The sequence below is a fragment of the Pseudomonas fuscovaginae SE-1 genome (genome assembly GCF_000364705.1).
Lineage (GTDB): Bacteria > Pseudomonadota > Gammaproteobacteria > Pseudomonadales > Pseudomonadaceae > Aquipseudomonas > Aquipseudomonas fuscovaginae_A.
The window spans coordinates 1-46,423 of record NZ_AQOH01000259.1 but is presented as its reverse complement, the minus strand read 5'-3'; the positions used below and the strand labels follow the sequence as shown (position 1 = coordinate 46,423).

The following is a 46,423-nucleotide window of genomic DNA, read 5'->3' as shown; positions in this document are numbered from 1 at the left end:
GAGACCTTCCCGCTGGAGATCCGCGCCCTGGCCATCGCCGTGTTTTACGCCTTTGGCACCGGCCTGGGCGGCCTGATCGGCCCGACCCTGTTCGGCGCGCTGATCGAGACCGGACAGCGGACCAATGTGCTGTATGGCTACCTGATCGGTGCGGCGTTGATGATCGCAGCGGCAGGCGTACAGGCGATCTGGGGGGTGGCGGCGGAACGGCGGTCGCTGGAGCAGGTGGCGAGGCCGCTCTCGCAAGTCAGTGATTGAAGCCAGGGAACAATCACTCAACAGACAGCCAGTCGATCCGGCCAGCTTCCTTTGCGCGGTAAAGCGCTTCGTCGACCGCATTGAGCAGCGTTTGCAGTGGATCCGCAACGGCCTCCCGAAGCACGGGCGGATTGATTCGACTACATCGAGCGGTTCCATGACCCAAGAATGCATCATAGAGTCGCGCGGCAAGATCTGAAGTTGTCAGCCCTTTTCAAACCGTCCGTGGAAATGGGGTAGAACCCATTCGTTTCATTGCCACTTTCACCTCACTGATACGCAAAGAACGGGACTGTTTCATTTCCGTAGCCTAGACGGCTCCAGCTGGTCAAAAGCGGTGCCAGATCACGAAAACGACCCCAAACTATCATCCGTGGCAATCACCGCCCCCGTCACCGCCGCAGCCGTCACGCCGGCGGCAACAGCAACCGGCACCACCGAATCCCCCACCGAAGACGACTGCGACGAACCTGAATCCCTCGACTCCGCAGGCCCCGACTCATTCGGCTCGCCACTGAGCTCCCGGCCCAGCGCCTCAACGTCACGCCTGGCCTCCTCGACCGTATCAATCACCAACGTCCGCAGACTGGTCGTCATATCCGTCGCCCAGTAAATCAGCAGATCCAGCGGACTGTCGCGGTGCGCCGGCACCGGATCATCCACCGTCGTGCGGCTCGGCTCATTGGCATAACGCGACGAGGATGTGTAATCCCGATCCGGAACATACGGTCGATCATCATCCCTGCGAGCCGCCCGAGCCAGAGAAGCCAGATGCCGAACCTGCGCCTGCACCGGCTCGGGCAACGGCGTGCCCTGCTGCCGGGCCTGCTGTAACAACGCCAGCAACTCCCCGGTCGCCTTGCGCGGGGCCTGCAGCCCTTCGCGCTGGGCCGCCACCAGCCTGATTTCGTCGTCGCGCTCGCGCAGCCCGGCATACTGCAGTTGATCGAGGTGGCTGGCCAGTCGGGTCTGCAACAGCGCCAGGGTATGGGCGTAATCCCGGCTGGCGAACAGCCCGAGGAACTTGCGCTGACTGTCGAAGCTTTCCTGCACCTGTAGCGTGACGAACCCCGGCACCTGGTCGCGCAGTTTTGCCAAGACCCCGCTGGACAGCTTCGGCAGCAGGTCGTAGGTCACCTGGGTCAGGTAGGCCTTGCGCTGGCGCGCCAGCTTGTCGACGGCGTGTTCGTTGTCCCGGGCACGTTGCTCCAGGGTGGCGAGCACGTCGGTCAGTTCGGCGATGGCGTCGTCCAGGTCCGGGTTGTGGAAATCGTTCATGCAGGGTTCTCCTGAACCGCCGGGTGGCCGTCTTCGCGACGGCTGGCAAAGTAGTTGGCGAAATATTGCCGCAGCCCCGGCTTGTCCATGCCCTCGGCCCACTCCAGCGGAGCACCGGGGACGATCTACAGGTCGGTCCAGGGGTCGAAGCCGAGGTCGGTGATGTCGTGCATGCGCAGGAAGTAGCGGCGGTTCACGGCATCACCATGCCACAGGTGACGGATGCGACCCGGCACCACACCGAGGCGGCCTTGCACCCGTTGATGGAAGCGCCGACCCCAGGCCTTGAGGTGGTCGATCTGCCGGGTATCGTGCTTGAGGGCGTTGCGGATGCAGAAGTTGTAGTCGTCGAAGATCGCATGGGCCATGAAGTGGTCGGCGCTACCGGAAACGGCACACTCGTAGAGGCCCACTTCATCGAAGATCTCGCGCCGCATGGCCCAGCCATAGCCGGTGTGGCCGTGCAGGTCGTAGCGGCCGGCGTCCAGGCTGTCGGGCTGGCGCCCCATGACCGCCGCGAAGGAATGCGCGATGTCCGCCGTGGCGCCCTCGACGTTGCCACGCTCCAGGCGCAGGCAGCTTTCGAAGACCTGGGCCACGGGGTACTCACGCAAGGTGCGCACCAGGTCCTTGGCCCAGGAGCGGTTGTCGAACAGGATGTCGCAGTCGAGCCAGGCGACGTAGCGGCAGTTGCCCGGCAGCCAGGACGCGGCCAGGTTGAGCAGGCGCTCCTTCTGCCAGAGCAGCGTGCGGGCGCGGACCTGGATCACGTCCAGGCTCGGTGGCAGTTCGAAGGGCTCGTCACCGAAGGCGCATTCGACGGTGATGCAGGTCACCCCGGCCCTGCGCATGCCGGCGATGAACAGGTCGTAGTTGCTCCGGCGGGTGGCGTAGCCGCAGGGGTTGAAGTAGGTGGTGATGACAACGAGTCCGTTCACTGACTGGTTTCCCGGTAAAACGAGTGCCCATCGAGGCACCCACAACAGAAACAGAGGGGCGATAGTGCTATGACTTTGAGCTTTCGCCTAGACCAGGAAACCAGGTGTGGGTTCCGAACGTGAACCGGCGCGCAACCTCCACCGCCCGACAATCAAGAGTATCCATCGACGATGAAGAAGTGCTGACCCAACCGGGTTATCGCTCGCTCCCCAGCGCCTGCAACCGCCGATACAACGTCCGCTCACTCATCCCCAACTCCTTCGCCAACTCACTACGCGAGCCTTCGAACACCTCCAGCGCATGGGCCAGTTGCTCCAGGTCCTTGCGCCCGCGACGACGCGCCGGCGCGGCTGCCATGGGCGCCTCGTGCCGCAGTTCCGCTGGCAGATCCTGTATCCGAATCACCCCGTCGTCGGTAAACAACCGCGCCCGTTCCAGCACATTGCGCAACTCACGGATATTGCCCGGCCAGGCGTACAGGGTCAGCGCCCGCAACGCCTGCTGATCGATACGCGGCACGGCACCCGGCGCCAAGCGCTGCAACAGGCTGTCGATCAGCAGCGGCAAGTCATCGCTGCGTTCACGCAACGCCGGCAGGCGGATCGGGAAAGCGCTGATGCGATAGAACAGGTCCTGGCGGAAGCTGCCCGCCCCGACCATGTCCTTGAGCGGCTTGTGAGTGGCACAGACCAGGCGGAAGTCCGAGTGCACGGTGCGCAGGCTGCCCACCGGACGGAAGCTGCCGGACTCGATCAGCCGCAGCAGCTTGACCTGCATCGCCAGCGGCACCTCGCCGATTTCGTCGAGGAACAGCGTGCCACCATGGGCCGCTTCAGCCAGGCCGATCTTGCGCTGCAAGGCGCCGGTAAAGGCGCCCTTCTCGTAGCCGAACAGTTCGCTCTCCAGCAGGGTTTCGGTCAGTCCGGTGCAATCGACCACCACCAGCGGCCCACCAGCCCGCGGGCTGCCTTCGTGCAGGGCACGGGCAAAGAGTTCCTTGCCGGTCCCCGACTCACCTTGCAGCAGCACCGGAATCGGCGACGGCGCAGCCCGCTGCAACGCGGTCAGTGCTTCCTTGAACGCCACCGAGCGCCCCACCAATCCCTGATGCTGGGGTTGCGCCGCAGCCACCGCAACGCTGTTCAACCGCTCGACGTAGCCGACCACCTCGCCCTGGCGGCCGAGCAACGGACGCAGTTCCACGTCGACATGCTCGGGCCCGCGCGGAGTGTGGTGGATATGCAGAACCCGCTCGGGCAGGCGCGTTTCATGGGCCTTGCGCATCGGGCAGTGCTCGCCGGCCTGGTCGCAGGGCACGGCGAACTGGTGCGAAACCCGATAGCACTTGGCGCCGACATGCGGCCGATCCTCGACGCCGAACTGGCGCTGGTAGGCGGTATTGGCCGCGACGATGTTGTAGTCGGTGTCGAGAACGATGGTCGGCTGCAAGTCGTGCTCGAGGTAGGACACCAGTGCCTGCATGTCAGGCTGGGAGAGATCGGTGGCAATCAGGTTCATGGCGGCTCCGGGACGAAGGCCGCAGCTTAATACAGAGCGCTGGACTCTGCCATTTTACTGCCACTGACCGCCATGGATACTGCCATTTCTGCCAAACTGATTTCCAGATACACAAAACTCCGCCAATTGTGCTGACAAACGTCAATGAACAGTGGGAAAAGCGCACCTCCGTCCGTTGGCATGCTTATTGAAATCCTCGACGAACAAGGGATGACTCCGCCTCCCTCGGCCGCCATCCCTCTTTGCCTGGAGTACGCAATGAACATCGGCGACAAGCTGACCGTAGAAGCCTTCTTCGATCCCAACACCTGGACCATCAGTTACCTGGTGCTCGATCGCGACACTCGTTGCTGTGCGCTGATCGACAGCGTGCTCGACTACGATCCCAAGTCCGGGCGCACCCGCACCGAATCGGCCGACCGCCTGCTCGCGCGGATTCGCGAACTGGACGCGCGGGTCGAGTGGATCCTGGAAACCCACGTGCACGCCGATCACCTGTCGGCGGCGGCGTACCTCAAGGAGCACCTGGGAGGCAAGGTCGCGATCGGCAGCCATATCACCCAGGTGCAGCAGGTGTTCGGCGAGCTGTTCAACGAAGGCAGCGCGTTCCGCCGCGACGGCAGCCAGTTCGATGTGCTGCTGGCCGACCACGGCGAGTTCGCCATCGGCAACCTGCGCGCCACCGCCCTGCACACCCCCGGACACACACCGGCATGCATGAGCTACCTGATTCACGACGCTGATGAAACCGTTGCCTTCGTTGGCGACACCCTGTTCATGCCCGACTACGGCACCGCCCGTTGCGACTTCCCCGGCGCCGATGCACGCACCCTGTACCGCTCGATCCAGGGCCTGCTGGCGCTGCCGCCGCAGACCCGGCTGTTCATGTGCCACGACTACCTGCCGGGCGGCCGCGAGCTGCAATACATGACCACCGTGGCCGAACAACGCGCGCGCAATATCCACATCCATGACGGCATCGACGAAGACACCTTCGTCAACATGCGTGAAGCCCGCGACGCCACCCTCGACATGCCGGTGCTGATGCTGCCCTCGGTGCAGGTGAACATGCGCAGCGGCCAGTTGCCGGAGCCGGAAGACAACGGCGTGCGCTACCTGAAGATTCCACTGAACTCCCTTTGAACCAGGCCCCGTTCCCATGAATTCGAATACCCGCCCTCAACACCAGGTCCTGATCATCGGCGCCGGTGCCGCCGGCATCGCCACCGCCTCCAGCCTGCTGGCCCGCGCCCCCGGCCTGGACATCGCGATCATCGATCCGGCCGACACCCATTACTACCAGCCGGGATGGACCCTGGTCGGGGCCGGGGTGTTCAGCCCCGAGTCGACCGCCCGCCCGCTGGCGTCGCTGATCCCGCGCGGCGTGCAGTGGATCAAGGCCGCAGTCAGTGCTTTCGAGCCCGAGGCCAACTGCGTGGTGCTGGCCGACCAGCGCCGCATCGGTTACCAGCAACTGGTCGTCTGTCCCGGCCTGAAGCTGAACTGGGGCGCCATCGAAGGCCTGGAGGAAACCCTCGGGCGCAATGGCGTGACCTCCAACTACCGCTACGACCTGGCGCCCTACACCTGGAAACTGGTGCAGGAGCTCAAGCAAGGCCAGGCGCTGTTCTGCCAGCCACCGATGCCGATCAAGTGCGCCGGGGCGCCGCAGAAGGCGCTGTACCTGTCCTGCGACCATTGGCGCAAAACCGGCCGCCAGGGCCAGGTCAAGGCGAGTTTCCTCAACGCCGGCGCGGTGCTGTTCGGCGTGCCCGACTATGTGCCGGCGCTGATGGAGTACATCGACAAGTACGCCGTGGACCTGCAGTTCGGCCACAACCTGGTGGCTGTCGACGGCCCCGCCAGGCAGGCGACCTTCGCCCGCACCCTGGCCGACGGCAGCCGGGAAACCGTGGTGCGCCCATTCGATATGCTGCACGTGGTACCACCGCAGATCGCCCCGGACTTCATTCGCAACAGCCCGCTGGCCGACGCCGCCGGCTGGGTCGATGTCGACCCGGCCAGCCTGCGCCATCGCCAGTTCGCCAACATCCACGGCCTTGGGGATGTCACCAACACCAGCAACGCCAAGACCGCCGCGGCGGCACGCAAGCAGGCCCCGGTGGTGGCGAACAACGTGCTGGTGGCCCTCGGTCGATTGGCACGTCCGGCCGTGTACGACGGTTATGGCTCCTGCCCGCTGACGGTGGAGCGCGGCAAGATCGTCCTCGCCGAGTTCACCTACGGTGGCAAGCTGGCACCGACCTTCGCTCCCTGGCTGCTCGACGGTCGCCGGCCGACCCGGCTGGCCTGGTGGCTGAAGGAACGACTGCTGCCACCGCTGTATTGGCGCGGCATGCTCAAGGGCCATGAATGGCTGGCACGCCCCACCCTGCAGGCGGACACGTCAGCCCCATGAACGAAGCCATGTTGCTCGGCAGCGGGCTCGGCATGCTGATTGGTGCGATTCTCGCCCTGACCGGCGCCGGCGGTGGCATCCTCGCGGTGCCGCTGCTGGTGTTCGGGCTGGGCCTGTCGATGGTCCAGGCCGCGCCCATCGGCCTGCTGGCGGTGGGCCTGGCGGCGGCCGTCGGCGCCCTGCTCGGGCTGCGCCAGGGTATCGTGCGTTATCGCGCCGCCGGCTTCATCGCCGGCATCGGCATCCTGCTCACCCCCGTGGGGTTGTGGCTGGCCCACCGACTACCGAACGAGCCGCTGGCGCTGGGCTTCGCCGTCGTGATGGTCTACGCCTGCGCACGGATCTTCAACAAGGCCCGTCACGAACTCGAGCACGGCCAGCCGGCGCCACGCGCCGAATTCCTGCCCTGCGTGCTCAACCCGCTGCAGGGACGCCTGCGCTGGACCCTGCCCTGCGCCCGGGCGCTGACCATCACCGGCATGTTGTCCGGGTTGCTCTCGGGGCTGCTCGGGGTCGGTGGCGGTTTCGTGATCATCCCGGCGCTGACCCGCTATACCAACCTCGACAGCAAGAGCATCGTCGCCACCTCCCTGGCGGTGATCGCCCTGGTGTCGACCGGCAGCGTGGTCACGGCCACCTTGTCGGGCGTGATGCACTGGTCGGTCGGTGCACCATTCGCTGCCGGCGCGGTGGTCGGTCTGGTGCTGGGCCGTCAGGTCGCCGGACGGCTGGCCGGGCCCAGACTGCAGCAACTGTTTGCCTTGACCGGGTTCCTCGCCGCGCTGATGCTGGCTCTCAATGCACTGGGCCTTGCCGGCCACACCTGATCAGGAAGTCCTCATGTCCCTCGATACGCTGCATTTCACGCCCCTTTGCGCCCTTGGCGGCGGGGTCCTCATCGGACTGGCCGCCAGCCTGTTCGTGCTGTTCAACGGACGGATCGCCGGCATCAGCGGGTTGCTCGGCAGCCTGTTGCAGCGAGGTGGCGAAGGACGTGCAGAAAAAGCCCTGTTCCTGCTCGGCTTGCTGGCGGCACCGCTGGCCTGGGGGCTGTTCCAGTTGCCGCACGTGGTCGAGTTCGAAGGCAACGGTTTCACGCTCGCCGTCGCCGGCCTGCTGGTCGGCATCGGTACCCGCTACGGTTCCGGCTGTACCAGCGGGCATGGCGTGTGCGGCATCTCACGCCTGTCGCCACGATCGATCGTCGCCACGCTGAGCTTCATGTTGGCGGGATTCCTGACGGTCTGGGTACTGCGTCACCTGGTGGGGTACTGAGCATGCGCAAGCTGACAGCCTTCCTCGCCGGCCTGCTGTTCGGCCTCGGCCTGTTGCTGGCGGGCATGAGCAATCCGGCCAAGGTCCTGGCCTTCCTCGATATCGGCGGACAGTGGGATCCTTCTCTCGCGCTGGTCATGCTCGGCGCCATCGGCAGCGCCTGGCTGCCGTTTCACTGGGCAATGAAACAGCCGCGCTCGCTGCTCGGCGCGCCCATGCAGATACCCGCTACACGAAAGCTGGATCGCCGCCTGGTCGGTGGCAGCCTGTTGTTCGGCGTGGGCTGGGGGATCGCCGGAATCTGCCCGGGCCCGGCCCTGGTGCTGCTGCCCGGCGGGCACTGGCAGAGCGCCGTGTTCGTCGCGGCGATGCTCGCTGGCATGCTGCTGTTCGCCCGCCTGCAGACTCGTCAGGGATGCTGAAGCAGCGTCAGCGGCTCGCAAGCCTGGAGATAATCGCAACCGAGCACCTCATGCAGGCGCCGGCCATCGCTCAGCCGCCGGAAGAAACCTGGCGAGCGCCACGGTGCGCGACCGTCGACATTCGGTGCGCCGCGACCGGCCAGCACATCGTCGATCCAGACCGTGCGGGTTTCAAAGGAGATCCGCGTCAGTTCGGTATGATTGGGAACGCCGGCATGGGCGTGGGCGCCGGAGAATGCCAGCAGGCTACCGGGGTCGATCACCACCGGCACCGCCACTTCATCGTCGATGGGCTCCAGCAGGTGGGGAATCGCCTGGTCGGCGTCCACCGAGTTGCGGCCATCGCGGTGCGAGCGTTGCAGCACCCGGCTCAGGTCGAAATCGGCGCTGCTGTTGGCCAGTGCCCGTTGCCAGAGCTGTGGATAAATGGCGAAGGTCCGCCCGGCGCTGATCGGGTAGATCGGCGCCCACCAGTTGGTCTGGGCATAGAGGTTCGAACCCCAGGTGTCACGATGGAAGGCGATGGTCGCGGTGGCACGGTCGCGCGGCGCGGCTTCGCCCGGTGGGTGCGGTGGCTGGAAACGCAGGTGCAGGCGATCACAGGCAATGCCGCCGGCGGCCAGCCCCAGGCTGTCGAGCACCTGCGCCCAACTGCGCTGTATGCCGTCATGTCGATGGAACAACGTCTGCAGGCGCGTGAAGCACTGTGCTTGCTGGACGTGATCCAGGTGCTGATGGATCCGGGTCGGCTCGAAGGGATACAGCGTCTCTTCCAGCAGGCCACGAGCCGCCTCGACCAGTGCCTGCATGGCCGGCAACGCCAGGGCGAACACCTCCCCGGCGTAGATCCGCGAATGAAACTCTTCAGGCATGGCTGGTGGCTGCAACTGGCTGTACATCCGGTAGCGCTCCCCATTGAGCGGGTACAAGTACCCGCACTCTAGAACAGGCGCACGCGGCGACAACAGGCTCAGTGGCGAGAAAAAACCGCCGTACAGCCGGTCACTCGGTCGGCATCTTGCGGAAACCAACCGCCAGGCGGTTCCAGCTGTTGATGGTGTTGATCGCCAAGGTCAGGTTGACCTGCTCGGCCGGGCTGAACTCGGCATTGAGCAGCGCATAGTCCTCGTCCGGGGCGTGGGTTTCCGAAACCCGGGTCAGCGCCTCGGTCCAGGCCAGGGCGGCACGCTCACGGGCACTGAAGAACGGCGTTTCACGCCAGGCCGACAGGGTGTACAGGCGCCGCTCGGTTTCACCGGCCTTGCGCGCATCGGCGCTGTGCATGTCCAGGCAGAAGGCGCAGCCGTTGATCTGCGAAGTGCGCATCTTCACCAGTTCCAGCAGGGATTTTTCCAGCGGCAGTTTGTTCACCGCCCCCTCCAGCGCCATCATGGCTTTCATGGCATCCGGCGAAGCGGTGTAGAAATCGATACGAGGTTGCATGGCAGTGCTCCTGACAGGTGGTTGATGGCGCTACGTTAAGCCCGCGAGGCCACAAGCCAAATAGCCAATTCCGGGCAAGATCGGGAAGCCAATCGGCGACCGCTGCCAAGGACACCGGCCGCAGGCTAAACTGCGGGCTGACCCGCACCACCCTCTCCTTCCAGCGAGCCCTCACATGGAACTGCACATCACCCTCGAGGGTCGTCGCGACCTGGCCCGGCAGATCACCGACCAACTGCGCAGCGCCATCACCACCGGCCAACTGGCCGCAGGCACGCAGCTGCCGCCGACCCGGCTGCTCGCCGAACAGTTGGGGGTGTCGCGCAAGACCGTGGCCGATGCCTACGCCCAGCTGACCTACGACAACCTGCTGATCGGCCGGGTCGGTGCCGGTACCTTCGTCGCCTCGCATGCCCCGCGCGAGCGCACCCCGGCCCAGGGCGAGGAACTGGCCGGTGCGGCAGTGGTACGCCAGTGGCGCGAGGCCTCGGTGCCGCTGCACCACCCGCTCGGCACCCTGCGCTACGACTTCCTCGGCGGCGCCACCAGCAAGCACCAGTTCCCCCACGACGAATGGCGTCGCTGTGTGCTCTTCGCCCTGCGCCAGACCGCCCAGGCCCGTGGTCTGTACAGCCAGCCGGAGGGTATTGCGATGCTGCGCGAGGCGATTGCCCGGCATATCGGCTTTGCCCGGGGCGTGCGCTGCAACGCCAGCGACCTGCTGGTGACCAATGGCGCCCAGCAGGCCCTGGACCTGGTCGCCCGGGTGCTGGTGGAGCCCGGCAGCCTGGTCGCTGTCGAAGACCCCGGCTACCCGCCGGCCCGACTGCTGTTCGCCGCCCAGGGCGCGCGGGTGGTGGGCGTACCGGTGGATGAACAGGGCATCCGGGTCGAGGCGATTCCCGAGGGCACGCGGCTGATCTACGTCACCCCGGCGCACCAGTTCCCGCTGGGCATGCCGATGAGCCTGGAACGCCGTCAGGCCCTGCTGGAACGCGCACGCGAGCTGGGCGCGATCATCATCGAGGATGACTACGACTGCGAGTTCCGCTACGAGGGACGGCCCACCGATTGCCTGCAGAGTCTCGACCAGCATGGCCTGGTGGCCTATGTCGGGACCTTCTCCAAGACGCTGTTGCCCGAGTTGCGCCTGGGCTACCTGGTGGCGCCGCCGGGGCTGCTCAAGGCCCTGGTCTCGGCCAAGCAACTGACCGATTGGCACACCGCGACCCTGGCCCAGTGGGCCCTGGCCAAGTTCATCAACGACGGTTACCTGGTCAAGCATATCCGCCGCTGCCACCAGGCCTACGCCAGTCGCCGCGAAAAGCTCATCGAACGGCTGGACGGCGACCTGTCACCCTGGTTCGAACGCATCCACTCCACGGCCGGCTACCACCTGGCGATCCTCAATCGCGGCGCGGTGGACATCCCGCAACTGATCGACCTGGCGAAAAGGTTCGAAGTCGGGCTGTACCCGCTGGCGCCCTTCTTCTACACCGCACCGCCACGCACCGGCCTGCTGATGGGCTACGGTTCGATCGAAACCCTGGATATCCAGCCGTCGCTGGACCGGGTGTTGGGGTTGCTTCACCAACTATGCCGTGAGAGTTGAAAACGGCTATGCAAACGGTGCTTCTGCTACAGCCGGGGTAATAACCTGATGGATAACATCACTCAGACGTTTCCGGAATTCATTGAAGCTATGCATATCGATCCGATGAGGATCCAAGTCCCCATCACGTATCGAATCATTGATCTCAGCGGCTGACGTAAGCCCATTGCGCACCCGTTCAAGCTGAGACTTGAGCGAATCTGGAGAGTCATCATTACCCGAAGCCTGTTCCAGCGCAGCGCAATGCTGATAGTTAGGTTGTCGAAATGCGCACAACAACCAGGCTTCTGACTTGGGCTTGGGCAACATAGGAATACCCAGTGATGAATCACCCGCCTCAAAACCCTTGATCATGGATTGCCATTTTGCCGACCACTCTCCTCGATCTGAAGACTGCGTACCATCAGCATCTCGGAACAAAACCGGGACGACCACGTCATCGCTCTCCTGAGTCAGAGCAGCAGCCTTGAGTGCGAGCCTGCGGGCATTTTCGTAGTAATAGCCCGTTTCTTTGGGTTTATGCTTTCCTGGTGCTGAGAACCGGCGACCGTGATGCTTGGGCTCCACAGCCAACAGTTCGGTTTTATGGACGAACTGCACAGATTGATAGCCAATCAATGAATACCCCATCAATCTCTCGATCAGCAGATCCAGAATCAGGCACATCGGGCCTGGGGAAAACTCGACCCCGTCTTCACCGTGAGACTGACGACCTATATCAGATGGCCCTTCTCCACTGACCAGAAGCAGCATTCCTATGACCTCGCGACCAAACGCCCGATCTCCTGGGGCAGACGTACCAGATCGGTATCCACAAATACCTCTCCAGGCCCCATGACAGTGAGCTTTTCCGCCACGGAGGGAATGGAAAAGAAGGGGATCGTCCGCGTTCTGCCATCCTCAGTCTTGTAGATAAGCTGAACGCCCTTTCGGGCAACATCATCTTCCAGGTAATTGAGAATCATCGGGCTATGGGTGGTCACCATGATTTGCCGATCGATGCTCACCAGATAGTCCAGCAGAAACTCGATCAGTTCCGGATTTATACCGTTTTCCACTTCGTCAAAAAGCATGAAACCATGGCTGGACAAGGTTTCCGCCAGTATCGCCATCAAGCGCAGCATGCCGTCGTTCATATGCCGGGCTTGAGTACTGAATGCTCCAGTGCTATAGCTTTCCTGAATAGCCAGGGACTTCCAGCCCGAATTCAGGGATTTGAGTTCAATTGACTGAAGTGCCGGATAATTTTTCTTAAGCATCGCCAGCAAGGAGTCCAACTCGCTTGGAGCCAACTGATGGATGAATGCGGAAAGTTTCTCTCCGGCAAAACCCAGGTCGCCATCACTTCCTCGGGCCTGTTTGCGTAAATATTGCGGAGACAGAGCATCCAGGGAGGTGATGCTGGAAACAAATTTTTTGAGCCTGAGAATTACCGGCGACAAGCGGGACTCTTTCAGAGCAGAAAGGACCGAACCCTGGTAGTCGAAGTCTATCGTTCCCCCCACCCCCCTGAGAACTCCCCCTTTTTTCTCATAAGTAGTAAGACGTCCATCACCCACCCAGAGCATGGTTTCGTCAATTTCCCATAACTCTTCGGTACAACGCAGAAAGGTCCGATTGAAGCTTGCTTTCCATGTCGCACGTTGACCATCGATGTCGAAAACGACCTCAAATTTTATGTTGCTGCTCTTGCTCAACTTGGATTTCAGGTCGATCGGTTTCCACTCACGCTTTTTCAACCACCCGGAGAAGTCCCCCTTGATTTGTTGAGAGAGGAAATCCAATGCCTGCAGGATCGTTGATTTTCCGGCACCGTTCAGCCCAATCAGGCAAGTGAAGTTCGCCAATTGCATTTCGAAACCGACAAGGGACTTGAAATTATCTATCTTGAACTCACAGAGGCGTATGCCCTCTTCCGCTGGCTGCCCGATCCGGGATCGTTCACCACCGATTTCGCGCTTACCCGTCATGATTGTTCCTTGATCTGATATCGCAGCAAAAAGGGAACCAATATAGGTCAGCCTGGCTGACCACTCAAGTTATAGGGCTTTCGCAAAACACCCGCACCTGGCAATCGTTGACACACGGCAATTGCCAGCCCATGGCACACACCGCTAGAATGAGATCAATTCTTAATTACATTCACGCAGGATGCGCTCCAGCGAGCAGTCGGTGCCATGTCGTCAGCCCATCACCCGCATATTCACACGCTCTACAGCGAGCATCACGGCTGGCTGCAGGGTTGGCTCAACCGCAAGCTGGGCAACAGCTGCGATGCCGCGGACCTGGCCCACGATACCTTCCTGCGCCTGCTCAGCCGCCCTGCCGCACGCTCGCTGGGTAGCGAGCCGCGCGCGCTGCTGACGCACATCGCCAAGGGCCTGATGGTCGACCGCTGGCGCCGCCAGGAAGTCGAACGGGCCTATCTGGAAACCATCGCCCACCTGCCACCGCAGGAAGTGCCGTCGCCGGAAACCCGCCTGCTGATCCTGGAAACCCTGTGGCGGATCGAGGCGCTGCTGCGGGAGATGCCACGCAAGACCCGCGAGGCGTTCCTGCTGTCGCAGATCGACGGCCTGACCTACCAGGAGATCGCCGAACGCCTGGGCGTCTCGCTGATCAGCGTCAAGCGCTACATGCGTGATGCGTTCATCGCTTGCCTGAGCGTCGCCTGATGAGCCAAGCCCCGATCAACCCTCGTATCCTCGGCGAAGCCGCCGACTGGCTGGTGCAACTGCATTCCGGCGCGGCCTCGGCAGCTGATCGCCTGGCCATCGAACAGTGGCGCCAGCGCAGTGCCGAACATGCCCAGGCCTGGCAACGGGCTGAAGCGGTGCTCGGCGACTTTCGCAGCGTGCCCGCCGCAATCGTCAGGGACACCCTCAAGCGCACCGAACGCCAGCAGGGCCTCGGTCGCCGCCAGGTGCTGAACCGTATCGGTCTGTTGCTGCTGGCCGCCCCCCTTGGCGTCGCCTGGCAGCGCGGCACCTGGGAGCAATGGACGGCCGACCAGCGCACCGCGGTCGGCGAACAGCGCACCCTGAACCTGGCCGACGGCAGTCAGGTCCTGCTCAACACCGACAGCTCGCTGGACATCGCCTTCAGCGGCCAGGAGCGCCGGCTGATCCTGTTGACCGGCGAGATCCTGGTCAACACTGCCCGCGACCCGTCACCGCGCCACCGGCCGTTCATCGTCGAGACCCCGCAAGGTACTGCGCGAGCGCTGGGCACCCGCTTCAACGTGCGGATCGACGGACAACGCAGTGAAGTCGCGGTGCTCGAAGGCGCCGTTGAGCTCGAGGCCCAGGCCGGTGGTGCCAGCTCGACGCTGCAGGTCGGGCAACGGGCGGGGCTGCGCTACAGCCGGGTCGAGCCGCTGGAAAACTTCGATATCGCCAGCCTGACCTGGGACCGCGGCATGCTGCTGGCGCGCGACATGCGCCTGGCGGATGTGCTGCAGGAACTGGGGCGCTACCGGCCAGGTGTGTTGCGCTGCCAGTCGACGGTGGCCGAGTTGCGGGTGTCGGGGGCGTTTTCGCTGAAGGACACCGATTCGAGCCTGCAACTGCTGCAGAACACCTTGCCGCTGAAGGTCAGCCGGTTGACCCGCTATTGGGTGTCGGTCGAGGGTCGAGCCTGATTGTAGGTGCAGCCGGTCGACGCTCGATTGCTCGCGAGGGTAGCCCAGACACCACGGGGCATCAGAGACCCGCGTCATCGTTGATCGTTCCCACGCTCTGCGTGGAAACGCAGCCCGTGACGCTCCGCGTCGCAAGAGCGGACGCTGAGCGTCCTGGGAGGCATTCCCACGCCGAGCGTGGGAACGATCGAAGCTTGACCGGGAACAGAGTCTCTACAGTTTCACTGATACCTTTTTCACGCTCGTCCGGTGTGTGGATAACCCCCTGCGTTTCCACGCTCCTGACAGGAATGATTGCTCGATGACCTCCAGGCACCACCCCCTGACGTCCCGCCTGCCGCTCCAGGCGCTGACCCTGGCCCTTGGCCTGACCCTCGGCGTCACCCTGCCCGCCAGCGGCCACGCCAACGAAATCACTGCGCAAAATGCCCCACGCCACTACCGCATCGCCGCCGGCCCGCTGCACCAGGTGCTGGCGCAGTTCGCCGTCAGTGCTGGCGTGCCGCTGTCCTTCGACCCGGCCCTGCTGGGCAATCGCCAGAGCCCCGGGCTAAACGGCAACTACGGCGTCCTCGAAGGCTTCCAGCAACTGCTGCACGGCAGCGGCTTCGACCTGATCAGCAGCGGCACCAGCGGCTACACCCTCGCCCCCCATGTCGAATCCAATGGCGCCCTGGAGCTGGGCGCGACCACCATCAGCGGCGAGTCCGCCGCCGACGCCGAGGTCTACAGCGGTGGCCAGGTGGCCCGCAGTGCCCGCCTGGGGCTGCTCGGCAACCAGTCGGTCGAGGACGTGCCCTTCAGTGTCACCAGCTACACTGCCCAGACCATCCGCGACCAGCAGGCGCAAACCGTCGGCGATGTGCTGCTCAACGATGCCTCGGTACGCCAGTCCTCCGGCTTCGGCAACTTCTCCCAAGTGTTCGTGATCCGCGGCCTGCCACTGAACGGCGACGATATCGCCTACAACGGCCTGTACGGTGTACTGCCACGACAGATCATCGCCACCGAGGCGCTGGAGCGGGTCGAGCTGTTCAAGGGGCCGAACGCCTTCATCAACGGCGTCACCCCCGGCGGCAGCGGCATCGGCGGCGGGGTCAACCTGCAGCCCAAGCGCGCCGAGGACATACCGACCCGCAGTGTCACCCTCGATGCCGGTGGCTCCGGCCGCACCGGCGCGCACGTCGACCTGGGCCAACGCTTCGGTGAAGACAACCGCTTCGGCGCCCGCCTCAACCTGCTGCAACGCGAGGGCGACAGCGGGATCGACGACGAGGACCGCCGCTCGACCCTCGCCACCCTCGGCCTGGACTATCGCGGCGAACGCCTGCGGCTGTCGGCGGATCTCGGCTACCAGAAGCAGGTGATCAACCAGGGCCGGCCGGTGATCTACCTCGACGCCAGCCTGGACAAGGTGCCCCATGCGCCGTCGGCCAAGGACAACTACGCCCAGTCCTGGAGCTATTCACAGCTGGAAGACACCTTCGGCATGGCCCGGGCCGAATATGACTTCAACGACAACTGGACCGGCTATGTCGCCGGTGGCGCCAAGTACACCCGGGAGAACGGCGTCTACTCCTCGCTGACCCTCACCGACACGGCCGGCAACGCCCGTGGCGGGATGCTCTACTCGCCCCACACCGAGGACAACCGCAGCCTGATGACCGGGCTCAACGGCCACCTGCAGACCGGCCCGGTCAGCCATCAACTGAGCTTCGGCCTGGCCGGCATGTGGGGCGAACAGCGCTCGGCCTACCAGAACATCGACAGCGGCGCACGCTACTACAACAACATCTACGGCGTGGTCCCGCGGCCACGGCCGGTGGCGACCTCGTTCGGCAGCGACATCCATGACCCTCGGGTGGTCGGCCGGAACCAGATCCGCAGCACGGCGATAGCCGACACCCTGGGCTTTCTCGACGACCGCGTGCTGCTGACCGTCGGTGCACGCCGCCAGTCCATCGTGGTCAACGGCTGGAACACCGTCACCGGCGTGCACAACGCCAGCTACGACGAGTCGATCACCACGCCGGTCTACGGCCTGGTGATCAAGCCCTGGGACCATGTGTCCCTCTATGCCAACCGCATCGAAGGCCTGGCCAAGGGTCCGTCAGCCCCCACCACCGCGATCAACAGCACCGAGACCTTTGCGCCGGTGCGCAGCAAGCAGGTCGAGGCCGGGGTACGGGTGGACATGGACAGCTACGGCGGCAGCCTGGGCGTCTATCGCATTGAGCAGCCCTCCAGCTACACCGGTTCCGACCGGATTTTCCGGGTCGAGGGTGAGCAGATCAACAAGGGCGTCGAGCTGACTCTGTTCGGCGAGCCGCTGCAGGGGCTGCGCCTGTTGGGTGGCGCGACGGTGATGAAGACCGAGTTGACCGGTACCCTCAATGGCACCAACGATGGCAACCGCGCGATCGGCGTACCGAGCTTCCAGTTCAACCTGGGCGCCGACTGGGACGTACCGGGTATCGAGGGCGCGGCGCTGAGCGCACGGATGCTGCGTACCGGCGGGCAATATGCGAACGCCAGCAACACCTTGAGCCTGCCGAGCTGGAACCGCTTCAACCTGGGCTCGCGCTATCGCTTCAAGCTGGACGAGAAGGAAGTCACCCTGCGGGCCAACCTGGAGAACGTGGCGAATACTGCCTATTGGGCTTCGGCCAACGGCGGCTACCTGACCCAGGGCACACCGCGAACCCTGAAAGTCTCGGCGACCGTGGATTTCTGATCGAGCGCGGCGCACCGCTGCAAGCCGCCACTCCCAATCCTACAGTCCACGGCTACGCAGCCACTGCATGAACCCCCGCTTGACCTCCGGCTTGGGCACTTCGCGGGTAAAGTTCTGCGCCGCATGCAGGCGATGGTCGACCAGGGTCCTCATCGCCTCGCCGATATCATGCCGGGCATCCAGGCAGGGTTTGAGGTATTCCTTCTCGATCCGGTACAGCAGGCAATCGGTCTTGGCCGTGAAGTCCGCCGGCATCCCCTGCTCGGCGACGATTCCGGCCTCGCCGATCACCTCGCCCGGCCCCATCCGCGCGGCCTCGATGGACTTTTCGTCGCGCAACAGCGTCACCGACACCACGCCCGACTCGATGATGAACAGATGATCGCTGACCTCGCCACGCGGCAGGATCATGCTGCCAGCCCGGAACAGTTGCGGCACCATGTTCTGACTGAAGGTTTCCTTCTCCTCGGAACGCAGCGTCGAGAAGATCGGCGAGCTCTCCAGCAACGCCCGTGGCCGCGAGGTGCTGCTCGGCAATGCGCTCTCCGCCGCCGACAGCAGGCTCACGCCCGACGCCTGCAAATGCCGGAACGCGAGGTCGAACAGCTGGTTGCGCACCTCGCGCTTGAGTCCCATGCTCGCGACGAAACCGGTGATTTCATACTCCACACCGGCCGCGCCGGAGCTTTTCAGCGCCACGCTCGGGGCCGGCGTGGTCAGCAGTGCCCGGCACCCGAGCACCGCACGTTCCAGCGCCTCGATCACCACATGGGGCCGCACATGAGGGCTGACCTGCAGGCTGATGGTCAAACCGTGCACATCGCTGGGACGACTGAAGTTGATGATCCGCGCCTTCGCCGCCAGCGAGTTGGGCACCACCGCCAGACTGCCCTGGGAGGTCTGCAGGCGCGTCGCGCGCCAATCGATGTCGACCACCCGGCCTTCGGTACCGTCGATGGAGATCCAGTCATCGACCTGATAAGGCTTGGTGGTGTTGAGCACGATGCCGGAGAACACGTCGCTGAGGGTACTCTGCAAGGCCAGGCCGACGATGATCGCGAAGGCGCCGGAGGTCGCCAGCACGCCCTTGACCGGCAGGTCGAGAACATAGGCCGCCGCCGCGATGATCGCGATCAGAAAGATGATCGCCCCCAGCACGTCCTGCAAGAGTCGACCGGCATGGCCGACCCGCTGCATCATCACCGTGCCGACCAGGACCGTCAGGGTCCGCGCGCCGAACAGCCACCAGCCGATCTGCAAGCCGATTGCCGCCAGGTGCCGCGGGATATCGTCAGGCCACGGCGCGATCTGCATCGGATTCATGCCTTCGTTGAACAGCACCAGGCTGTACAGCGAAAACACGCTCAGGCGCACCACCAGCTTCCAGTTGCCGCTACGCGAACCGAGCAGGCGCCACAGCAGGAGGTCGATCACCAACAGAAACAGCGCGCATAGCAGCGGGTGATCGAGCAACAAGGGTTGTTGGGTGAACAGGTCAGGCATCGCACGGCTCCGAAAACAGCTGGACAGCTGCAGGCGCCAAGGATAGCCCGCTTTCACCCACGGCTCACAGCCTGTGTTCAGTCATCCATCTGGCCGAAACGACCGCTGTGGAAGTCGACGAATGCCTGGTGGATTTCGGCCTCGGTATTCATCACAAAGGGCCCATGGCCCACGATCGGTTCGTCGATCGGTTCACCACTGAGCAACAGCAGCATGGCATCGCCATCAGCCTCCAGCCGCAACTGCTTGCCGGCCTGTTCGAACACCACCAGTTGCCCGGCGCTCGCCAGTGCTTCGCCGTTGATCCGCACACTGCCGCGCAGCATTACCAGCACCGTGTTGTGGCCGGCCTGCAGGTCGAGGTCCAGCGGCTTGCCGCCGGCCAGGCGAAGGTCCCAGACATCGATCGGCGTGAAAGTCCGCGCCGGGCCACGCTGGCCGTCGAACTCGCCGGCGATCAGGCGCAGGTGGCCGGCACCGTCCTTGAGGGCGATGTTCGGGATGTCGCGATCGAGGATGCCCTGGTAGCCAGCCGACGCCGACTTGTCACGCGCCGGCAGGTTGACCCACAGCTGGACCATTTCCAGCCGGCCGCCACGGCGGGCGAAGGCTTCGGAATGGAACTCCTCGTGGATGATTCCCGCCGCCGCGGTCATCCATTGCACGTCGCCCGGGCCGATGATGCCGCCGGCGCCGGTGGAGTCGCGGTGTTCGACTTCGCCGTCATAGACGATGGTCACGGTTTCGAAACCGCGATGGGGGTGCTGGCCGACGCCACGACGCCCGGTGGTCGGGGTGAATTCGGCCGGACCGGCGTGATCGAGCATCAGGAACGGGCTGATCCGCTGGCCCAGGCCATCGTAGGAAAACAGCGTGCGCACCGGGAAACCGTCGCCGACCCAGTGGCCGCGCGGACTGGTATAGATGCCAAGAATCTTTTTCATGGATGCCTCCATCAAGTCATGGGGCATAGCTTAGATTCGCTGCGTTTTTAGCGGTAGTCGGCAAAAATCAACCTCATCGTCCCAGCGATGGAACGAACGATTGGGATGCGGCTGATGGCCTGATGCGGGTGTGCGCTTGTGACGCCGGAGCGTCACGGGAGGCATTCCCACGCGGAGCGTGGGAACGATCGGTGTGCGGCGGTCCAGGGCGTGAGAGCCATCGGTACGGGAGCGGAGCGTCGCAGCTATCGGTGTGGGGCAGTCCAGAGCGTGGGAATCATCGGTGCGTGTTGCACGACCGTGATGGGAGATGCTGATGGCGGTGACAACCGACTTGGAAGGATTTGCTGACACTTGCCAGGCTGGTAATGCTCCAGACGCGCCTAGACTCAACTGATGATCGTTCCCACGCTCTGCGTGGGAATGCATCCAAGGACGCTGCGCGTCCCCCCACCTGGCCACGTGAATTCGTGCCGGCTGGTAAAGAGTCCTTTTCCCCAGCCTGTATTTTTCTCAAAGATAGGGATGGGGATACTCCTGCCCATTCCCACCGTCATTCCAGGAGTCAACCATGTCTGTCCCCGCCTTTGGCCTCGGTACCTTTCGCCTGCAGGGCCAGGTCGTCATCGATTCGGTCAGGACCGCTCTCGAGCTCGGCTACCGGGTCGTCGACACCGCACAGATCTACGAGAACGAAGCCGAAGTCGGCCAGGCCATCGCCGCCAGCGGCGTAGCCTGCGATGAGCTGTTCATCACCAGCAAGATCTGGGTCGCCAACTTCGCCGGGGACAAGCTGATCCCCAGCCTCCGGGACAGTCTGCGCAAGCTTGGCACCGATTACCTCGACCTGACCCTGATCCACTGGCCATCGCCCGGGAACGAAGTGCCGGTCACCGAATTCATGGCCGCCCTGCTGGAAGCCAAGCGACTGGGCCTGACCCGCCAGATCGGTATCTCCAACTTCACCGTCGACCTGATGCAACAGGCCATCGCCGCCGTCGGTGCCGAACAGATCGCCACCAACCAGATCGAACTGCACCCCTACCTGCAGAACCGCAAGGTGGTGGAATTCGCCCAGAGCCAGGGCATCCAGATCACTTCCTACATGACCCTGGCCTACGGCGAAGTGCTCAAGGATCCGGTCATCCAGCAGATAGCCGAACGGCACCAGGCCACCCCGGCCCAGGTGGCCCTGGCCTGGGCCATGCAACTGGGCCATGCGGTGATCCCGTCCTCGACCCGACGCGAGAACCTGGCCAGCAACCTCAAGGCCCGCGAGCTGCGCCTGAGCGATGATGACATGGCGCTGATCGCCGGCCTGGAACGCGGCCACCGCCTGACCAGCCCGGCCGGCCTCGCCCCGGCCTGGGACTGAGCCTCAGAGCAACTGGTTGCGCTTGGCGAACTCCGCCAGCGCCACCACTGACTTGAGGTTGAGCTTGTCGATCAGCCGGGTCTTGTAGGTGCTCACGGTCTTGTCGCTGAGCAGCATCAGTTCGCTGATCTCCTTGTTCTTCATGCCCCGGGCGATGTAGCGCAGGATACTCAGCTCGCGATTGCTGAGGTTTTCGATCTGGCGTGCCTCGGTTTCGTTGACATGGGTGGCCATGCGCCCATGGTCTTCCAGCCGAGGGAAGAAACTCTTGTTGAGCATCACCGCCCGCACTGCCAGTTGCAGTTCATCGAGTTCGGCGGTCTTGGAGACATAGCCCAGGGCACCGGCACGCATGCAGCGCTCGGAGTAGAACGCCGGCGATTGCTCGGTCAGCACCACGATCCTGCTGGGCAGGCCCAGCGCGCTGATCCGGGTGATGACCTCCAGGCCATCGAGCCTGGGAATGTTCAGGTCCATCACGATCAACTGCGGCTCCAGTTCCCTGGCCCTCTGTACCGCATCGACGCCGTTGTCGGCCTCGGCCAGCACCTCGTAGTCGAGTTTCTCCAGCAATATCTTGATAGCCAGGCGAACGAACGGGTGATCGTCCACAATCAGTGCTGTACGCATCGCAAATCCTTGAGAAGTACGCCGGCCACTGCTTGAGACAGGTACGTGCTTGCATCGATCGAAAGAGAAAGGAATCCAACGAATTCAAGTGTAGGAAAGTTCTTGGATGCCTGCCTGAGCACGGCCCTCTTGCGACCTAGCGGGCCGACCGGACGGATCGCGCACTTTAGCGACCGCCCCCCGAGAGATATGTAGGAATAATCCCAAGACCAAGCCTTCGCAGCGGAAGATGCGGCTCAATCGGTGGTACTCGGGCTCCAGAACGCCTGTTGCACGCGACTGGACGTCGACAGGCGTGCCACCAGCGCATCCAGCTCATCGCCGTCGATCGAGTTGGCTGCCAGGGTCGCCTCGATTTCCACTTCGTCGTCGCCGACCGGGCGCACCTCGACATCGCTGGCCGGATAGTTGCTGCGCTCCAATTCCTTTTCCAGCAGCGACAGCACCACTTTCTGCTCGGCGCGCAGCGCGCTCAGGTAGAGGATGTAGGTGACCTCCGCCGAGACCACGTCGAGCGGCTGGCGGTTGATGTAGTTGACGATCGGTCGCAGCAGGGTGTTGGCCGCCAGCACGAACAGCGTGCCGAGCAGCGCCTCGAGGATCAGGTCGGCCCCGGCACAGGCACCGACCGCCGCCGAAGCCCAGAGCGTGGCAGCGGTGTTCAGGCCACGAACGTTGCCCTCCTCGCGCATGATCACCCCGGCACCGAGAAAGCCGATGCCGGAGACCACGTAGGCGACCACCCGCACCGCGCCCTCGGCACCACCGAGGCGGTTGGCCATGTCGACGAAGATCGCCGCCCCGACCGCCACCAGCACGTTGGTGCGCAGGCCGGCGGTGCGCTGACGGTACTGGCGTTCGAAACCGATCAGGGCACCGAGGATGAAGGCCGCACTCAGGCTGACCAAAGTATCGCTCAGCGATTCGAGATTGATGTTGTCGAGGGCCTTCATCCATTCACTCCATTTTCGATGATGTTCTCTAACCGACCACCCAGGCTATCGCCCCCTGGTTGGCTACAACCCTGTGGCGAGCAGGCTTGCCTGCGCTCGGCTGCAAAGCAGCCGCAAACCTCAACACTCAACCTGCCTGACACACCAAGCACACCGGTTCCAGGAGCGCTGCGCACTCCAGCGCGGGCAAGCCCGCTCACCACAAAACCGGCTCCACCACAAAAACCGCTCACCACAACCAACCGCTCAAGGGCCCCCCCCTACCTGTGGCGAGCAGGCTTGCCTGCGCTCGGCTGCAAGGCAGCCGCAAACCTCAACACTCAACCTGCCTGACACACCAAGCACACCGGTTCCAGGAGCGCTGCGCACTCCAGCGCGGGCAAGCCCGCTCACCACAAAACCGGCTCCACCACAAAAACCGCTCGCCACAACCAACCGCTCAAGGGACACCCACTACCTGTGGCGAGCAGGCTTGCCTGCGCTCGGCTGCAAGGCAGCCGCAAACCTCAACACTCAACCTGCCTGACACACCAAGCACACCGGTTCCAGGAGCGCTGCGCACTCCAGCGCGGGCAAGCCCGCTCACCACAAAACCGGCTACACCACAAAAACCGCCCGCCACAAACCCACTCGCCACAACCAACCGCTCAAGGCCCCCCCCTACCTGTGGCGAGCAGGCTTGCCTGCGCTCGGCTGCAGAGCAGCCGCAAAACGGCCCTCACTGCCAGCCGAACCGGCGGCTGTAGAAGCCTTTCACCGCCTGCGTCAGCGCCATGTACGCCAGCAGGATCACCGGCAGGAACACGAAGTACAACGATGGCAACGCCTGCAGCTTGAAGTAGTGCGCCAGCGGCCCCATCGGCAGGAAGATCCCCACGGCCATGATGATCCCGGTCATCACCATCAGCGGCATGGCCGCGCGGCTTTGCAGGAATGGAATCTTCGGCGTGCGGATCATGTGCACGATCAGCGTCTGGGTCAGCAGGCCGACCACGAACCAGCCCGACTGGAACAGCGTCTGGTGGTCCGGGGTGTTGGCATCGAAGACATACCACATCAACGCGAACGTGGTGATGTCAAAGATCGAACTGATCGGCCCGAAGAAGAACATGAAGCGCCCGACGTCCGCCGGCTGCCAGCGCTGCGGCTTGCGCAGCAGGTCTTCGTCGACGTTATCGAACGGGATGGCGATCTGCGAGATGTCGTACAGCAGGTTCTGCACCAGCAGGTGCATCGGCAGCATCGGCAGGAACGGAATGAAGGCGCTGGCCACCAGCACCGAGAACACGTTGCCGAAGTTCGAACTGGCGGTCATCTTGATGTACTTGAGCATGTTGGCAAAGGTCCGGCGACCTTCGAGCACGCCCTCCTCCAGCACCATCAGGCTCTTTTCCAGCAGGATGATATCAGCCGCCTCTTTGGCGATATCCACGGCACTGTCCACCGAGATACCGATGTCGGCGGTGCGCAGGGCCGGTGCGTCGTTGATGCCGTCGCCCATGAAACCGACCACGTGCCCGTTGGCCTTGAGCAGGCGAACGATGCGTTCCTTGTGCGACGGGGTCAGCTTGGCGAACACGTTGGTGGTCTCGATCGCCTTGGCCAACTGTTTGTCGCTCATGCGCTCGATGTCGCTGCCCATCAACAGTCCCTGCTGCTCCAAGCCGACCTCACGGCAGATCTTGGCGGTGACCAGTTCATTGTCACCGGTCAGCACCTTCACCGCGACACCATGTTCGGCCAGCGCACGAAGGGCCGGCGCGGTGCTTTCCTTGGGTGGGTCGAGGAAGGCCACGTAGCCGATCAGGGTCAGGTCCTGCTCATCCGCCAGGCTGTAGACGTCGCTCCCGGCCTCCATGGAGCGCGCGGCAACCGCCACCACCCGCAGGCCTTCTTCGTTGAAGGCCGCGGTGACCTGACGAATCCGCGCCAGCAGTTCGTCACTGAGTGCGACCTCGGCTTCGCCGTGACGAACCCGGCTGCACACCGACAGCACCTCTTCCACCGCGCCCTTGCAGATCAGCAGATGCGGATGATCCTGCTCGGCCACCACCACCGACATGCGCCGGCGATTGAAGTCGAACGGAATCTCGTCGACCTTGCGGAACGCGGTGCCGACCTGCAGCTCGCGATAGATCTCGACATGTTCGAGCACGGCGACGTCCAGCAGGTTCTTCAACCCGGTCTGGTAGTAGCTGTTGAGGTAGGCCATTTCCAGCACGTCCTCGGACTCCTCGCCCCAGACGTCGACATGGCGGGCCAGGAAGATCTTGTCCTGGGTCAGAGTGCCGGTCTTGTCGGTGCACAGCACGTCCATCGCGCCGAAGTTCTGGATCGCGTCCAGGCGCTTGACGATGACCTTCTTGCGCGACAGGAACACCGCGCCCTTGGCCAGGGTCGAGGTGACGATCATCGGCAGCATTTCCGGGGTCAGGCCGACGGCGATCGACAGCGCGAACAGCAGCGCCTCCATCCAGTCGCCCTTGGTGAAGCCATTGATGAACAGCACCAGTGGCGCCATCACGAACATGAAGCGGATCAGCAGCCAGCTGACCTTGTTCACACCGTGCTGAAACGAGGTCGGCGCACGGTCGGTGGCGCTGACCCGCTGGGCCAGGGCGCCGAAGTAGGTGTTGTTGCCGGTGGTCAGGACCACGGCGGTGGCGGCCCCGGAGACCACGTTGGTGCCCATGAACAGGATGTTGTCCAGGTCCAGCGGGTTGGTGGCGCTGGGATCGATCTGGCGGACGAACTTCTCCACCGGCATCGACTCGCCGGTCATCGCCGCCTGGCTGACGAACAGGTCCTTGGCGGTCAGCACCCGGCAGTCGGCGGGAATCATGTCGCCCGCCGAGAGCACGATCAGGTCGCCCGGCACCAGTTGGCGGATCGGCAGTTCGATGCGCTGGGCACCCTGCACCTGCGTGGCGCTGGCGTGGAACCTGCCGAACACCGGCGAGGTGTCCGCGGCGAAATCCCGGCGCATGACGGTCGCGGTATTGCTGACCATGGCCTTGAGCGCATCGGCGGCCCTGTTCGATTTGGCCTCCTGCCAGAAGCGCAACAGGGTCGAGAGCACCACCATGGAGAAGATCACCGTGGCGGCCTTGAGGTCATCGGTCAGCCAGGAGATCAGCGCCAGCAGGGTCAGCAGCAGGTTGAAGGGGTTCTTGTAGCAGTGCCACAGGTGTACCCACCACGGCAGCGGCTGCTCATGCTCGACCTCGTTGAACCCGAACTGCTCGCGCAGGGCCTGGGCCTGGGCTTCGCTCAAGCCGTCGGCATGAGCACCGAGACGTTCCATCAGCCCCTGGGGATGATCATTGGCCGCCGCCACCAGGGTCTGCGCCAGGGTCGGCGGGACCTCGCGGCTGACCGTGGCGTCGGTCATGCTTTCGAGCAGGGCCAGGCGACGGAAATGCCGGGCGAAATGCCGGGTCCGCAGGAAACCGGCAAAGAATTCTTTCAACAGGGTGAGTTTCATGGGGCTGCCTCCCGTACCACCGGCCCGGCTCCTGCAACGGCAGGGACACGGGCGACGTTGATCTTGCGAGCGGAGTCCGCATGCACGATACCGCCAGGCCGCGTTACCCAGGATGGGACAGGCGCGGCCGGCCGCCCGGCAAAAACGCCAGGCGTGTCGATAGCGTCGCGACGGGCCACGGGGCCACATCACAGGCTGTTCAGTGTCGGGAAAAGGGACTTCGGGATACCGCCGCCAGGGGCGGTGATCGGGATGCCGCTTCTCGCTTTCGGGCGAGACAACGACAGGGAGAGACTGCGCGTTATCTTGCCGGGAATATGCCGGTCATCGGAACCGGCCGACTACTGTCACTCGAACAAGTACCCACATGGGCCTCCGCAATGGATGAAAACGCGCGAAGCTTACACTTCGACATTTGCAGCGTAAACGGTAACAAAGTGTTTCGCAGGGCTACCGGAAAGTTCTTCAGGAAGGGTTCAGGTTCAGGCCTCCCGGCCTCATTCGCAGTCCCACTGGCGCATGCGGGCACGGCAGTGTTTCATAGCGTTGACGATATGTTTTTCCACCAGGCTGCGGGAAATGTTCAGGCGCTCGGAGATCTCCGGATGCGACAGGCCCTCCAGCTTGCGCAGCATGAAACTGTCACGGCACAGGCTCGGCAATTCGGCAAGGGCGCGCTGCAGCATGTCCAGGCGCAGGTCACGATCCAGTTCGGTTTGCGGTGATGGGCTGAAAAACCGCTCGTCGGTATCGAGCACCGCCAAAGGCTCGTTCTGGCGCACGGCATTGCGCCGCCGGTCGTCGATCATCAGGTTCATCGCCGTGCGATAGAGGAACGCCCGCGGTTGTTCTATCGGTCTATCGCTGGAGCGCTCCAGCACCCGTAGATAGGCATCATGCACCACATCCTCGACAACCTGACGATTGCCCAGCTTCGCATTGAAGAAACACACCAGTTCACGGTAGTAGTTTTCCAATATGACTCCTGTCCGCACACTCGGCGGGGCCGGTCCTTGAGTCATCGGCGATCAGGGCTCGATGATGGCAGTTTGAAAATGTGTAATTTATAGTAATTCTCATATAGATTTAAAGCATTCCCAGACAAAAGCGTGAAATGCCCGGTAAAACAGCGCCGGACAAAGACTTAAATTCGCCACAGGGCTCCTCGTCTAACTGAAATCTCCCGTGTCCCCGCCAGCAGCCGGAAACAATCCGCTGGCGTAATCACGGATCGATCTCCCATCGGCTGGAACCCTGCATGAAACGTCCTCGACGCACCCGACGCGCCCTGCTTGTCTCGCTCTGCCTGATCCCTGTCGTCGCCTTCGCCACCTGGCAGATCCTGCCACCGGGGCGCGACAGTTTCGCCACCGTCACGGTCAACCGCGGTGATATAGAAAGCAGCGTGACCGCCCTCGGCACCTTGCAACCACGCCGCTACGTCGATGTCGGTGCCCAGGCCTCCGGGCAGATCCACAAGATCCACGTCGAGGTCGGCGACCAGGTGAAAGAAGGCCAGTTGCTGGTCGAGATCGATCCCTCGACGCAGAAGGCCAGGCTCGACGCGGGGCGCTATTCCATCGAAAACCTCAGGGCCCAGCTCCAGGAGCAGCGTGCCCTGCATGACCTGGCCCGGCAGAAATACCAGCGCCAACTGCAACTCAATGCCGGTGGTGCGACGCGGGTCGAGGACATCCAGAGTGCCCAGGCCGAGATGCGTACCACCCAGGCACGCATCGACATGTTCCAGGCGCAGATTCTCCAGGCCCAGGCCAGCCTGCGCAGCGACGAGGCGGAGCTGGGCTATACCCGCATCTACGCCCCCATGGCCGGCACCGTGGTCGCCCTCGATGCCCGCGAGGGCCAGACCCTCAATGCCCAGCAGCAGACGCCGCTGATCCTGAGGATCGCCAAGCTGTCGCCGATGACCGTCTGGGCCGAGGTTTCCGAAGCCGACATCGGCCACGTCAAGCCGGGCATGAGTGCCTACTTCACCACCCTCAGCGGCGGCAACCGGCGCTGGAGCAGCACTGTGCGACAGATCCTGCCGGTACCGCCCAAGCCCCTGGAACAGTCCAGCCAGAGCGGCAGCAACAGCCCCAGCGGCAGCAGCAAGAGCGGTGCCGCACGGGTAGTGCTGTATACCGTGCTGCTGGATGTGGACAACGCCGACCAGGCCCTGATGGCGGAAATGACCACCCAGGTGTTCTTCGTCGCCGATCGGGCGCAGAACGTCCTCACGGCACCGATCGCTGCCCTGCAGGGCGGCCACGACCCGCACCGGCAGACGGCCCGGGTGGTCACCCCCGAAGGCCGCATCGAGACCCGTGAAGTGCGCACCGGCATCAGCGATCGCCTGCGCATCCAGGTACTCGACGGCCTGGCCGAGGGCGATCATCTGCTGATCGGTCCGGCCGTCGGTAGCGGAGGCTGAATGCAAACGCCACTGATCGAACTGCAGGACATCCGTAAATCCTATGGTGGTGACGACAGCCCACTGGTGGAAGTGTTGCGCGGCATCGACCTGTCGATCCATGCCGGCGAGTTCGTCGCTATCGTCGGCGCCTCCGGCTCGGGCAAGTCGACCCTGATGAACATCCTCGGCTGCCTGGACCGCCCCACGTCCGGCAGCTACCGCTTCGCCGGCGAGCCGGTGGCCGAACTGGACACCGACGAGCTGGCCTGGCTGCGTCGCGAGGCCTTCGGCTTCGTGTTCCAGGGCTATCACCTGATTCCTTCCGGATCAGCCCAGGAAAACGTCGAGATGCCGGCCATCTACGCCGGCACCCCGGCGGCCGAGCGCCATGCCCGCGCCGCCGCCCTGCTCGACCGCCTGGGCCTGGAAAGCCGTCGCGGCAATCGCCCGCACCAGCTTTCCGGCGGCCAGCAGCAACGGGTGTCGATCGCCCGTGCCCTGATGAACGGCGGCCACATCATTCTCGCCGACGAACCCACCGGCGCCCTCGACAGCCACAGCGGTGCCGAGGTGATGACCCTGCTCGACGAACTGGCGGGCCAGGGCCACGTGGTGATCCTGATCACCCACGACCGCGAAGTCGCGGCCCGCGCCAAACGCATCATCGAGATCCGTGACGGCCTGATCATCAGCGACAGCGCCCGGCACGCCGGCGCCGCCGCGCCCAGCGCCAACCCGGGCGCCCTGCGGGCGGTGGACCTGCGCCAGCGCCTGAGCGACGGCAGCGAATACAACGGCGCCTGGAAAAGCGAACTGCTCGAGGCCGTGCAGGCCGCCTGGCGGGTGATGTGGATCAACCGTTTCCGTACGGCCCTGACCCTGCTCGGCATCATCATCGGCGTCGCCTCGGTGGTGGTCATGCTGGCGGTGGGCGAAGGCAGCAAGCGCCAGGTCATCGCCCAGATGGGCGCCTTCGGCTCGAACATCATCTACCTGAGCGGCGCCGCCCCTGCGCCCCGCGCACCACTGGGCATCATCACCCTGGACGACGTGGCGGCGCTGTCGGCGCTGCCCCAGGTGAAAATGATCATGCCGGTCAACGGCAACGATGCAACGGTGCGCTTCGGCAACCTGGACCACAACGCCTATGTCGGCGGCAACGACACGCAGTTCCCGGCGATCTTCAACTGGCCGGTGGTCGAAGGCAGCTACTTCACCCAGGAGGATGCGCGCAGTGGCGCAGCGGTGGCGGTGATCGGCCACAAGATCCGCGAAAAGCTGTTCCAGGACCTGCCCACCCCTATTGGCCAGTACCTGCTGATCGAGAACGTGCCGTTCCAGGTCGTCGGCGTACTCCAGGAAAAAGGTGCCACCTCCGGCGAGACCGACAGCGACGAGCGGGTGGCGATCCCCTACTCCGCCGCCAGCGTCCGCCTGTTCGGCACCCACAACCCGGAGTACGTGGCCATCGCCACCCGCGACGGGCGCAACGTCAAGGACGCCGAACGCGCCATCGACCAGGTGATGATGACCCTGCACAACGGCCGGCGCGACTTCCGCCTGACCAACAACGCGGCGATGATCCAGGCCGAGGCCCGCACCCAGAACACCCTGTCGCTGATGCTCGGTTCGATTGCCGCCATCTCGCTGCTGGTGGGCGGGATCGGCGTGATGAACATCATGCTCATGACCGTACGCGAGCGTACCCGGGAAATCGGTATCCGCATGGCCACCGGCGCCCGCCAGCGAGACATCCTGCGCCAGTTCCTGACCGAGGCGGTGATGCTCTCGGTGGTCGGCGGCCTGGCCGGCGTGGTCCTGGCCCTGGGCATCGGCGGCATCCTGATACTGAGCAAGGTCGCCGTGGCCTTCTCCCTGGCCGCCGTGACCGGTGCCTTCGCCTGCGCCCTGGTCACCGGCGTGATCTTCGGCTTCATGCCGGCCCGCAAAGCCGCCCGGCTCGATCCGGTGGCAGCCCTTACCAGTGAATGATCGATCTATGAAGCCGCAACTCTCCCTGCTTACGGTGTGCCTGCTGCTCAATGCCTGCAGCGGCCCCGCTTCCACCCCGGACAGCGGCCTGACGCCGCCAGCCGCCTGGCAGTTTGCCCAACGCCAGGCCATGCAACAGGACAACCGCCAGTGGTGGCGACAATTTGGCAGCCCCGAACTCGACCAACTGATCGAGCAGGCACGCCGGGACAGCCACGACATCGCCGCCGCCGCCGCACGGGTGCGCCAGGCCCGGGCCAGCGCAGTGATCGCCGGCGCCCCGCTGCTGCCACAGCTCGACCTGAACCTGGACGCCAGCCGCAGCAAGCTGCTGCACGGCACCGCCGACAGCGACAACAACAGCAAAAGCTTCGGTGCCGGCCTCACCGCCACCTACGAGGTGGACTTCTGGGGCGGGCTGGCCGCCACTCGCGATAGCGCCCTGCAAAGCCTGCGTGCCAGCGAATTCGACCAGGCCACGGTGGAACTGACCCTGCTCGGCAGCGTCGCCGACCAGTACGCCCGCACCCTGTCCGCCCGCGAACAGCAGCACATCGCCGAACTGAACCTGGTCAACGCCCAAAGTGTGCTCAAGCTGGTGCAGACCCGCTACGACTCGGGCTCGGCCACGGCCCTGGAACTGGCCCAGCAGAAAAGTCTGGTCGCCGCCCAGCAGCGGCAGTTGCCACTGATCCAGCAACAGGCCGGGGAGTCGCTGATCAGCCTGGCCGCCCTGCTCGGTCAACCGGTGCGGGCCTTGCGGATTGGCAGCCGGCCCTTCTCCAGCCTGAGCTGGCCACCGATCGATGCCGGCCTGCCCAGCGAGCTGCTGAGTCGTCGCCCGGACATCGCCCGCGCCGAAGCGCAACTGGCGGCGGCCCAGGCCGACGTCAAGGTGGCACGGGCGGCGATGTTGCCGAAGCTGACCTTGAGCGCCCGCCTGGCCTCGGAGTCCGGCGAGGCTTCCGAGGCCCTGCGCACGCCGTTCTACAACCTGACCGCCGGGCTGGTCGCACCGATCTTCAACAACGGCCGCCTGCGGGCGGGACGGGACAAGGCCACGGCCCGCGAAGAGGAACTGCTGGAGACCTATCGCGGGGCGATCATCAATGGCTTTGCCGATGTCGAAAAGGCGCTCAACAGCATCGAGCGCCTGGATCAGCAACGCCAGTGGCAGGAAGAGGAACTGCGGCAGGCCAAGGCGGCCTTCGAACTGTCCCAGAGTCGCTACCGGGCGGGGGCCGAGGACCTGCTGACCGTACTGGAGACGCAACGCACGCTGTACGCCGCCGAAGACCTGAACGTGCAACTGCGACTGAGCCGCCTGCAAGCCAGTATCGCCCTGTACAAGGCGTTGGGTGGGGGCTGGAGCGAGCGCTGAACCTGTTTCGGCGCGGGTGACGCTGAGCGTCACTGGCTGCATTCCCACGCGGGGCGTGGGAACGATCCACGAATGGCTGCCCAGGGCGGCCCTCAGTGCCTGGGTGATCTAACACCGTCCTGTGGCGACGGGCTCGTCGGGATGCCGCACCGCCGCGCTCATCCTGATACACCGCAGTGGCCGGACCTGGGGCCGCAATGCGGCCCAGCGCGGGCAAGCCCGCTCGCCACACCAAGCCTCAGCAGCCCTGCAGTGGCCTTGCAGCAGCCATTCGATCGTTCCCACGCTCCACTTCGATCGTTCCCACTCTTCGCATCGAATGTTCCCACGCTCCGCGTCGATCGCTCCCACGCTCCGCACCCGATCGTTCCCACGCTCCGCGTGGGAATGCCTCGCAGGGCGCTTCGCGCCCATCCACAGGGACTTTAGAAGAAACGATCTTTCAACGACAGGTGCCGGGCATACCAAGGGCGCCGCGGTACCCGTCGCAGCAGGTCGGGCAAGCCCTTCTCGTCGGCGAAGGTGATACGCAGCGCCAGCTTCATGGTCTCCGGATCCATCTCCACCGACTTGCCGATGCTCAGGCCCGGCGTGGTGCTGCATCCATGGGTGCTCGGGCCCAGCCACGGATCATCCACCTCGACCCAGCGCCCGGGCGCGAACCACGGCACGCCATTGACCTGCAGTCGCGTGACCTGGCCCGGATGGAAGCGTTCATGGGCACGAAACCAGTCTTCGATGCGATCATCGATCCAGCCATGGAACAACCAGAACACCGGGTGCACGTGGGAAGAGAACGGGTCACCGAGAAAGTCGTTCTCCGGCTGGAACCAACGCGGGGCGAAATCGGTGAACTCGCGGGCCATCGGCACCGGCGCGTCGTTGGACGGGTCGCGCGGTACTGCGGCCCAACGCATGTGCAACCAGTCGTGCAGGCCCAGCTCAAGCTCCGAGCCGAACTGGCCCAGGGTCAGCTTGGACAGATAGCGCGGATCGGTGTACTGCGACTCCCAGACCTGGAAGTTGCTGTGGTAGGTCTCGCTGCTCTTGATGTCGCTGACCCACTGACTGTAGTCGTCATCGTCCTCGGCCAGCCAGGTCGGCGGTACCGCCCAGCCGTCATGGTTGTCGAAGTAACGGATGAACCCCTGGCGGTCACGCTCCAGCTCCGGCTGCGGCTGCGGGAAACGGCGCCAGGACGGCAACGGCTGGATAGCCCGCGCCGCCTGCAGCATGTGCCGGTGCATGAAGAAGAAGTCGACCCCCGAACCATTGCGGTCCTTGCGCGGCCCTCGGGCATCACGCTCCTTGTCGCGCGGACCGGGCTGCCAACCGATGCCGCGCAGGCCATCGCGCTTGTCTTCGGGCAATTTGTGCCACTTGTCCCGGGTGGCATGCCAGAGCTGGTGGAACAGCCGATGCTCGGGCGACACCAGCCAGGCCAGCAGGGGTGCACTCAGGCCGATGCGTTCGCGGGCTTCGGGAAAGGTGTGCTTGGTGGCGACGAAACGGCTGTCCAGTTGGGTCAACGCCAGCGGCCGGTCGAGGCGCTCGATACGCCCGGTGAGGGTGCCACTGCCAGCATTGCCGTAAGTGCCCCAGACCTCGTCGAGGATCATGCTCAACTCATACTCGGGGAACACCTCCGAGCCGCGGAACAGGCGCCAGAACAGCCGGGCACCATCGGCCACCGCCAGGTCGCCGACGATGCGCAACCGTGGTTCGGCGTCACCGCGCAGGCCCTCGGCCGTATCGATGAAACCGCGCACCCCGCGACCACGCGGCGCGATATCGAGCAACACCTGCACCCCTTCCAGCGGTAGTCCCGCCAGGCCGGCATCGCGACCCTCGAAACGGATGCTCCAGACTCCGCGCAAGTTGTTGGCCAGGCGCTGGCCCGCCGTGTCCGGCAGATCGACCGTGGCCTCGCCCGGCGTGATGGGCTCGTCCTCGCGCGTCAGTTCACGCTGTGCGTAATAAGCCGCGGGGATGGCGGCGCCGGTAAGCGCCAGGCCTGCTATGAACCCTCGTCGAGAAATCGTCATCGCCCTACCTGTGTCAGCCCCGAAGCAGGCCTTATCCCAGCTAGGACGTTGAACCCTGGGGGAAATTTAGCCTGTCGCGTGACACGAAAGCGCTAAATTCCCTGCACCTCCACTCGTTCCTCCCAGATAGCAAAAGCCCTTGTGGCTGCCTGTGACCTGCGAACCAGAATGAGATGGCAATGACAAAACCGCGTTCGAAAAAGGCTCTCTATATCGGTCTGCCCCTGGCCCTGGCCATCGGCGCCGCCTCGGCCTGGCTGGGCTGGCAGTACTGGTCCAATCCCGGCTACCCGCTGGATATCGTCAAGCAGGCGGACGAGCTGCAGGAGCGGATCATCTCGTTCGACAGCCACATCACCGTGCCGCTGACTTTCGGCGCCGAAGGCCGCGAGGCGGACAAGGACGGTTCCGGCCAGTTCGATCTGGTCAAGGCCGACCGCGGGCGCCTGTCCGCCGCCGCCCTGACGGTATTCGGCTGGCCGGAGATCTGGAACGGCGCGAACGCTCCGCATCACCCGACGGCAGGCTTCGTCGACGAGGCGCGCAAGCAGCAGGAAGTGCGCTACAAGATCATCACCGGGATGGTCCGTGACTTCCCCAATCGCGTCGGCATCGCCTACACCCCCGATGACATGCGCAGGCTGCATGGCGAAGGCAAGTTCGCGATTTTCATCAGCATGCTCAACGCCTACCCACTGGGCCATGACCTCAGCCTGCTGGACACCTGGACCGCGCGCGGCATGCGCATGTTCGGTTTCAGCTACGTGGGCAACAACGACTGGGCCGACTCGTCCCGCCCGCTGCCGTTTCTCAACGATACCCCCGACGCCCTGGGCGGCCTGTCCGAAATCGGCAAGCAGGCGGTGCATCGTCTCAACGACCTGGGGGTGATCATCGATGTCTCGCAGATGTCGACCAAGGCCCTGGAACAGGTCAGCCAGCTGAGCCGCACGCCCATGGTCGCCTCACACTCGGCACCGCGCGCGCTGGTGGACATTCCACGCAACCTCAGCGACCAGGAAATGCAACTGATCAAGAACAGCGGCGGCGTGGTCCAGATCGTCGCCTTCCCCGCCTACCTGCGCCCCCTGAGCCAGCCGACCCAGGACAAGCTCAACGCCCTGCGCAAGCGCTTCGACCTGCCGCCGTTGCCCAACCTCGCCATGGCGCTGATGCCCGGCGACCCGATCATCACCGTCTGGCCGGAACAACGCTTCGGCGAATACGCCAGCGAGCTGTACGCAATCCTCGACAAGGAACCCAAGGCCGACCTGAAGGACTTTGGCAACGCCATCGACTACGCGGTGAAGAAAATCGGCATCGACCACGTCGGCATCAGTTCGGACTTCAACGACGGCGGCGGCATCGATGGCTTCAAGGATGTCAGCGAAGCCCGCAACGTGACGGCCGAACTGCTCCAGCGTGGCTACTCCGAAGCGGACATCGCCAAGCTCTGGGGCGGCAATTTCCTGCGGGTCTGGGACCAGGTGCAGAAGGCGGCCAGGCACTGAGCATCCCCCGGTCCCCCTTCGTGCGGAAAACGGCCCGACGCGTTCCCGTTGGGCACCGATCCATTATCCAGACCGTCCAAGTGATCATTCATGACTGACCGCAGAACCTTTCTCAAGCAGGCCGGCCTGCTCGCCGCCAGCCTGCCGCTCGGTACCCGCCTGGACCTTGCCGCCGCTGCCTCGGCATCGGCCGCCAGCCCCGCGCAAGGTGGCGACAAATGGGCGCGGCTACGCCAGCTGTTCGACCAGGACCCGGACTACCTGCACTTCTCCAACTTCCTGGTCACCAGCCACCCCAAGCCGGTGCGCGACGCCATCGAACGCCATCGCGCAGCCATCGATCGCAACCCGGGCCTGGCGATGGACTGGGACCTGGCGCAAACCTGGCAGCGCGAAAGCCAGGTGCGTCACGCCGCCGGGCGCTACCTGAAGGCCCAGCCGGGCCAGATCGCCCTGACCGGCAGCACCACCGAAGGCCTGGCAATGATCTACGGTGGCATCCATGTTCGCCACGACCAGGAAATCCTCACCACCGAGCACGAGCATTACTCGACTCGCAACACCCTGCGCCTGCGCACCGAACGCCAAGGCACCCGGGTGCGCAAGATCAGCCTGTTCAAGGACGCCCACCGCGTCTCGGCCGACGAGGTACTCGGCAATATCGCTCGCGCGATCAAACCCGAAACCCGTGTACTGGGCATGACCTGGGTACAGTCCGGCAGCGGGGTCAAGCTGCCGATCGGCGAGATCGGCAAGCTGGTGGCGGAAAGGAACCGCAACCGCGACGACAAGGACCGTATTCTCTACGTGGTCGATGGCGTCCATGGCTTCGGTGTCGACAACCTCGACTTTCCGGACATGCACTGCGACTTCTTCATTGCCGGCACCCACAAGTGGATGTTCGGCCCGCGCGGCACTGGCATCGTCTGCGCCCGTTCGGAAGAACTCCGGGACGTCACGCCACTGGAGCCGACCTTTTCCGAAGACACCAACTTCGCCACTTCGATGAGCCCCGGTGGCTATCACGCCTTCGAACATCGCTGGGCCCTGGACCAGGCCTTCGAACTGCACCTGGAGCTGGGCAAGGCCGATGTTCAGGCACGGATCCACGCCCTCAACAGCGAGCTCAAGCAACGCCTGCAGGCCGATTCGCGCATCGAACTGGTCACGCCCATGAGCCCGGAGCTGTCGGCCGGTTTCAGCTTCTTCCGGGTCAAGGGCCAGGACAGCGACCAGGTCGCCGCCCGCCTGCTCAAGAACAAGGTGGTGGTCGATGCGGTGGACCGCGACGTCGGGCCAGTGGTGCGCACCGCTCCCGGTCTGCTCAACACCGAAGCCGAACTGGACCGGTTCATGGCCCTGCTCGGCCAGCAGCTATGAACCGCTCCCGGCGGTACGACCCAACGTTTTCAGACTTCTGCCTGCGAGATATCCCATGACAGCACAATCCACCTGCACACGCTCCCGTGTCGGCCTCCGGTCGACCCTGACCCTCGCCGCCCTCTTCACCAGCGGGCTGTGCGGCAATACCTTCGCCGCCAGCACGCCGCTGCCGGGCAAGGTGTTCAAGGACTGCAAGGACTGCCCGGAAATGGTGGTATTGCCCGCTGGCAGCTTCACCATGGGCAGTCCGGAAGACGAGATCGGTCGTGAACCGGATGAAGGACCGATGCATGAGGTCACCTTCAAGAAGGCCTTCGCCATCAGCCGCTTTCAGGTCCTGGCCGGCGAATGGAAAGCCTACCTGCACAGCACCGGCTACACGATGCCGGACGGCGATACCCGCCCGGGTCGCGAATGCCTGGCCGGTGAGCCACGCTACCCCATGAGCGACCGGCAGCCGGCGGTCTGCATGGATTGGCGCGAGGCCGAGGCCTATGCGAAGTGGCTGTCGAAGAAAACCGGCAAGGCCTACCACCTGGTCAGCGAGGCCCAGCGTGAATACGCCGTGCGCGGTGGCACCAAAGGCCCGTTCCCCTTCCCCTTCGACGAGGGCAAGGAGTACAGCATCGCCAAGCACGCCAATACCTATGGCCCGGCGGACGGTTTCAGCTACACCTCGCCGGCCGGCAGCTTCCCACCCAATGCCTTCGGCGTCTATGACGGCCACGGCAATGTCTGGGAGTGGACCGCCGACTGCTATGTCGACACCTACACGGGCGCACCGACCGACGGCAGCCCGCGCCTGGACAGCCAGGAATGCGAGGACCGCCGCTCGATCCGTGGCAATGACTGGACCGAAGCGCCGGTCTTCTCCCGCTCCGCCAACCGCAACGAACGCAGCGAATACACCCGTGGCGACTGGCTGGGTTTTCGCGTCGTCCGCGAACTCTAAATCCCACTGCAAAACACTCGTCTAAAGAGTTCAAGGCGCCGCGCGCGGCGCCTGTTTCCGAAGACCTTCACGAGTAGCCCCCATGCCTCTCCAAGCACAAAGCCTCGCCCAGGAAACCCTGAGGATCCTCAAGCCCTTCTGGCTGCTGGTGGTCCTTTCGGCCGCCCTGGGGGTTGTCAGCGGCCTCAGCGTCACCGCCCTGCTGGCGACCATCAACGACGCCATGAATGCGAGCGGTGGCCCGGACACCCGTATCGCCCTGCTGTTTGGCGGCCTGTGCATACTGACCCTGGCCTGTTCGACGGTTTCCAACCTGCTGACCAACTACGTCGGCCAGCGCGTGGTCGCCCGGTTGCGGCAGGAACTGGCCGCCAAGGTGCTGGTGGCTCCCATCGAGCAACTGGAACGTTATCGTGCCCATCGGCTGATCCCGGTGCTGCTCAACGATGTCAGCACCCTCAGCACCTTCGCCCTGTCAGTGGCGCCGATGGTGATCGCCTTCACCGTCACCGTCGGCTGCCTGGCCTATCTGGCCGCGCTGTCCTGGCAAATCCTCGCCCTGACCCTGGTGACCGTGATCATCGGCAGCGGCGCGCAGTGGCTCGCCCACCGTATCGGCATGCGCAGCATCCTGCGGGCACGGGACGGCGAAGACGAACTGCAGAAGCACTACCAGGCGATTTCCGCCGGCTCCAAGGAGCTGCGCATCCAGCGCCAGCGCCGGCAGTTCATGCACGACCAACAGATCCACGGCACCACCGAGCGCATCAGCCAGGCCAACATCCGTGCAGCGAACATCTTCGTCAGCGCCGAGACGTTCGGCTCGATGCTGTTCTTCGCGGTCATCGGTATCGCCATCACCTTCCAGGCGCTCTGGCCGAGTACCGACAAGACCGTGCTCGGCGGTTTCGTGCTGGTCATGCTGTACATGAAGGGCCCGCTGGAGCGACTGGTCACGACCATCCCGAGCATCAGTCGCGCCGAGATCGCTTTGCGCCGTATCGCCGAACTGTCGTGGCGCTTCTCCTCGCCAGAGCCGCATCTGCTGGTCAACGATCGGGGAATCGATCCGACGCCGCTGCAGAGCATCGAGCTGCGCCAGTTGCGCTACGACTACCCACCGGTCGAAGGCGTGCCGCCATTTCACCTCGGCCCGGTCGACCTGACCATCCGCCAGGGCGAGATCGTCTTCATCGTCGGCGAGAACGGTTGCGGCAAGACCACCCTGATCAAGCTGCTGCTGGGCCTGTACACGCCACAACAGGGCGAAGTCCGCCTCAATGGCGCGCCGGTCACCGCCCAGGCCCTGGACGACTACCGCCAGTTGTTCACCACCATCTTCGCCGACTACTACCTCTTCGACGAAGTGGCCCAGGGCGGCACGCCACTGCCGCCGGAATCGATCAAGTACCTGGAGCGCCTGGACATCGCCCACAAGGTCAGCATCCGCGACGGCAGCTTCAGCACCACGGACCTGTCCACCGGTCAGCGCAAGCGCCTGGCGCTGCTCAATGCCTGGCTGGAACAACGCCCGGTGCTGGTGTTCGACGAATGGGCCGCCGACCAGGACCCGGCCTTCCGTCGGGTGTTCTACACCGAGCTGCTGCCCGAGCTGCGCGACCAGGGCAAGACCATCATCGTCATCTCACACGATGACCGCTACTTTCCGGTGGCCGACCAACTGGTGCGCATGCAGGCCGGGCAGATCCAGGTCGAACGGGTGCAACGCGAGGCCGTACCCGCCTGACCCCCGTCACCCCGCGCGCAAGGCGCGGGGTGAACCCACCTAAATTGTTCTCCCGCCCGTTCGTTCTTCCTATTAGCCAGCGCCACGACAGTCCCGCCGCATTGCGTCCCGCACGCAACGGTCATGGAAGAAAGCCCCCTCACCAAAATTTTTCTGCTTTGTTTTCCGATTTTGTCGGGCTGGTGCGTCTTCTTCTCAAGTAATAACAATTCCTAGTTGCTTTTCCACACTTAGAAAGAGCTGAAAGAATGCCGACAACACACCGACTGACACCCTTGAGCACAGCCTTGCTGGTTCGCAAGATGCTGCGCTCGCCGGTCACGCTCGGCGCCATGGGGATGGTGCTGGCACTGCCGATGGCTGCGCAGGTACAGGCCCAGGAGTTCGAGTTCAACATCGCCGCCCAGCCGTTGGCGGCAGCCCTGCAGGAGCTGGGGCGCCAGGGCAATATCCAGGTGCTGTACAACCCGGAGCGGGTGAAGGGCCTGCAGGGAGCACCGGTCAAGGGCAAGCTCACGCCCGGCCAGGCGGCCGGTGAACTGCTGAAGAACACCGGTGTGAACTACAGCTTTCAGGGCGACACCCTGACCCTGAGCAGCACTGCGGCCACCATCAGCTCGGGCCTGAACCTGTCGGCCACCACCATCAGCGGCCAGTCCCAGGCACTGGGTACCAGCACGGATGGCACCGGCTCCTACACCACCGGCGCGGTGACCATCGGCAAGACCGCGCATTCGCTGCGGGAAACGCCACAGTCGGTCACGGTCGTGACCCGCCAGCAGATGGATGACAAGAACCTCACCAAGCTTGATGAGGTGATGGCGCAGACTACCGGTATCACCCGCTCCAACCGTAACTTCGGCGGTAACGTCTTCAACTCCCGGGGCTTTACCCTGGAAGACGACAGTTACATGATCGATGGCATTCCCGGACTGGCCTACAACATGACCGGCTGGATCCGGCCTGACATGGCGGTATTCGACCGCGTCGAGGTCCTGCGTGGAGCCTCCGGGCTGTTGGTCGGTGCCGGCAACCCAGGCGGCGCGGTCAACCTGGTGCGCAAACGCCCAACTGCCGACCCGCACTTCTCGATCAGCACCAGCGCTGGTTCCTGGGACAACTACCGCATGGACCTGGACGGCAGGGGCCGACTGAACGAGCAAGGCACCTTGCGCGGTCGTGCCGTGGTCGCCTATGAGGATCGCGGCTACTTCCAGGATGGGCTGAACTCTGAAACCCCGCTACTGTACGGCATCGTCGAAGCCGACCTGAACGACTCCACAACCCTGGCGGTCGGCCTGCGCCATCAGCGCACGCTCTATCATGGCTACACGATTTTCGGCCTGCCTCGTTACAACAACGGTCGCGAGATCGACGTTTCGCGCTCCACCTCGCTGGGCCAGGACTGGAACCGCCACGAAATCGAGGTCAATGAGGTCTTCGCCGACCTGGAACATCATCTCAACGACAACTGGACCAGCAAGGTGTCGGTGACCCAGTCGCAGAGCATGTTCAACCAGCGCGTGGCCTATTCACAGGGTGCCTTGGACCCTGCGACTCAGAGCGGAACCTTTCTATCCAACACCCAGTTCCGCCGTGAATACGTCACCAGCAAGGGTATCGACGGCCATATCTCGGGCAACTTCGACGCCTTTGGCCTGACCCATGAGTTGATGGTCGGTGCCAACTGGTCGCAGCAACACATTCTGAGCAAGCAGTCGCTGGTAGGGATCGACCTGCCGATCGACGTCTTCGATCCCGACCACCACCTTATCTCCAAGCCGGAACAGCCGGCCTGGCAGAGCCTGGACGATATCACCCAGCGTCAGTATGGCCTCTACAGCACCCTGCGCCTGCGCCTGGCCGAGCCCCTGAGTCTGGTGCTAGGTGGCCGTCTGAGCTGGTACAAGAACGACAATACGAGGTATGACTACACTGCCACACCGACCAAAGCTACACCCAACGACTACCGTGAAGACAATAAATTCACACCGTTCGCCGGGCTTATCTACGACCTGAACGAAGAATGGTCGTGGTACGCCAGCTATGCCGATATCTTCCGCCCCCAAAGCAATTACCGAACCGAAGACGGCAAGAGCCTGAAACCGACCCTGGGTTCGAACTATGAAACCGGCATCAAGGGTGCGCTGTATGATGGCCGTCTGAACGTCTCCGCCGCCGTGTTCTACATCAAGCAGAAAGATCTGTCCCAGGAAGACACTACTGCTGATTCGAGCATCTGCGCGACATTAAACCCCAACACCGGCACCTGCTATGTAAACGGTCCCCCCAGCACCAGCAAGGGCGTAGAATTGGAAGCCAGCGGCGAAGTTGCCACCGGCTGGCAGATGAGCGCCGGCTACACCTACAACATCACCCGCAACGACGACGGATCTTCAATCGACTCGGAAACGCCTAAACACATGCTGCGCGTTTCCACCATGTACAACCTGCAAGGCGACCTGAACCGCCTGAGCGTGGGCGGCGGTGTATCGACCCAGAGTGGCTACGTATCGCACTTCAACGGCCAGGATATTCCCAACCCGGGCCGGGCCATCTGGGATGCACGCACGCAGTACAAGCTGGACGACAACTGGAAACTGTCGTTCGACCTGAAGAACGTCTTCGACAAGAAGTACTACGAGGCGACCGGCGAACTGCGTCGCGGCAGCTACTACGGCGAACCTCGCAACTTCATGGTCACCCTGCGCGGCGACTTCTGACCGCACAAGGTTGGCGTTAAAAGAACCAAGGGGCGACCCTTGGTTTTTTATGGGCGACTGTTTCTGTGGCGAGCGGGCTTGCCCGCGCTCGGCTGCGAAGCGGCCGCAAGTCTCCAGTAACCGGTTCTTCTGATACATCGGGGATACAGGTTTCAGGGCCGCTGCGCGCCCCAGCGCGGGCAAGCCCGCTCGCCACAACAAGCTGATTCGCCCCAAATCACCAGTCACCAGTCACCAGTCACCAGTCACCAGTCACCAGTCACAGGGTCACAGGTCACAGGTCACAGGTCACAGGTCACAGGTCACAGGTCAAAGGTCAAAGGTCAAAGGTCAAAGGTCAAAGGTCAAAGGTCACCAGCAGGAAGACCGTAGCCACACTTCCATTCACAACATGAAAAAGCCAGGGCATGGGCCCTGGCTTTTTCATGTCCCGCCGGCTCAGTCAGACTGACTTCAGACGCTCCAGCACCGCCGTCAACAAGGCCTGGGAGAGAATGATGCTGTCGTGGTTCTCCTCCAGCGCCGTCGAGGCGGCCAGTCCATTGCGCGCGCACTGCTGCGCCAGGACGGCCTGCGCCGCGCCGATTTCCTCGGCGGTCTTGCTCGCCCCCGCCCACCAGCAGTCCGGCTTGACCTGCAACGGCTTGAGCGTGAAAGCCTCGCTCAGGATCGCATTGGTGCGCAGCAGGCGGTAGCCGGTCTCGATTTCATCCTGCACGGCGATATCGCGGTAGACCTCGCGCAAGCCGTCGGCACTGACACCACCGGCCAACGCGACCTGGTCGATGACCCAGTCGGCAATCACTTGCTCGTCGGTCCACTGCGCCCGCGCCTGCTCGATCAGCCCGACAATGGCCTGTTCCTCGACACCGGGGACGAAGGCCAGGAGGCTGCCGACCAGATTCGCGAACAGGCTCTGCTCCTGTGGCGCGGCATCCGGTGCCGGCTCCTGCTCGGACGCAAAGACCTGCAGTGCCGCCGGCAGGCTGGTGTCCACCAGGCCGAGGAAGCTCACCCGCTCCCCCCCCTGCTCCAGCACATGCGCGACTTCGATCGCCAGGGCGCCACCCAGGGACCAACCCAGCAGGTTGTAGGGACCCTCAGGCTGGGTCAGTCGGATCTGCTGGACGTAGTAGCCGACCATCTCTTCCCATGAACGGTCGAACCAACCCGGCACCACATAGCTCTTGTTGACCAGCCCGTAGACCCGCCGGTTGTCCTTCAGTTGCCCCGCCAACGGGTAGTAGGAGTAGGTACCACCACCGCCCGGCGGCAGGCAGAACAGCGGTGCGCTATCGGTACGGCAGCCGTTCATGCCGATGACCGGCGTCTTCACTTTCGCCTCGCCTTCGCGCATGAAGTCGGCCAGATCGGCCAATGTCTCCATCAGCAGGAAGTCATGCAGCTTGATCGTCACATCGAAGGCCTCACGCAGCCGGCCGACCAGGGAGATCACCAGCAACGAATGCCCGCCCAGCTCGAAGAAGTTATCGTTCAAGCCGACCGTCTCGACCTTCAACAGCTCGGCCCAGATGTCGGCCAGGCGCTGTTCCAGTTCGGTCCGCGGGGCGACATGGGTACGCTGCACCGCGCTGGCCTCCGGCAGCGGCAGCGCCTTGCGGTCAAGCTTGCCGTTCGGGGTCAGTGGCATCCGCTCCAGCGGCACCAGGTACGCGGGCACCATGTAGTCCGGCAAGCCGGCCTTCAAGTGCGCCTTGAGCAGTGCGTGCAACGACGCCCAGGGCTGCTCGGCGCCCACGTCGCTGAGCACCAGGTAGGCTGCCAGTTGCTTGCCTGTCGGCCCATCGAGATCGATGACACTGCTTTCGCGGACCGCGGCATGTTCCTGCAAGCGTGCCTCGATTTCCCCCAGCTCGATACGGAAGCCACGGATCTTCACCTGGTGATCGAGACGGCTGACGTACTCGATCACCCCCTGCTCGCGATAACGGGTCAGGTCTCCCGTGCGGTACAGGCGCCCGCCGCCCTGCTCGTCGAACGGATCGGGCACGAAGCGTTCGGCGGTCAATCCCGGGCGTTGATGGTAGCCACGCGCCAGGCCGTGACCACCGATCAGCAGTTCACCGCGCGCGCCCAGCGGCAAGGTCTCGAAGTCATCCCCGAGGATATGCAGGCGGGTGTTGGCGATCGGCCGGCCCAGCCAGATATCGTCGCTGGCGGTCAGGTAATGGGCGGCGGACCAGATCGTCGTCTCGGTCGGGCCGTAGACGTTCCAGACATGCCCGGCCTGCTCGATCAACCGCTGCGCCAGCTCGGCGCTCAACGCCTCGCCGCCGCAGAGGACCTTGCGTCCGGCGAGCAGGCCGGCCGGCGCCTGGTCGAGCAGCATGCGCCAGGTCGACGGGGTCGCCTGGACCAGGGTGACCGCGTTGTGCTCGATCAGCTCGACCAGCGCCTGCGGGTCCTTGTTGCCACCGTTTTCCAGCAATACCACCGAGGCACCACACATCAACGGCAGGTACAACTCCAGGCCGGCGATATCGAATGACAGCGAAGTCAGCGACAACACCCGGTCGCGGGCATCGATCCCCGGCTGCCTGGCCATGCTGAAGAGGAAGTTGGTCAGGCCCTGGTGGCGTACCTCGACGCCCTTGGGCTTGCCGGTGGAACCCGAGGTGTAGATCACATAGGCCAGGTTGTCCGGCAGGGCCAGATTCGCCAGCGGCGCATCGTCCACGCCATCGCGCCATTGTTCTTCACGGTCCAGGCAGAGGCGGCGCACGCCCTCGGGAAGCGGCAGGTGCTCCAGCAGCGGGCTCTGGGTCAGCAACAGTTGCAGGCCACTGTCCTGCATCATGTAGGCCAGCCGGTCCCCGGGGAAGTCCGGGTCCAGCGGCACATAGGCACCGCCGGCCTTGAGAATCGCCAGCAGGCCCAGCAGCATGTCCGGACCACGCCCGACCGCAATCCCCACCAGCACATCGGGTCCCACGCCCGCCTGACGCAAGGTATGCGCCAACTGGTTGGAACGCAGGTCCAGCTGCCGGTAGCTCATGCGCCCGTCGCGCCAGATCAGCGCCGTGTCTTCGGGCGTGCGTGTAGCCTGGGCCTCGATCAGGCCATGCACGCACGCCTGGTCCGGATACTCCGCCGCGGTACGGTTCCACTGCCGCTCGACCTGCTGCCGTTCGGTGTCGTCCAGCAACGGCAGGTCGGCGATCCGTCGGGTCGCATCGCGGCTGATCGCCACCAGCAATGCCCGCCAATGACGCGCCATGCGTTCGATGGTGCTGCGGTCGAACAGCGCGGTGGCATAGGTCAGGGTCGCCCCCAGGCCCTGACCGTGCTCGCTGGTGTCCAGAGTCAGGTCGAACTGCGCGGTATGGCTGTCCAGCACCAGTCCCTGCACCTGCAGCCCTGACAACTGGTGCCCTTCGCCACTGACCTGGCTCTGGTGGTTGTACATCACCTGGAACAGCGGGCTATGGCTCAGGCTGCGTTCCGGTTGCAGCGCCTCGACCAGTTGTTCGAATGGCAGGTCCTGATGCCCCTGGGCCTGCAAGGCGGTTCTCTTGACCTGCTGCAGCAGCTCGGTAAAGGTCAGCGCCGCATTGAACTGGGCCTTGAGCACCTGGGTGTTGACGAAGAAACCGATCAGCCGTTCCGTCTCGACCCGGGTCCGGTTGGCGACCGGGACGCCCACACGAATATCGTCCTGCCCGGTGTAGCGCTGCAGCAAGGTCTGGAACGAAGCCAGGAGCAGCATGAACAGGGTGACGCCCTGCTCGCGCGCCGTGGTTTTCAGGGCCTGGACCAGTTGCGCGTCCAGCTCGACCGACAGCCGATCACCCGCATGGCTCTGCTGGGTCGGACGTGGCCGGTCCA

Annotated in this window: 33 protein-coding genes and 1 pseudogene; 19 read left to right on the top strand and 15 right to left on the bottom strand. The window is 64.1% G+C overall.

What is annotated here, in order from left to right; all coding sequences use genetic code 11:
• Positions 1 to 258, top strand: a pseudogene (locus tag K675_RS0121345) (MFS transporter); the annotation flags it as partial.
• 345 nt (positions 259 to 603) lie between these two features.
• Here K675_RS0121345 and K675_RS0121340 read toward each other — a convergent pair.
• The 3 genes from K675_RS0121340 to K675_RS0121330 all read right to left on the bottom strand — a co-directional run bounded on the left by K675_RS0121340 (position 604) and on the right by K675_RS0121330 (position 3,993).
• A complete protein-coding gene (locus K675_RS0121340; RefSeq protein WP_017905506.1) occupies positions 604 to 1,536 on the bottom strand; it encodes a hypothetical protein in 933 nt (310 codons plus the stop codon).
• A 125-nt stretch (positions 1,537 to 1,661) separates the two neighbouring features.
• Positions 1,662 to 2,474 (bottom strand): hypothetical protein, encoded by an 813-nt coding sequence (locus K675_RS31210; RefSeq protein WP_017905504.1) that lies wholly within the window; start codon positions 2,472 to 2,474, stop codon positions 1,662 to 1,664.
• A 196-nt stretch (positions 2,475 to 2,670) separates the two neighbouring features.
• Positions 2,671 to 3,993, bottom strand: coding sequence for a sigma-54 interaction domain-containing protein (locus tag K675_RS0121330; protein ID WP_017905503.1), 1,323 nt, complete (start codon positions 3,991 to 3,993; stop codon positions 2,671 to 2,673).
• A gap of 258 nt (positions 3,994 to 4,251) precedes the next feature.
• Between K675_RS0121330 and K675_RS0121325 the strand changes: the two genes are divergently transcribed.
• From K675_RS0121325 to K675_RS0121305, 5 genes are read left to right on the top strand one after another with little or no spacing between them, the layout of a single operon-like run.
• Entirely contained in the window at positions 4,252 to 5,136 is an 885-nt protein-coding gene (locus K675_RS0121325; RefSeq protein WP_017905502.1) for an MBL fold metallo-hydrolase, read from the top strand.
• A 16-nt stretch (positions 5,137 to 5,152) separates the two neighbouring features.
• Positions 5,153 to 6,412 (top strand): NAD(P)/FAD-dependent oxidoreductase, encoded by a 1,260-nt coding sequence (locus K675_RS0121320; protein ID WP_017905501.1) that lies wholly within the window; start codon positions 5,153 to 5,155, stop codon positions 6,410 to 6,412.
• The gene (locus K675_RS0121315; protein ID WP_017905500.1) at positions 6,409 to 7,239 is read left to right on the top strand and encodes a sulfite exporter TauE/SafE family protein; all 831 of its coding nucleotides are present in this window, start codon (positions 6,409 to 6,411) and stop codon (positions 7,237 to 7,239) included. The genes K675_RS0121320 and K675_RS0121315 overlap by 4 nt, the downstream gene beginning before the upstream one ends.
• Before the next feature lie 13 nt (positions 7,240 to 7,252).
• Positions 7,253 to 7,687, top strand: a complete 435-nt coding sequence (locus K675_RS0121310) for a YeeE/YedE family protein (protein WP_017905499.1) — start codon at positions 7,253 to 7,255, stop codon at positions 7,685 to 7,687.
• Positions 7,688 to 7,689: 2 nt separating this feature from the next.
• Complete coding sequence (locus tag K675_RS0121305) at positions 7,690 to 8,109, top strand: DUF6691 family protein (RefSeq protein ID WP_017905498.1); 420 nt, start codon at positions 7,690 to 7,692, stop codon at positions 8,107 to 8,109.
• Here K675_RS0121305 and K675_RS0121300 read toward each other — a convergent pair.
• A complete protein-coding gene (locus tag K675_RS0121300; protein WP_017905497.1) occupies positions 8,097 to 9,008 on the bottom strand; it encodes a hypothetical protein in 912 nt (303 codons plus the stop codon). The two genes, K675_RS0121305 and K675_RS0121300, sit on opposite strands and share 13 nt — an antisense overlap.
• A 103-nt stretch (positions 9,009 to 9,111) precedes the next feature.
• Complete coding sequence (locus tag K675_RS0121295) at positions 9,112 to 9,552, bottom strand: carboxymuconolactone decarboxylase family protein (protein ID WP_017905496.1); 441 nt, start codon at positions 9,550 to 9,552, stop codon at positions 9,112 to 9,114.
• A gap of 175 nt (positions 9,553 to 9,727) precedes the next feature.
• Here K675_RS0121295 and K675_RS0121290 point away from each other — a divergent pair, with 175 nt between their 5' ends.
• The gene (locus tag K675_RS0121290) at positions 9,728 to 11,164 is read left to right on the top strand and encodes a PLP-dependent aminotransferase family protein (RefSeq protein ID WP_017905495.1); all 1,437 of its coding nucleotides are present in this window, start codon (positions 9,728 to 9,730) and stop codon (positions 11,162 to 11,164) included.
• 6 nt (positions 11,165 to 11,170) lie between these two features.
• On the opposite strand, the gene K675_RS0121285 is transcribed toward K675_RS0121290, so the two are convergent.
• Positions 11,171 to 11,917 (bottom strand): hypothetical protein, encoded by a 747-nt coding sequence (locus K675_RS0121285; protein WP_017905494.1) that lies wholly within the window; start codon positions 11,915 to 11,917, stop codon positions 11,171 to 11,173.
• Positions 11,918 to 11,919: 2 nt separating this feature from the next.
• Positions 11,920 to 13,134 carry an AAA family ATPase gene (locus tag K675_RS31205; protein ID WP_017905493.1) on the bottom strand — a complete coding sequence of 405 codons (1,215 nt, stop codon included), beginning with the start codon at positions 13,132 to 13,134 and terminating at the stop codon, positions 11,920 to 11,922.
• Between the two features lie 207 nt (positions 13,135 to 13,341).
• Between K675_RS31205 and K675_RS0121275 the strand changes: the two genes are divergently transcribed.
• The 3 genes from K675_RS0121275 (at position 13,342) to K675_RS0121265 (ending at position 17,538) form a co-directional block, all read left to right on the top strand.
• Positions 13,342 to 13,839 carry a sigma-70 family RNA polymerase sigma factor gene (locus tag K675_RS0121275; RefSeq protein WP_017905492.1) on the top strand — a complete coding sequence of 166 codons (498 nt, stop codon included), beginning with the start codon at positions 13,342 to 13,344 and terminating at the stop codon, positions 13,837 to 13,839.
• Positions 13,839 to 14,804 carry a FecR domain-containing protein gene (locus K675_RS0121270; RefSeq protein ID WP_017905491.1) on the top strand — a complete coding sequence of 322 codons (966 nt, stop codon included), beginning with the start codon at positions 13,839 to 13,841 and terminating at the stop codon, positions 14,802 to 14,804. The genes K675_RS0121275 and K675_RS0121270 overlap by 1 nt, the downstream gene beginning before the upstream one ends.
• A 301-nt stretch (positions 14,805 to 15,105) precedes the next feature.
• Positions 15,106 to 17,538, top strand: a complete 2,433-nt coding sequence (locus tag K675_RS0121265; RefSeq protein ID WP_017905490.1) for a TonB-dependent receptor — start codon at positions 15,106 to 15,108, stop codon at positions 17,536 to 17,538.
• Between the two features lie 39 nt (positions 17,539 to 17,577).
• Here the strand turns inward: K675_RS0121265 and K675_RS0121260 are convergent, their stop codons facing one another.
• Entirely contained in the window at positions 17,578 to 19,041 is a 1,464-nt protein-coding gene (locus K675_RS0121260; RefSeq protein WP_017905489.1) for a mechanosensitive ion channel domain-containing protein, read from the bottom strand.
• A 77-nt stretch (positions 19,042 to 19,118) separates the two neighbouring features.
• Positions 19,119 to 19,985 (bottom strand): pirin family protein, encoded by an 867-nt coding sequence (locus tag K675_RS0121255; RefSeq protein ID WP_017905488.1) that lies wholly within the window; start codon positions 19,983 to 19,985, stop codon positions 19,119 to 19,121.
• A gap of 571 nt (positions 19,986 to 20,556) precedes the next feature.
• On the opposite strand from K675_RS0121255, the gene dkgB reads away from it, so the two are divergent.
• A complete protein-coding gene (dkgB, locus tag K675_RS0121250; RefSeq protein ID WP_017905487.1) occupies positions 20,557 to 21,360 on the top strand; it encodes a 2,5-didehydrogluconate reductase DkgB in 804 nt (267 codons plus the stop codon).
• 3 nt (positions 21,361 to 21,363) lie between these two features.
• Here the strand turns inward: dkgB and K675_RS0121245 are convergent, their stop codons facing one another.
• From K675_RS0121245 to K675_RS0121230, 4 genes are all read right to left on the bottom strand, one after another.
• Complete coding sequence (locus tag K675_RS0121245; protein ID WP_017905486.1) at positions 21,364 to 21,990, bottom strand: response regulator transcription factor; 627 nt, start codon at positions 21,988 to 21,990, stop codon at positions 21,364 to 21,366.
• 236 nt (positions 21,991 to 22,226) lie between these two features.
• Complete coding sequence (locus tag K675_RS0121240) at positions 22,227 to 22,943, bottom strand: MgtC/SapB family protein (protein ID WP_017905485.1); 717 nt, start codon at positions 22,941 to 22,943, stop codon at positions 22,227 to 22,229.
• 718 nt (positions 22,944 to 23,661) lie between these two features.
• Entirely contained in the window at positions 23,662 to 26,427 is a 2,766-nt protein-coding gene (gene mgtA, locus K675_RS0121235; RefSeq protein WP_017905484.1) for a magnesium-translocating P-type ATPase, read from the bottom strand.
• A 497-nt stretch (positions 26,428 to 26,924) separates the two neighbouring features.
• On the bottom strand, positions 26,925 to 27,404 hold the full coding sequence (locus K675_RS0121230; protein ID WP_017905483.1) for a sigma-70 family RNA polymerase sigma factor: 480 nt from the start codon (positions 27,402 to 27,404) through the stop codon (positions 26,925 to 26,927).
• A gap of 281 nt (positions 27,405 to 27,685) precedes the next feature.
• Here K675_RS0121230 and K675_RS0121225 point away from each other — a divergent pair, with 281 nt between their 5' ends.
• The 3 genes from K675_RS0121225 to K675_RS0121215 are packed head-to-tail and all read left to right on the top strand — an operon-like array spanning position 27,686 to position 32,216.
• Positions 27,686 to 28,861 (top strand): efflux RND transporter periplasmic adaptor subunit, encoded by a 1,176-nt coding sequence (locus tag K675_RS0121225; RefSeq protein ID WP_017905482.1) that lies wholly within the window; start codon positions 27,686 to 27,688, stop codon positions 28,859 to 28,861.
• Positions 28,862 to 30,835, top strand: coding sequence for a MacB family efflux pump subunit (locus K675_RS0121220; RefSeq protein ID WP_017905481.1), 1,974 nt, complete (start codon positions 28,862 to 28,864; stop codon positions 30,833 to 30,835). It begins immediately after the preceding gene.
• A gap of 7 nt (positions 30,836 to 30,842) precedes the next feature.
• Positions 30,843 to 32,216 (top strand): efflux transporter outer membrane subunit, encoded by a 1,374-nt coding sequence (locus K675_RS0121215; RefSeq protein ID WP_017905480.1) that lies wholly within the window; start codon positions 30,843 to 30,845, stop codon positions 32,214 to 32,216.
• Positions 32,217 to 32,641: 425 nt separating this feature from the next.
• Here K675_RS0121215 and K675_RS0121210 read toward each other — a convergent pair whose 3' ends face one another.
• Entirely contained in the window at positions 32,642 to 34,261 is a 1,620-nt protein-coding gene (locus K675_RS0121210; protein WP_017905479.1) for a hypothetical protein, read from the bottom strand.
• A gap of 179 nt (positions 34,262 to 34,440) precedes the next feature.
• Here K675_RS0121210 and pvdM point away from each other — a divergent pair, with 179 nt between their 5' ends.
• The 5 genes from pvdM (at position 34,441) to K675_RS0121185 (ending at position 42,577) form a co-directional block, all read left to right on the top strand.
• The gene (pvdM, locus tag K675_RS0121205; protein WP_017905478.1) at positions 34,441 to 35,772 is read left to right on the top strand and encodes a pyoverdine-tailoring dipeptidase-like protein PvdM; all 1,332 of its coding nucleotides are present in this window, start codon (positions 34,441 to 34,443) and stop codon (positions 35,770 to 35,772) included.
• 90 nt (positions 35,773 to 35,862) lie between these two features.
• On the top strand, positions 35,863 to 37,152 hold the full coding sequence (locus K675_RS0121200) for an aminotransferase class V-fold PLP-dependent enzyme (protein WP_017905477.1): 1,290 nt from the start codon (positions 35,863 to 35,865) through the stop codon (positions 37,150 to 37,152).
• A 55-nt stretch (positions 37,153 to 37,207) separates the two neighbouring features.
• Entirely contained in the window at positions 37,208 to 38,107 is a 900-nt protein-coding gene (locus K675_RS0121195; RefSeq protein ID WP_017905476.1) for a formylglycine-generating enzyme family protein, read from the top strand.
• 82 nt (positions 38,108 to 38,189) lie between these two features.
• Entirely contained in the window at positions 38,190 to 39,854 is a 1,665-nt protein-coding gene (locus K675_RS0121190) for a cyclic peptide export ABC transporter (protein WP_017905475.1), read from the top strand.
• 248 nt (positions 39,855 to 40,102) lie between these two features.
• Positions 40,103 to 42,577 (top strand): TonB-dependent siderophore receptor, encoded by a 2,475-nt coding sequence (locus tag K675_RS0121185; RefSeq protein ID WP_037006993.1) that lies wholly within the window; start codon positions 40,103 to 40,105, stop codon positions 42,575 to 42,577.
• 442 nt (positions 42,578 to 43,019) lie between these two features.
• Here K675_RS0121185 and K675_RS0121180 read toward each other — a convergent pair.
• Positions 43,020 to 46,423: non-ribosomal peptide synthetase (locus K675_RS0121180; RefSeq protein ID WP_017905473.1), on the bottom strand; the 3,404-nt coding region annotated here is incomplete at its 5' end.

Coding starts and splice junctions, on each gene's coding strand:
- K675_RS0121340 (WP_017905506.1), bottom strand. CDS start 1,536: ATGAACGATTTCCACAACCCGGACCTGGACGACGCCATCGCCGAACTG.
- K675_RS0121330 (WP_017905503.1), bottom strand. CDS start 3,993: ATGAACCTGATTGCCACCGATCTCTCCCAGCCTGACATGCAGGCACTG.
- K675_RS0121325 (WP_017905502.1), top strand. CDS start 4,252: ATGAACATCGGCGACAAGCTGACCGTAGAAGCCTTCTTCGATCCCAAC.
- K675_RS0121320 (WP_017905501.1), top strand. CDS start 5,153: ATGAATTCGAATACCCGCCCTCAACACCAGGTCCTGATCATCGGCGCC.
- K675_RS0121315 (WP_017905500.1), top strand. CDS start 6,409: ATGAACGAAGCCATGTTGCTCGGCAGCGGGCTCGGCATGCTGATTGGT.
- K675_RS0121310 (WP_017905499.1), top strand. CDS start 7,253: ATGTCCCTCGATACGCTGCATTTCACGCCCCTTTGCGCCCTTGGCGGC.
- K675_RS0121305 (WP_017905498.1), top strand. CDS start 7,690: ATGCGCAAGCTGACAGCCTTCCTCGCCGGCCTGCTGTTCGGCCTCGGC.
- K675_RS0121300 (WP_017905497.1), bottom strand. CDS start 9,008: ATGTACAGCCAGTTGCAGCCACCAGCCATGCCTGAAGAGTTTCATTCG.
- K675_RS0121295 (WP_017905496.1), bottom strand. CDS start 9,552: ATGCAACCTCGTATCGATTTCTACACCGCTTCGCCGGATGCCATGAAA.
- K675_RS0121290 (WP_017905495.1), top strand. CDS start 9,728: ATGGAACTGCACATCACCCTCGAGGGTCGTCGCGACCTGGCCCGGCAG.
- K675_RS0121285 (WP_017905494.1), bottom strand. CDS start 11,917: ATGCTGCTTCTGGTCAGTGGAGAAGGGCCATCTGATATAGGTCGTCAG.
- K675_RS31205 (WP_017905493.1), bottom strand. CDS start 13,134: ATGACGGGTAAGCGCGAAATCGGTGGTGAACGATCCCGGATCGGGCAG.
- K675_RS0121275 (WP_017905492.1), top strand. CDS start 13,342: ATGTCGTCAGCCCATCACCCGCATATTCACACGCTCTACAGCGAGCAT.
- K675_RS0121270 (WP_017905491.1), top strand. CDS start 13,839: ATGAGCCAAGCCCCGATCAACCCTCGTATCCTCGGCGAAGCCGCCGAC.
- K675_RS0121265 (WP_017905490.1), top strand. CDS start 15,106: ATGACCTCCAGGCACCACCCCCTGACGTCCCGCCTGCCGCTCCAGGCG.
- K675_RS0121260 (WP_017905489.1), bottom strand. CDS start 19,041: ATGCCTGACCTGTTCACCCAACAACCCTTGTTGCTCGATCACCCGCTG.
- K675_RS0121255 (WP_017905488.1), bottom strand. CDS start 19,985: ATGAAAAAGATTCTTGGCATCTATACCAGTCCGCGCGGCCACTGGGTC.
- dkgB (WP_017905487.1), top strand. CDS start 20,557: ATGTCTGTCCCCGCCTTTGGCCTCGGTACCTTTCGCCTGCAGGGCCAG.
- K675_RS0121245 (WP_017905486.1), bottom strand. CDS start 21,990: ATGCGTACAGCACTGATTGTGGACGATCACCCGTTCGTTCGCCTGGCT.
- K675_RS0121240 (WP_017905485.1), bottom strand. CDS start 22,943: ATGAAGGCCCTCGACAACATCAATCTCGAATCGCTGAGCGATACTTTG.
- mgtA (WP_017905484.1), bottom strand. CDS start 26,427: ATGAAACTCACCCTGTTGAAAGAATTCTTTGCCGGTTTCCTGCGGACC.
- K675_RS0121225 (WP_017905482.1), top strand. CDS start 27,686: ATGAAACGTCCTCGACGCACCCGACGCGCCCTGCTTGTCTCGCTCTGC.
- K675_RS0121220 (WP_017905481.1), top strand. CDS start 28,862: ATGCAAACGCCACTGATCGAACTGCAGGACATCCGTAAATCCTATGGT.
- K675_RS0121215 (WP_017905480.1), top strand. CDS start 30,843: ATGAAGCCGCAACTCTCCCTGCTTACGGTGTGCCTGCTGCTCAATGCC.
- K675_RS0121210 (WP_017905479.1), bottom strand. CDS start 34,261: ATGACGATTTCTCGACGAGGGTTCATAGCAGGCCTGGCGCTTACCGGC.
- pvdM (WP_017905478.1), top strand. CDS start 34,441: ATGACAAAACCGCGTTCGAAAAAGGCTCTCTATATCGGTCTGCCCCTG.
- K675_RS0121200 (WP_017905477.1), top strand. CDS start 35,863: ATGACTGACCGCAGAACCTTTCTCAAGCAGGCCGGCCTGCTCGCCGCC.
- K675_RS0121195 (WP_017905476.1), top strand. CDS start 37,208: ATGACAGCACAATCCACCTGCACACGCTCCCGTGTCGGCCTCCGGTCG.
- K675_RS0121190 (WP_017905475.1), top strand. CDS start 38,190: ATGCCTCTCCAAGCACAAAGCCTCGCCCAGGAAACCCTGAGGATCCTC.
- K675_RS0121185 (WP_037006993.1), top strand. CDS start 40,103: ATGCCGACAACACACCGACTGACACCCTTGAGCACAGCCTTGCTGGTT.